36 protein-coding genes (1 of these 36 cut by a window edge) are annotated in these 40,562 nt (G+C 72.7%); 13 read left to right on the forward strand and 23 right to left on the reverse strand.

Features of this window, described 5'->3' with window-relative positions:
• The 6 genes from ACIBK9_RS22135 to ACIBK9_RS22160 all read right to left on the reverse strand — a co-directional run.
• Positions 1-2,899, reverse strand: partial view of a ComEC/Rec2 family competence protein gene (locus ACIBK9_RS22135; RefSeq protein ID WP_397160707.1) — the 5' portion only. The gene continues 86 nt to the left of window position 1, outside the view; only the first 2,899 of its 2,985 coding nucleotides appear in the window; its start codon is at positions 2,897-2,899; its stop codon lies off the left edge, out of view.
• Between the two features lies 1 nt (position 2,900).
• Positions 2,901-3,542 (reverse strand): helix-hairpin-helix domain-containing protein, encoded by a 642-nt coding sequence (locus ACIBK9_RS22140; protein WP_397160709.1) that lies wholly within the window; start codon positions 3,540-3,542, stop codon positions 2,901-2,903.
• 773 nt (positions 3,543-4,315) lie between these two features.
• Complete coding sequence (locus ACIBK9_RS22145; RefSeq protein ID WP_397160711.1) at positions 4,316-5,131, reverse strand: DegV family protein; 816 nt, start codon at positions 5,129-5,131, stop codon at positions 4,316-4,318.
• A gap of 35 nt (positions 5,132-5,166) precedes the next feature.
• Positions 5,167-6,375 (reverse strand): imidazolonepropionase, encoded by a 1,209-nt coding sequence (gene hutI, locus ACIBK9_RS22150; RefSeq protein ID WP_125633626.1) that lies wholly within the window; start codon positions 6,373-6,375, stop codon positions 5,167-5,169.
• Positions 6,376-6,802: 427 nt separating this feature from the next.
• The gene (hflX, locus tag ACIBK9_RS22155) at positions 6,803-8,215 is read right to left on the reverse strand and encodes a GTPase HflX (RefSeq protein WP_352322792.1); all 1,413 of its coding nucleotides are present in this window, start codon (positions 8,213-8,215) and stop codon (positions 6,803-6,805) included.
• Positions 8,216-8,299: 84 nt separating this feature from the next.
• A complete protein-coding gene (locus ACIBK9_RS22160; RefSeq protein WP_397160713.1) occupies positions 8,300-8,992 on the reverse strand; it encodes a DUF4097 family beta strand repeat-containing protein in 693 nt (230 codons plus the stop codon).
• Positions 8,993-9,148: 156 nt separating this feature from the next.
• Here ACIBK9_RS22160 and aceB point away from each other — a divergent pair, with 156 nt between their 5' ends.
• The 7 genes from aceB to ACIBK9_RS22195 are packed head-to-tail and all read left to right on the forward strand — an operon-like array spanning position 9,149 to position 16,325.
• Positions 9,149-10,726, forward strand: coding sequence for a malate synthase A (gene aceB, locus ACIBK9_RS22165; protein WP_397160715.1), 1,578 nt, complete (start codon positions 9,149-9,151; stop codon positions 10,724-10,726).
• Positions 10,727-10,745: 19 nt separating this feature from the next.
• A complete protein-coding gene (locus tag ACIBK9_RS22170; protein WP_397160717.1) occupies positions 10,746-12,185 on the forward strand; it encodes an FAD-linked oxidase C-terminal domain-containing protein in 1,440 nt (479 codons plus the stop codon).
• Entirely contained in the window at positions 12,185-13,378 is a 1,194-nt protein-coding gene (locus tag ACIBK9_RS22175; protein ID WP_397160719.1) for an FAD-binding oxidoreductase, read from the forward strand. The genes ACIBK9_RS22170 and ACIBK9_RS22175 overlap by 1 nt, the downstream gene beginning before the upstream one ends.
• A 2-nt stretch (positions 13,379-13,380) precedes the next feature.
• Positions 13,381-14,583: a (Fe-S)-binding protein gene (locus ACIBK9_RS22180; RefSeq protein ID WP_397161069.1), complete on the forward strand. Its 1,203-nt coding sequence runs from the start codon at positions 13,381-13,383 to the stop codon at positions 14,581-14,583.
• Positions 14,584-14,585: 2 nt separating this feature from the next.
• Positions 14,586-15,329, forward strand: coding sequence for an IclR family transcriptional regulator (locus tag ACIBK9_RS22185; protein ID WP_397161071.1), 744 nt, complete (start codon positions 14,586-14,588; stop codon positions 15,327-15,329).
• Between the two features lie 38 nt (positions 15,330-15,367).
• The gene (locus ACIBK9_RS22190; RefSeq protein WP_397160721.1) at positions 15,368-16,108 is read left to right on the forward strand and encodes an IclR family transcriptional regulator; all 741 of its coding nucleotides are present in this window, start codon (positions 15,368-15,370) and stop codon (positions 16,106-16,108) included.
• 4 nt (positions 16,109-16,112) lie between these two features.
• A complete protein-coding gene (locus ACIBK9_RS22195) occupies positions 16,113-16,325 on the forward strand; it encodes a DUF2277 domain-containing protein (protein ID WP_352322770.1) in 213 nt (70 codons plus the stop codon).
• 24 nt (positions 16,326-16,349) lie between these two features.
• On the opposite strand, the gene ACIBK9_RS22200 is transcribed toward ACIBK9_RS22195, so the two are convergent.
• A complete protein-coding gene (locus tag ACIBK9_RS22200) occupies positions 16,350-16,760 on the reverse strand; it encodes a hypothetical protein (protein ID WP_358291959.1) in 411 nt (136 codons plus the stop codon).
• Between the two features lie 93 nt (positions 16,761-16,853).
• On the opposite strand from ACIBK9_RS22200, the gene ACIBK9_RS22205 reads away from it, so the two are divergent.
• Positions 16,854-17,531 (forward strand): response regulator transcription factor, encoded by a 678-nt coding sequence (locus ACIBK9_RS22205; RefSeq protein ID WP_397160723.1) that lies wholly within the window; start codon positions 16,854-16,856, stop codon positions 17,529-17,531.
• Entirely contained in the window at positions 17,528-18,787 is a 1,260-nt protein-coding gene (locus ACIBK9_RS22210; protein ID WP_387672373.1) for a sensor histidine kinase, read from the forward strand. Before ACIBK9_RS22205 ends, ACIBK9_RS22210 begins: the two co-directional genes overlap by 4 nt.
• On the opposite strand, the gene ACIBK9_RS22215 is transcribed toward ACIBK9_RS22210, so the two are convergent.
• From ACIBK9_RS22215 to ACIBK9_RS22270, 12 genes are all read right to left on the reverse strand, one after another.
• On the reverse strand, positions 18,774-19,442 hold the full coding sequence (locus tag ACIBK9_RS22215; RefSeq protein ID WP_397160725.1) for an HNH endonuclease family protein: 669 nt from the start codon (positions 19,440-19,442) through the stop codon (positions 18,774-18,776). The two genes, ACIBK9_RS22210 and ACIBK9_RS22215, sit on opposite strands and share 14 nt — an antisense overlap.
• A gap of 60 nt (positions 19,443-19,502) precedes the next feature.
• Positions 19,503-22,604: a 2Fe-2S iron-sulfur cluster-binding protein gene (locus ACIBK9_RS22220; RefSeq protein ID WP_397160727.1), complete on the reverse strand. Its 3,102-nt coding sequence runs from the start codon at positions 22,602-22,604 to the stop codon at positions 19,503-19,505.
• Complete coding sequence (locus ACIBK9_RS22225) at positions 22,601-22,849, reverse strand: sarcosine oxidase subunit delta (protein ID WP_358291951.1); 249 nt, start codon at positions 22,847-22,849, stop codon at positions 22,601-22,603. Before ACIBK9_RS22225 ends, ACIBK9_RS22220 begins: the two co-directional genes overlap by 4 nt.
• Positions 22,849-24,051: a sarcosine oxidase subunit beta family protein gene (locus tag ACIBK9_RS22230; protein WP_364343325.1), complete on the reverse strand. Its 1,203-nt coding sequence runs from the start codon at positions 24,049-24,051 to the stop codon at positions 22,849-22,851. Before ACIBK9_RS22230 ends, ACIBK9_RS22225 begins: the two co-directional genes overlap by 1 nt.
• Positions 24,048-26,441: an FAD-dependent oxidoreductase gene (locus tag ACIBK9_RS22235; RefSeq protein WP_397160730.1), complete on the reverse strand. Its 2,394-nt coding sequence runs from the start codon at positions 26,439-26,441 to the stop codon at positions 24,048-24,050. Before ACIBK9_RS22235 ends, ACIBK9_RS22230 begins: the two co-directional genes overlap by 4 nt.
• Positions 26,442-26,523: 82 nt before the next feature.
• Entirely contained in the window at positions 26,524-27,147 is a 624-nt protein-coding gene (locus ACIBK9_RS22240) for a GNAT family N-acetyltransferase (protein WP_397160732.1), read from the reverse strand.
• A gap of 26 nt (positions 27,148-27,173) precedes the next feature.
• Positions 27,174-27,932, reverse strand: a complete 759-nt coding sequence (locus tag ACIBK9_RS22245; RefSeq protein ID WP_358291943.1) for a glucose 1-dehydrogenase — start codon at positions 27,930-27,932, stop codon at positions 27,174-27,176.
• A gap of 1 nt (position 27,933) precedes the next feature.
• Positions 27,934-30,213, reverse strand: coding sequence for a tetratricopeptide repeat protein (locus tag ACIBK9_RS22250; RefSeq protein ID WP_387672355.1), 2,280 nt, complete (start codon positions 30,211-30,213; stop codon positions 27,934-27,936).
• 19 nt (positions 30,214-30,232) lie between these two features.
• On the reverse strand, positions 30,233-30,988 hold the full coding sequence (locus ACIBK9_RS22255; RefSeq protein ID WP_387672352.1) for a hypothetical protein: 756 nt from the start codon (positions 30,986-30,988) through the stop codon (positions 30,233-30,235).
• A gap of 52 nt (positions 30,989-31,040) precedes the next feature.
• Positions 31,041-31,853, reverse strand: coding sequence for a diaminopimelate epimerase (dapF, locus tag ACIBK9_RS22260; protein WP_397160735.1), 813 nt, complete (start codon positions 31,851-31,853; stop codon positions 31,041-31,043).
• 9 nt (positions 31,854-31,862) lie between these two features.
• Positions 31,863-32,768 (reverse strand): tRNA (adenosine(37)-N6)-dimethylallyltransferase MiaA, encoded by a 906-nt coding sequence (gene miaA / locus ACIBK9_RS22265; RefSeq protein ID WP_397160737.1) that lies wholly within the window; start codon positions 32,766-32,768, stop codon positions 31,863-31,865.
• Between the two features lie 40 nt (positions 32,769-32,808).
• Positions 32,809-33,339 carry a methylated-DNA--[protein]-cysteine S-methyltransferase gene (locus ACIBK9_RS22270; protein ID WP_358291934.1) on the reverse strand — a complete coding sequence of 177 codons (531 nt, stop codon included), beginning with the start codon at positions 33,337-33,339 and terminating at the stop codon, positions 32,809-32,811.
• On the opposite strand from ACIBK9_RS22270, the gene ACIBK9_RS22275 reads away from it, so the two are divergent.
• On the forward strand, positions 33,338-34,240 hold the full coding sequence (locus tag ACIBK9_RS22275; RefSeq protein WP_358291932.1) for a ribonuclease Z: 903 nt from the start codon (positions 33,338-33,340) through the stop codon (positions 34,238-34,240). The genes ACIBK9_RS22270 and ACIBK9_RS22275 overlap by 2 nt on opposite strands.
• 22 nt (positions 34,241-34,262) lie before the next feature.
• Here ACIBK9_RS22275 and ACIBK9_RS22280 read toward each other — a convergent pair whose 3' ends face one another.
• From ACIBK9_RS22280 to ACIBK9_RS22290, 3 genes are all read right to left on the reverse strand, one after another.
• Positions 34,263-34,934: a hypothetical protein gene (locus ACIBK9_RS22280; protein WP_397160740.1), complete on the reverse strand. Its 672-nt coding sequence runs from the start codon at positions 34,932-34,934 to the stop codon at positions 34,263-34,265.
• A gap of 38 nt (positions 34,935-34,972) precedes the next feature.
• On the reverse strand, positions 34,973-35,719 hold the full coding sequence (locus ACIBK9_RS22285) for an isocitrate lyase/phosphoenolpyruvate mutase family protein (protein ID WP_397160742.1): 747 nt from the start codon (positions 35,717-35,719) through the stop codon (positions 34,973-34,975).
• Positions 35,720-35,800: 81 nt separating this feature from the next.
• Complete coding sequence (locus ACIBK9_RS22290) at positions 35,801-36,331, reverse strand: hypothetical protein (protein ID WP_397160744.1); 531 nt, start codon at positions 36,329-36,331, stop codon at positions 35,801-35,803.
• Positions 36,332-36,731: 400 nt separating this feature from the next.
• Here ACIBK9_RS22290 and ACIBK9_RS22295 point away from each other — a divergent pair, with 400 nt between their 5' ends.
• Positions 36,732-37,103, forward strand: a complete 372-nt coding sequence (locus tag ACIBK9_RS22295; protein WP_397160746.1) for a hypothetical protein — start codon at positions 36,732-36,734, stop codon at positions 37,101-37,103.
• A gap of 57 nt (positions 37,104-37,160) precedes the next feature.
• Here the strand turns inward: ACIBK9_RS22295 and miaB are convergent, their stop codons facing one another.
• A complete protein-coding gene (gene miaB / locus ACIBK9_RS22300) occupies positions 37,161-38,654 on the reverse strand; it encodes a tRNA (N6-isopentenyl adenosine(37)-C2)-methylthiotransferase MiaB (protein ID WP_358291923.1) in 1,494 nt (497 codons plus the stop codon).
• A 137-nt stretch (positions 38,655-38,791) separates the two neighbouring features.
• On the opposite strand from miaB, the gene ACIBK9_RS22305 reads away from it, so the two are divergent.
• A complete protein-coding gene (locus ACIBK9_RS22305) occupies positions 38,792-39,547 on the forward strand; it encodes an amino acid ABC transporter ATP-binding protein (RefSeq protein ID WP_358291921.1) in 756 nt (251 codons plus the stop codon).
• 25 nt (positions 39,548-39,572) lie between these two features.
• Entirely contained in the window at positions 39,573-40,424 is an 852-nt protein-coding gene (locus tag ACIBK9_RS22310) for a glutamate ABC transporter substrate-binding protein (RefSeq protein ID WP_358291919.1), read from the forward strand.
• Positions 40,425-40,562: the final 138 nt, after the last annotated feature.

The following is a 40,562-nucleotide window of genomic DNA, read 5'->3' on the forward strand; positions in this document are numbered from 1 at the left end:
CGCCGAGGCGGTGGAGGAGGGCGAGGGTCGATGTGGCCGGGTGGCCGTAGTCGTTGCCGGCGCCCACGCTGATGAGGGCGGCCCGTGCACCCAGCGAGCCCAGGAAGGCCGGGGACTGGCGATTCGAGCCGTGGTGCGGGGTCTTGAGGATGTCGGCACGCAGGGCGAGGTGGCGTGCGAGATCGTCCTGGGCCTCGGTCTCCAGGTCTCCGGCGAGCAGGGCGGAACCGGCGCGCCAACGTACGTGGATCACGACGCTGGAGTTGTTGATCACACTGCCTTCGCCTTGGCCGTTGCTCCCGCCTGACGTCGGGTCAGGGGCGACGACGGTGAGCTCGGACGGGCCGAACCGCCATCGCGTGCCAGGTTCCGCGTTCCCTTCGGGGATCCGGTGTCGAGCCAGTACGGCCGAGATCCGCGCGCTGGACTGCACCGCCGTCGGCCGAGGACTGACGATCACGGCTCCCACGCGTCGGTTCCTGAGCACGCCTGGCAGGCCGTCCACGTGGTCGGCGTGCGGATGGGTCAGGACGAGCAGGGGAACGTCCTCGACTCCGAGTCTGCGCAGGCATCGATCCATGACGACCGGGTCCGGGCCGGTGTCCACGACCACGCCTCGTCCAGGTCCGGCCGCCACCACCAGCCCGTCGCCCTGCCCGACGTCGCACATCACCATCAACCAGCCCTTGGGCGGCCAAGCTCCCGCCAGCGGACGGATCACCAGCACGGCGACCAGAGCGGCGCCTGCCGTCAGCAGCGCCATCGTCCGCCAGCGGCGGTGCCTGAGCACCGGGATCGCGACGGCCACGGCGAGGGCGAGGAGCGCCAGACCGGGGAGGCCGCCCGGCCAGGGCAGGGTGGCGAGAGGGACGTTCACGGCCCAGCGAGCCACGGTGACGATCCAGCCCACCGCGTATCCGGCCGGGATGACCAGCATGGCGGCGGCGTCCGGCCAGATCGGGGCCACCAGGGCGGCGGCGAAACCGAGCAGGGTCCCGGGAGCCACGGCGGGAGCCACGAGCAGGTTGGCGGGCACCGCCACCAACGTCAACTGACCCGACATGAGCACCAGGAGGGGGGTCACGGCCGCTTGCGCGGCAGCCGACACGGCCAGCGCCTCCGCCAGCCATCTCGGCAAGCGGCGCATCCTTGCGACGGCACGTCCTCGACCGGTGGACGCGTCTTCGAGGGGAGAGGTCGCGCGGCAGTCGCCGGCCTCTTTAGATGCACTTGCCGCACGCCCCTGTACGTTGCCGCGTTCCCTTCCCTTCTCCGGTTTCCGGTCTGTCGTCGTGGGCGCTTCGGTGGCGTCGCGGTCGCCGGTCTTCGTCGGTGGTGGAGTGGAGAGTTTGTCGCGCCAGCGTGGTGCGAGGAGGAGGATGCCGGCGGTGGCCGCGACCGAGAGGGCGAAGCCGTACGAACGTGCCAGTTCCGGCGCGAACAGCACCAGCAAGAGGACGGTTGCCGAGAGGGCGGCGAGGCCGTCCTTCGCCCGCCCGGTGCCCAGGGCGAGGGCGGCGGCCAGGCCCATCAGCAGAGCACGCAGAACGCTCGGGGACGGCCTGGCCACCACGGTGAACGCGAGCATCGCGACAGCCGCGAAGACGGCTCTCAGCGGCAGGGAGAGGCCGACCAGGCGGGAGAGCGCCAGGGCGGCGCCTGCGACGATGGCGAGGTTCGCGCCGCTTACGGCGTTCAGGTGGCTCAGGCCCGCTTCTTTGAGGTCGGCGGCCACTTGAGGGTCGATGCGGGAGACGTCTCCGACGACCAGGCCTGGCAGGAGGCCGCGCTGGTCGGGCGGGAGAGGGTCGGCGGCTGTCCGGAGGCCGGTTCTGAGGGTGCCCGCCATGGTCTGCATGGACGAAGGCGGCGTCAGGATGCGGGGCTCGCCTCGTACCAGGAGGATGGCTGCCACCAGGTCGCCGGGCGTTGGTTGCGCCAGGCGGCCGGTGACCTGCAGGCGTTGGCTCGGCAGCAGAGTGCTCCAGGCGTTGCCGCCGGCGAACACCGTGATGGGGACGTCGACGGCCTGGCGCTCCGGTGGCGTGGACGCCTCCGCCACACCTCCGTCACTGCCTCCAGGGACGTCGGGACGGTTCTCCTCAGGTCGACCGGCAGCGGATCTGCCTCTCCGCCCCGCAGCCGACTCGATGATCTTGAGAGTGGCCGGGATCACGTAGCTGTCCCGATTGAAGTGGCCGCTTCTGCGTGGCCTGCGCTTCGGGTCGTCGGACAGGACGATCTGAGCGGTCACGTTCGCGTTCCTGGCGGCGAGTTCAGCCACTGGACCGGTGGTCAGCGCCTGGACGCGGAAGGCGACAGACGCGGAGGCCGCCGCCGCGCAGATGAGTGTCGCGAGCACCACGTTCCGCCAAGCCCCCGAGAAGGGCGAAGGCCGACCGGGAGGGATCCGTCCTGAGGGAGGGGGCGACGAACGTAGCGAACGGCGGCGCCTGAACGGCAGGAACAGTGGAAGGGCGGACAGAACGGATCCGAACGACGCAGGCAGGAACCTGCTGATCAGCGAACCGATGAGGGGCCAGCGGGTGAACGGCGAGCGGGTGCGCCAGGTCAGGACGCCTGCGGCCAGGGCGGTGATGGCAGCTGTCGTCATACCCACCATGGGCGATTGGCCGAGCATGATCAGGGCACCGGCCCAAGCGGACAGCGCCGGGAGGACCAGCGTCCAGGAGCGCTTCTGCTCGCCGCCGTCTGCGGTGGCGAGGCGCAGAGGGTCGGTGGCGGCAGGGCGCGGAGGATCGGTGGTGGCGAGACTCAGAGGGACGGTGGCGGCAGGGCGCAGAGGATCGGTGGTGGCGAGACTCAGAGGGACGGTGGTGGCGGGGCGCATGGGGATTTCAGAAGGGCCGGGGGCCGAGGGGGCGTCGAAGGGCGGCATGTCAGACGCGGACCTTCGGCTTGATTTCTTCATACTTTCTCGGGCCGATGCCACTCACCTCGCGGAGCTGATCCACGCTGGTGAAGCCGCCGTGGGCGGTACGGAACTCCGCGATCCTGGCGGCCAGCACCTCTCCCACTCCCGGGAGTTCTTCCAGTTGGGCGGGGGTGGCGGCGTTGAGGTCGAGGATGGCTGTGGCGGGGTCCGCGCCGGGATATCCGGGAGGTACGGCGGCAACGACCGCAGAGGGGGCACCCACGATGATCTGCTCTCCGTCGATCAGGCGCCGGGCCAGGTTGAGGGGGCCCGTGGAGGCGCCGTGTTTGAGCCCGCCCGCCGCCGTCACCGCGTCCGTCACGCGAGAACCCTGCGGGAGCAGGTAGACGCCGGGGTTGCGGACCTTGCCCGCCACCTGGACGGTCACCTTTGCGGCAGTGGGTGACGGGGATGGAGGGGTTGTCGCGGGTGGCGGCGGGAGGGGTTCCGGAGTGGGCTGGGAGCGCCAGACGAAGAAGACTGCGACCGCGACGGCCAGGGCGCCGACCGCGACGAGCACGCGCAGCCCGGGCTTGCTGAGGTCGATGGTGCTGGACGGCTGGGCCGAGGTGATGGCGTCGCGGAACGCTTGGAAGGTCGGGGGCATGGGTGCGGGACTGCCTGTGACCCGCCGAGGGATGTGCGGCAGCGCCCCTGCGGCGGCCTGGGGCTCGATCCCCGGCCCGCTCCGACGCCCAACCCGACGCTCGGCTCTGGGGACGCTCCCCTCCGGCTCATCCTGCCGCTCTGGCTGCTGCTCAGGCTGCGACATCGCCTGAGGCCCCGCCGAACGCCCGCCCCACGATTCAGGCCCAGGCTCACCCCACAGCTCGGACGAAGGCTCACCCCCGCCCCCACTCCCCGGCTCGCAGGAAGGCGCAACCCCACGGTCGCCCCACAGCTCGGAAGCTGACTCAACCCCACGCCCATCCCACCGCTCGGAGGAGGGCTCAACCCCGCGCCCATCCCACCGCCCGGGAGACGCGAACGCAGGAGCACCGAGCGCAGGAGAAGCGAGCGCAGGAGAAGCGAGCGCAGGAGAAACGCTCACGGAAGAGGCGGACGCAGAAGAAGTAGGCGCAGAGGGTGGTGGGGATGCGCTGAGCCGGGAGGTCGGAAGGTTCTGGGCCTCGTCGCCGTATGGATGTCGGTTGCGTCGTCCCGGACGCGGCCGCCGGGCAGGACTCGTGATCGACCGGAGCCTGGATTCGGCTATGGTCCGCTCTGCCGTCGGGTCCTGAGATCGCACGCCGACGAACCTAGGGATGTCACCCCACCTCCGAGCTACCGAACCGAATTCTGGGGACGACGGAGCCAGGACACGAGACGACTGTGGAAAACACAGCACCGACCAGCCGAAGGCCCTCAAAAGAAGCCGGTTTACCCCTCGTACGCCGTCACAGTCACCCCCAGCATCCCCGGCCCCACATGAGCCCCGATCACCGCCCCCACCTCCACCACCCGCACCTCACGAACCCCCGCCACCCGCTTCGACAACCGCTCCCCCAACGTCTCGGCCCGCCCCCGAGCCCCCATGTGCTGCACCGCCACCCCGGCCCCGCCCAGCTCCACGGCCGCCTCCACCGCCAGGTCCTCCAGCCGTGCGATTGCCCGTCCCGACGTCCGCACCTTCTCCAGCAGGGAGATGCGCCCGTCCACGATGTGCAGCAGCGGTTTGATCATGAGCGCCGACCCGAACAACGACGTGGCGGCGCCGATGCGGCCGCTCCGTCTCAGGTACTCCAGGGTGTCCACGTAGAAGAAGGTCCGGGTGACGGCGGCGGTGCGGCGGGCGGCGTCGGCCACGTCGCCCAAGGAGGCTCCTGCGGCGGCCGAGCGCGCCGCCGCCAGCACGGGATAGCCCAGGCCCATCGCGATGGACCGGCTGTCGATCACTTCCACCGGCACCGGCGCGTCCTTGGCCGCCGCGAGGGCGGACTCGACGGTGCCGGACAGTTCGCCGGACAGGTGGATCGAGACCACGCCCGTGGCGCCGGCGGCGGCCAGCTCGTCGTAGCAGGCCGCGAAGCGCGCGGGCGACGGCCGTGAGGTGGTGACGGTGGCCAGGTCGCCCGTGAAGGTGTCTTCGTCGCGCGGGATGCCGCGGGCGACCACTTGTACCGGCACCACCGTCACACCGGGCACAGCGGGCAGGTAAGCGGTGGAATCGGTGACAACGGCGACAGAGGGCGGCATATCCCGAGATTAGCCACCCGTTCCCGACTCCGGGATTACTGGACCGGCGTGCCGCCCCGCCAGACCCGGCGCGGCTTGAGCCCGAAGGACCAGGCGAAGGCGCCTTCGTGGTCGGCGTCCCACTGGACGATGTCGGCCAGCCGCCCGGGAGCCAGCACCCCGCGGTCGGGCGCCCCGAGGACGGTCGCGCCGCCCAGCGTGGCCGCGCGCAGCGCGTCGTTGACGCTCATGCCGAACGCCGACACCGCCATGGCGATGACCAGCGACATCGAGGTGATGCCGCAGTAGCCGGGGTTGTGGTCGCTGCCGAGGGCGATCTGCACGCCGTGCTTGATCATCTGACGGACCGGCGGCACGTGGCCGCGCTGCAGCGCCGTGGCCGGGCAGACCACCGCGGGCACGCCGTAGCGGGACATGATCGCGATGTCCTCGTCGGACATGTGGTGCAGGCCGTCGGCGGAGGCGCAGCCGAGCTCGGCGGCCAGCTGCACGGCGCCGCGACGGCTGAACAGGCCGGCGTGGATGCGCGGGAGCAGCCCCACGTTGCGGCCCGAGGCGAGGACCCAGCGGGACTCCTCGGTGGTGAAGTGGCCCTCGTCGCAGTAGACGTCGACGCTGTCGGCGCCGGCCGCCGCCGCGTCGGCGCACCAGGCGCCCACGGCCTCGACGTACTCGCGCTGGCGGCCGAAGTACTCGGGAGGCACGACGTGCGCCGCGAGGAAGGTGACGTGCACCCGCGGCATCATCGGCTCCTTCTCCAGCTCGCGCAGGAGCCGCACGTCGGCCAGCTCGCCGTCGCGGGTGAGGTGGTAGCCGGTCTTGGCCTCGACGGTGGTGGTGCCGCTGAGCAGCCAGCTCCGCAGCCGCTCGCGCACGCCGTTGCACAACGTCCAGGGGTCGGTGCCGCGCGTCACGGTGACGGTGGAGCCGACGCCGCCGCCGGCCGCGGTGATCGAGGCCGCGCTGGAGCCGCCGGTGCGGATGGCCAGCTCGGCGTAGCGGTTGCCGGCGTAGACCGGATGCGTGTGGGCGTCGATGAGGCCGGGCGTGACGAGCGCGCCGCCGAGGTTCTCCACGTGGTCGACGTCGACGATGTCGTCGACGACGCCGGGCACGCTCTGCGGGAGGTCGGGCGCCCGCCCGACCCAGGCGATGCGGTCGTTGTGCACGAGGATGGCCGCGTTGCTGAGGACCTCGTTACCCGTCCACAGGCGGCCGATGTTGGTCAAGAGCCGAACGGTCATCGCACCACCGCCCCCTGCAGGCGCAGCACCCAGCGCACGGCCTGTGCCGCGCCCACTGAGTCCGCTCCGGGTCCGGACGACATGGGGGGTCTCCTGCTCTCATCCGCGTGATGTTGTGCGGTGACCGTATCGCCGGAGACGTGACCCGGCGATTTCAGTTCAGTTACGTTATTTCACAGCCGGGCTTGGTGTACAGGGTTATTCGGAAGAAAGACCACTCATCCCATCCGTCACCCAGCCACGCCTTGCCCCCCTGGCCCCCGCTGACGACTGCCGCACTCAACGTCATCATCCGAAACCCAGAACCGAAACCAAAAAACCAGACCAACGTTAGGTCTGGCCATCCTAGCAACCCCAGGGTTCCGGGACCACTGCACTATTTGGGCAGCTCTGCGCTACTTTGAGCGAGAGCTGCCCAGCCGTCCCGCTAAGAGACGCGTTCGACCGGCTTGCCTACCCGCTCCAGCTCCTGGAACAGGCTCGGCAGCACGCGGGCGTGCAGGACGGTGCCGTCCTGGACGTGTTCCACCGAGAGCACCTCGCCCTCCTTGTGGGCCCGCGAGACCAGGTCGCCCCGGTCGTAGGGCACCAGCAGGTGGACCTCGTGATCGAGGCGCGGCAGCCGCTCCTCGATGAGCCGCATGAGCTCGGGGACGCCCTTGCCGGTGCGGGCGGAGACCACGATGCTGTCGCGCTCGCGCCTGGCGATGCGGTCGAGCACCTCCTGGTCGGCCGCGTCGGCCTTGTTGATCACCACGACCTCGGGCACCTCGGAGGCGCCCTCGATGTCGGCGAACACCTCGCGGACGGCCGCGAGCTGACCCTCGGGGTCGGGGTGCGAGCCGTCGACGACGTGCAGGATCAGGTCGGCGTCGGCTACCTCCTCCAGCGTGGACCGGAACGCCTCGACGAGTTGGTGGGGCAGGTGGCGCACGAAGCCGACGGTGTCGGCGATCGTGAACAGCCGGCCCTCCGGCGTGCGGGCGCGGCGCACGGTCGGGTCGAGCGTGGCGAACAGCGCGTCCTCGACCAGCACGCCCGCACCGGTGATGCGGTTGAGCAGCGAGGACTTGCCCGCGTTGGTGTAGCCCGCGATGGCCACGGCCGGGACCTCGCGCCGCTGGCGCCGGTGGCGCATGGTCTCGCGCGAGGTGGACATGCCGCTGATCTGGCGGCGCAGCTTGGACATGCGGTCGCGGATGCGGCGCCGGTCGAGCTCGATCTTGGTCTCACCGGGGCCGCGGCCGCCGATGCCCACGCCGCCCGCGGCGCGACCGCCGACCTGACGGGACAGGTTGCCGCCCCAGCCTCGCAGACGCGGCAGCAGGTACTGCAGCTGCGCCAGCTCGACCTGGGCCTTGCCCTCACGGCTCTTGGCGTGCTGGGCGAAGATGTCGAGGATCAGGGCCGTACGGTCGATGACCTTGACCTTGACCGTCTCCTCCAGCTGGCGGAGCTGGCCGGGGGTCAGCTCGCCGTCGCAGATCACGGTGTCGGCGCCGGTCGACTCGACCACGTCGCGCAGCTCCAGGGCCTTGCCCGAGCCGATGTAGGTGGCCGGGTCGGGCTTCTGGCGCCGCTGGATGAGCCCTTCGAGCACCTCGGACCCGGCGGTCTCGGCCAGGAGCTTGAGCTCCAGCAGGGAGTTCTCGGCGTCTTCGGCGGTTCCGGAGGTCCAGACACCGACGAGGACGACCCGCTCGAGCCGCAGCTGCCGGTACTCGACCTCGGAGACATCCTGGAGTTCGGTGGAGAGGCCCGCCACGCGGCGCAGCGCCTGGCGCTCCTCGAGGTCCATGTCGCCGGTCTCGAACTCGTCGAGCGCGGTGTATTCGTGCATTCGTGTCATCTCTATGAGGGAACGTCTGGACACCTCGGTGTCTTCCCACGATGGTGGCACGACATCCCCGGCGTCATCACCTGGTTATCCCGCCGAGAGTGTCACGTTGCCGGAACTGGCGGTCAGCGAGATCTTGTGGGGGGAGCTCGGGTCGGACTTGACCGAGACGGTGGCGTCGCCGGAGTCCACGTCGGTCTTCACGTCGTAGGACCCCGTGGGCACCCTCAGGACGACGTCGCCCGAGTCGGCCCGCAGCTCCGCGCTGTCCGGCGCGGTGGCGTACTTGAGCTCGACGTTGCCCGAGTCGGCCTGGACGTACACCTTCTTGCCGGTCATGCCGGAGCCTTCGAGGTCGCCGGAGTCGAGCTTCGCGTCGAGCTGACCGCTCAGCGCCCGCAAGGTGATGTCACCCGAGTCGCTGTCGAGGTCGACGGCCAGTCCCCTGGGGATCTCGATCTTGTAGTCGACGCTGCAGTTCCCCCAGTTGGACGGGCAGTCGTACGTCACGAAAAGCGCCTGGCCCTCGACCTTGTGCTGCGGCTTGGGCTTGTCGTCGCCCCGCCAGCGCAACGTCTCGACGACCCGGACGGCGGTGCCGTCGGTCTCGGTGATCACCGTGTCGCCGGCGTCGCTCTTCAACTGCAGCTTGGAAACCTTGTCCGTCACCTGGTAGGACACGGTGTCCTGGTTCGTGGAACCGCCGAAGCTCTCGATCCGGCAACCCGTCAGCACCAGCGCGGCGGCCAGCAGCCCGCCCGCCACAGCAATCGTCTTCATGCCCCCGATCCTTTCGCGGGCATGACCCCCTCCGCATCGGGGATGCCCCCGAAGACGCCCCAGGGGTACCCCAGCCTTTGACCCGGGAACCCTGAGCGGAGTAGCTTCACTTCCACAATTCAGAATCAGTTTTCCACTCTACGGAAAAGAGGGGACATGGAGATCACCGGCCCGATGCTCGAACGGTTCGACGAGATCCTCACGCCGGAGGCGCTCGGCTTCGTGGCGGCTCTCCAGCGGGAGTTCGGCGCCAGGCGGCTGGAGCTGCTCGAAGCCCGCCAGACCCGTCAGGCGGAGCTGTCGGCCGGCGGGACGCTCGACTTCCTGCCGGAGACCAAGGAGGTCAGGGAGGGCGACTGGCAGGTCGCGCCGCCGGCCCCGGGCCTGGAGGACCGCCGTGTCGAGATCACCGGGCCGGTCGACAGGAAGATGACGATCAACGCGCTCAACTCCGGCGCCAAGGTGTGGCTGGCCGACTTCGAGGACGCCAACTCGCCCCTGTGGGAGAACTGCGTGTCCGGGCAGCTCAACCTGCGCGAGGCGCTCGACCGGGCGATCGACTTCGAGACGGGCGGCAAGACGTACGCGTTGCGGCCCGACGACGAGCTGGCCACGATCGTGGTGCGCCCGCGCGGCTGGCACCTGGACGAGAAGCACGCCCAGGTGGACGGGCGGCCGGTGTCGGCGTCGCTGTTCGACTTCGGGCTCTACTTCTTCCACTGCGCGCAGCGTCAGCTCGACAAGGGCAAGGGGCCGTACTTCTACCTGCCGAAGATGGAGTCGCACCTGGAGGCGCGGCTCTGGAACGACGTGTTCATCCGGGCCCAGGAGCTCCTGGGCATCCCGTACGGCACCATCAGGGCGACCGTGCTCATCGAGACCTATCCGGCGGCGTTCGAGATGGAGGAGATCCTCTACGAGCTGCGCGACCACTCGGCCGGGCTCAACGCGGGCCGCTGGGACTACCTGTTCAGCGTGATCAAGAAGTTCCGCACGCGGGGGCGGGAGTTCCTGCTGCCCGAGCGGAACGCGGTGACGATGACCGCGCCGTTCATGCGGGCCTACACCGAGCTGCTGGTGCGCACGTGTCACAAGCGCGGCGCGCACGCCATCGGCGGGATGGCGGCGTTCATCCCCTCCCGGCGCGACCCCGAGGTCAACGCGGTGGCGCTGGAGAAGGTGCGGGCGGACAAGACGCGCGAGTCGGGCGACGGGTTCGACGGCTCCTGGGTGGCGCACCCCGACCTCGTGCCGGTGTGCCGCGAGGTGTTCGACGGCGTCCTGGGGGCGCGGCCCAACCAGCTCGACCGGCTGCGCGAGGACGTCCGCGTCTCGGCCGCCGACCTGCTGTCGGTCTCCGAGACGCCCGGCGAGATCACCGAGACGGGCCTGCGCAACAACGTCGACGTGGCCCTGCGCTACCTGGCCGCCTGGATGGGCGGGCTGGGCGCGGTCGCGATCCACAACCTCATGGAGGACGCCGCGACGGCCGAGATCTCCCGTTCGCAGATCTGGCAGTGGATCCACAACGACATCACGCTGGCCGACACCGGCGAGCAGGTGACCAAGGAGCTGGTCGAGCGGATCATCGCCGAGGAGCTGGCCCGGATCTCGGCCGAGCCGGGCTACGACGAGCGGCTGTTCGGGCAGGCGACGGCGCTGTTCAAGGAGGTCGCGCTGGACGACGACTTCGCCGAGTTCCTGACGCTGCCGGCGTACGCCCAGATGCCGTAGATGTGCTGGAGAGTGACTGGTGCTCGACACGCTGACGGCGGCGCTGCGCTCGCTGCTGCCTCCCGACTCGGTGATCACCGATCCGGTACGCCTGCGCACCTACGAGTGCGACGGGCTGACCAGCCACCGGGCGACGCCGGGCGTGGTCGTGCTGCCCGCGACCGCCGAGCAGGTCGCCGGGGTCGTCCGGATGTGCAACGACTTCGGGGTGCCGTTCGTGGCCAGAGGGTCGGGCACGGGCCTGTCCGGCGGCGCGCTCCCCCGCGAGGACGGCGTGCTCATCGTCACCTCGAAGATGCGCCGGATCCTGGAGATCGACCTGCCCAACCGCAGGGCCGTGGTCGAGCCGGGCGTGACGAACCTGGCGATCACCGAGGCCGTGCGCGACGCGGGCTACTACTACGCCCCCGACCCCTCCAGCCAGCAGGTCTGCTCGATCGGCGGCAACGTGGCGGAGAACTCCGGCGGCGCCCACTGCCTCAAGTACGGCTTCACCGTCAACCACGTCGAGGCGTGCGAGATCGTCACCCCCGACGGCGACCTGGTCGTCCTCGACCGCATGGACCCGGGCTACGACCTGCTCGGCGCGTTCGTCGGCTCGGAGGGCACGCTGGGCATCGCCACCAGGATCACCGTGCGGCTGAGCCGGGCGCCGGAGGCGGTGACCACGGTGCTGGCCGCGTTCGAGGACATCGAGCGGGGCGGCCGGGCGGTGTCGGCGATCATCGGGGCGGGCATCGTGCCGGCCGCGATCGAGATGATGGACGCGCTGGCCATCGAGGCCGCCGAGGCGGCGGTCGCCTGCTCCTACCCGCGGGGGGCGGGCGCGGTGCTGATCGTCGAGCTGGACGGGCCGCGGGAGTCGGTCGAGCGGGAGTTCGCGCGGCTGACGGAGATCTGCTCGGACGCCTTCGAGCTGCGTGTGGCGGCCGGTCCCGAGGAGCGCGCGGCCATCTGGAAGGGGCGCAAGTCGGCCTTCGCCGCGGTCGGCCGGATCAGCCCGGCCTACATCGTCCAGGACGGCGTCGTGCCGCGCACGTCGCTGCCGGGCGTGCTGGCGGCCATCGACCGGCTCTCGCGCGAGCACGGCATCAGGGTGGCCAACGTCTTCCACGCCGGCGACGGCAACCTGCACCCGCTGGTGCTGTTCGACGACGCCGAGCCGGGGGCGGGCGAGCGGGCCGAGGCGGTCTCGGGCGCGATCCTCGACCTGTGCGTCGAGCACGGCGGCTCGATCACCGGCGAGCACGGCGTCGGGGTGGACAAGGCCCGCTACATGCCGAAGATGTTCACCGGCGCCGATCTGGACACCATGCAGCTCGTCCGGTGCGCGTTCGACCCGGGCGGGCTGTCCAACCCGGGCAAGGTGTTCCCCACGCCGCGGTTGTGCGGCGAGGTGCCGGGCGTGCGCAAGGGCGCGCACCCGCTGGTCGAGTCGGGCAGGGCGGAGCAGTTCTGATGGCGGATCCGTTCTCGGGCGCCGGCGTGCCGGTCAGGGCGGCCGGGCCCGAAGACCCGGCGCAGGAGTGGGGGGCCCGGTGGGTGGCGCTGCCGGGGACCGTCGAGGAGGTCGCCGCCGTGCTGCGCGCGTGCGCCGCGGCCGGCCTGGCGGCGGTGCCCGCGGGAGGCGGCACGAAGCTGCACTGGGGTCCGCCGCCGGAGCGGTGCGACGTGCTGCTCGGCCTGTCCCGCCTGGACGCGGTCCTGGAGCACGCGGCGGGCGACCTGGTGGTGCGCGCGCAGGCCGGCGTGCGGACGGCGGCACTGGCCGCGGCGCTCGCGGCGCGCGGGCAGGAGCTGGCGCTCGACGTGCCGTTCGCCGAGCAGGCCACCGTCGGTGGCACCCTCGCCGCCGCCCTGCCGGGCCCTCGCGCCTTCCGCTACGGCACCGCCCGCGACCTGCTCATCGGCGTCACGGTGGTGCTGGCCGACGGCACGGTCGCCCGGTCGGGCGGCAAGGTGGTCAAGAACGTCGCCGGCTACGACCTCGGCAAGCTGTTCACCGGCTCGTACGGCACCCTCGGGGTGATCGCGGAGGCCACGTTCCGGCTGCATCCGCTGCCCGGCGAGCGGTGCTGGGTGGTCGCCGGAATGCCCGCGGACGACGTGCCGGGCGTCGCGGCGGCGCTGGCGGCCGCGCAGGCCGAGCCGAGCGCGGTCGAGGTGGACCGTCCGGAGCCGGGCGGGCCGGTGACGCTGGCGGTGCTGGTGGAGGGCACGGCCGCGCGGGCACGCGCCGAGACGCTGCGCGACCTGACCGGCGGCGGGGCGGTGACCGGCGAGCCGCCGTCCTGGTGGGGGGTCGTCCCACGGGGTGAGGTGCTGGTCGAGGTGCGTTTTCCGCCCGCGGCGGCCGGCGCCGTGCTGCGGGCGGCGGAAGGGTGCGGCCTGTCGTTGCGCGGGTCGGCGGTCGCCGGCCGGGTGCTGCTGGAGCCGGGCGCGCCCGTCGCCGGGGACGCGCTGCCTGGCCTGGTGAGCGGGCTGCGGGAGCGGGTCGAGGCCGCGGGCGGCCGGGTGAACGTGCTGGCCGCGCCGTACGCCGGGGTCGACAGGTGGGGGCGGGTGAGCGCGCTGCCGTTGATGCGGCGGGTCAAGGAACGGTTCGACCCCGGGCGCATGATGTCGCCCGGACGGCTGGCGGGAGGCCTGTGACCATGGACCCGGAGCTGATCGGCGACTGCGTGCACTGCGGGTTCTGCCTGCCGACGTGCCCGACGTACGCGTTGTGGGGCGAGGAGATGGACTCGCCGCGCGGGCGCATCCACCTGATGAAGCAGCACGTCGAGGGCGTTCCGGTCACCCCGGAGATGGCCGGGCACTTCGACGCCTGCCTGGGCTGCATGGCGTGCGTCACGGCGTGCCCGTCGGGCGTGCGCTACGACCGGCTGATCGAGCAGACGCGCGCCGAGGTCGAGCGCACGCACGTCCGCGAGCCGCGGGATCGGGCGGTGCGGGAGATCGTGTTCAGCCTGTTCCCCCACCCGCGCAGGCTGCGGCTGCTGCGGCCGACGATGTGGCTGGCCGGGCGGATGGCGCCGTTCCTGACGCGGGTCCATCCGAGTCTGGGGGCCATGGCCGCGCTCGCGCCGCGCGTGGAGCACCGGCAGCGCCTGCCGCGCCTGGTCAGGGCCAGGGGCAGGCGCAGGGCCGTGGTCGGGATGCTCACCGGGTGCGTGCAGGGCGAGTTCTTCCCGCAGGTGAACGCGGCCACCGCGCGGGTGCTCGCGCTGGAGGGCTGCGACGTGCTCGTTCCGGCCGGGCAGGGCTGCTGCGGGGCGCTCAGCGTGCACGCCGGGCGCGCCGAGCAGGCCCGGCGGCTGGCCCGCCGGGCGGTCAGGGCGTTCCGGCGGGCGGGGGTCGAGACGGTCGTGGTGAACGCGGCCGGCTGCGGCTCCGTCATGAAGGAGTACGGCGAGCTGTTCGGCGCCGATCCCGGGTTCCGGGTGCGGGACCTGTCGGAGTTCCTGGCCGAGCTGGGCCCGGCGGCCAGGCGGCATCCGCTGCCGCTCACCGTCGCCTACCACGACGCCTGTCACCTGGCCCACGCCCAGGGCGTCCGGGCGCAGCCGCGCGAGCTGCTGCGCGGCATCCCCGGGCTGGAGCTGCGGGAGGTCCCCGAGTCGGCGATCTGCTGCGGGTCGGCGGGGACGTACAACATCCTGCAACCGGAGGCGGCCCGCGACCTCGGCGACCGCAAGGCCGGGGCGGTCGCCTCGACCGGGGCCGAGCTGCTGGTCTCGGCCAATCCGGGATGCACGATGCAGATCGCCACGGCGATGCGCCGGGCCGGGAAGGAGATCAGGGTGGCCCACACCGCCGAAGTGCTGGACGCCTCCTTGCGCGGGGTGTCGCTGTGAGCGTGCAGTCGGTCGAGCGGGCGCTCGACGTGCTGGAGGCGCTGGCCGAGCACGGCGGCGAGGCGGGGCTGTCGGAGATAGCGGCGCGGACGGGCCTGCCGTACGGGACCATCCACCGGCTGCTGCAGACGCTGCTCGCCCGCGGTTACGTGCGCCAGGAGTCCGACCGCCGGTACGCGCTGGGCGGCGGGCTGGTCCGCCTGGGCGGCATCGCGGAGAGCATGGTGGGCGGGTGGGCGCAGCCGTACCTGACGCGGATGGTGGAGCTGTCCGGCGAGACGGCGAACCTGGCGGTGCTCGAAGGCGACTTCGTCGTCTACGTGGCGCAGGTGCCCTCGCCGCGCAGGCTGCGCATGTTCGCCGAGGTCGGCAGGCGGGTGCTGCCGCACAGCACGGCCGTGGGCAAGGCGCTGCTGGCCGGGCGGGCGGCCGCGGAGGCGATGGCGGTGTTCGAGCGTACGGGCATGCCGCGGCGCACCCCGAACACGATCACCGACGCGGCCGGCATGCTGGCCGAGCTCGGCCGGGTCAAGGAGCGCGGCTACGCGACGGACCTGGGCGAGGAGGAGCTGGGCGTCCACTGCCTGGCGGTGCCCGTCCGGGACGGCGAGCGGGTGGTGGCCGCGATGTCGGTGTCGGGGCCGGCCGAGCGCATCGACGCCCTCGACCGCGACGAGCTGGCCGAGGGCATGCGGAGGATCGCCGCCGACTTCGGCCGCGAGCTCGCCCCGGCCTCGTCGAAGTAGCGCCTGCCGAACGACTCCGGCGGCTATTCTGTTGCGCTGTGAGCAACAGCACGACGGTTCAGTCCGTCGACCGGGCCATCGCGATCCTGGAGATCCTGGCCCGCGAGGGCGCCACCCGGGTGACGGACCTCGCGGTCGAGCTCGACGTGCACAAGTCCACCGCGTTCCGGCTGCTGGCCGCCCTGGAGCAGGGCGGGCTGGTGGAGCAGAGCGGCGACCGGGGGCGCTACCGGCTGGGGTTCGGCGTCGTACGGCTGGCCGGCGCGGCCACGGCCCAGCTCGACCTGTCCAGGGAGAGCCGCGAGGTGTGCCTGCGGCTGGCCGAGGCGGTCGGCGAGACCGTCAACATCGCGGTCCCCCAGGACGGCGACACGGTCAACATCAGCCAGGTGCGCGGCCCGGCGGCGATCAGCGGCCACAACTGGGTCGGCCAGCGCACCCCGTCGCACGCCACCTCCAGCGGCAAGGTGCTGCTCGCCTTCGGCGCCCTGCGCCTGGCCGGCGAGCTGGAGCGCTACACCCCGCGCACCGTCACCTCCCCGGACGGCCTGGGCCTGGAGGAGATCAGGCGGCGCGGCTGGGCGGCCACGGTGGAGGAGCTGGAGGTCGGGCTGAACGCGGTGGCGGCGCCGATCAGGGGGGCCGACGGCTCGGTGGTGGCCGCGGTCAGCGCGTCCGGGCCGTCCTACCGGCTCACGCCCGAGCGGCTGCCCGAGGTCGGTGAGCTGCTGGCCGCGGGCGCGAGGGAGATAAGCCAGCGCATCGGCTATTACCGTTGAGACCATGTGCAGAAGCATCAAGACCCTGCGGCCGCCGTACGCCGAGAGCGTGACCGAGGACGACGTGCGGGCCGCCGCGCTCCAGTACGTCAGGAAGATCTCCGGATTCCGCGCCCCTGCCGCCCACAACGCCGAGGCGTTCGACCGGGCCGTGGAGGCGATCACCAGGGCGTCCGAGGAGCTGCTGGGGGCGCTGGAAGTCCGCGGAGGTCGGTGACCCGTCCGCGCCCCGGCGGGCCGGTCAGCGGGTGGCGGGGCCGTCGGGGGCGCAGAAGATCTTGAGTTCGACCTCCTCGCCGTCCTCCGGCTCGAACTCGACCTTCGCCTCGCGGGCCGGGCCGGGCTGGACGCCGTCCACCGAGTAGCCCTGGGCCGGGCTCCAGGAGCGCAGGGTGACCAGGCCGCCGGAGCAGGAGGCGATCACCGTGCCGGCCTCGGTGCGCATGAGCCGGTCCTGGGCGCGGGCGGACGTCCGCGGCACGGGCGTGGCGGCGCGCGCGGTGGCGGTGGAGAGCGCGGCGCGCACCTCCGGCCCGCTGAGCACGCGGCTGGACGTGCCGGTCACCCCGGTTCCGAGCAGGCCGAGCACGGCCACGGCCGCCCCGGTCGCGGCGGCCGCGGTGACGGCCCAGGCCAGCACGAGACGCTTCACGCTCCCACCCTCCCCCACGTACGGCTAAGCGCAGGTTAAGGCGACGCTAACGATGCTCGGTGCATCACCACGGACCGTCTACGGTTTGGGTATATGGCTGACATCCTGCTCATCGAGGACGACGTGACCATCCGGACGTCGTTGAGCCGGGGCCTGCGCGATCTCGGCCACGCGGTCTCCTCCTCCCCGACCGCGCTGGAGGGGTTGCGGCTGGCCGTGCAGGACCGTCCCGACCTGATCGTGCTCGACCTGGGCCTTCCCGACCTCGACGGCGTCGAGCTGCTGCGCATGTTGCGGGCGGTGAGCAGGGTGCCGGTGATCGTGGCGACCGCCCGCGACGGCGACGCCGAGATGGTGCCCGTCCTGGACGCGGGGGCCGACGACTACGTGGTCAAGCCGTACAGCGCCCGGCAGCTCGACGCCCGGGTGCGGGCGGTGCTGCGACGCGCGGGCGAGGCCGCGCCGGAGCCGCTGGCCGTGGGCGGGCTGCGGGTCGATCCCCGGGCGCGCACGGCCACGCTCGACGGGGTGTCCCTCGACCTCACGCCGCGCGAGTTCGACGTGCTGCACTTCCTCGCGGCCCGGCCCGGCGAGGTGATCACCAAGCGCGAGCTGCTGACGGAGGTGTGGCGGCTGCCGTACGGCGGCGCCGACAAGACCGTGGACGTGCACCTGTCGTGGCTGCGCAGGAAGCTCGGCGAGACCGCGGCCGAGCCCCGCTACCTGCACACCGTCAGAGGCGTCGGGGTCAAGCTGGTCGGGCCGTCGTGAGGCGCTGGCTGGCGCTGCTGGTGGCGGCGACGACGTCGCTCGTGCTGATCGCCCTGCTGGTGCCGATGGCGCTGCTGATCGGCACCGTGGCCGAGAACGGCGCGATGAGCCGGGCCACCGCCGCCGCCGAGTCCGTCGCGGTCGCGGTCGGCACGCCTGATTTGCCGCTGGCCGTGGAGCAGGTGCCGCGGCGGGTGACGGTGTTCCTGCCCGGCGGGGGCACGATGGGCGCGCCCGCCGCCCGCTCCGACGCCGTGCGGCTGGCCGCGACGGGCCGCAGCGTGACCGCCGTCGCCCCCGGCGGCCGGGAGGTGCTGGTCTCGGCGCAGTCCCCCGACGGCACGGCCGTGATCAGGGTGTTCGTGCCGGACGACGAGCTGACGCACGGCGTGCGGGCGGCCTGGCTGGCGCTGCTCGTGCTCGGGCTGGGGCTCATGGTGCTCGGCATCGTGCTGGCCGACCGGCTGGCGCTGGCCGTGACCCGGCCCGTGGTCGGGCTGGCCCGCGTGTCGCATCGGCTGGCCGGCGGCGACCTGAGCGCGCGGGCCGAGCCGGGCGGGCCGCCGGAGGTGCGGTCGGTGGCGCTGGCGCTCAACCATCTGGCCGGGCGCATCGGCGACCTGCTGGCCGCCGAGCGCGAGTCGGTCGCCGACCTGTCCCACCGGCTGCGCACGCCGCTGACCGGGCTGCGGCTGGAGGCCGAGTCGCTGCGCGACCCGGAGGAGGCCGCCCGGGTCCAGAACAGGGTGGACGCGCTGGAGCGGGCGGTCAGCGCGGTCATCACCGAGGCGCGGCGGCGCTCGGCCGGGCGCGGCTCGTGCGACGCGGCCGAGGTGGTGCGCGAGCGGGTGCGGTTCTGGTCGGTGCTGGCCGAGGACCAGGGGCGGCCGGTGTCGGTGTCGCTGCCCGACGCGCCCGCGCCGGTCGCCGTCGGCGGCGAGGAGCTGGCCGCGTGCGTGGACGCGCTGCTCGGCAACGTGTTCGCGCACACCCCGGAGGGGACCGCCATGGCCGTGCGGCTGTCGTCCCGGCCGGGCGGGACGCTGCTGGTCGTCGAGGACTCGGGGCCGGGGTTCGACCCGGGGGCGCTGGAGCGGGGGATCAGCGGGGGCGGCTCGACCGGCCTGGGGCTGGACATCGCGCGGCGCACCGCCGAGTCGTGCGGCGGCACGCTCGCCGTCTCGGCGCCCGAGGGCGGCGGGGCCCGCGTGGAGCTGACGCTGACCGCCCCCGGCGGAGCCCTCAGCAGTCCTTGAGTATGCCTTCCATCGCGCTCTTCTCGCCGTCGGTGATCCAGACGTCGTACTTGCTCTTCACGTCGATCTGGCGGGCGATGTAGGCGCACCGGTACGCCTTGCGCGGCGGCAGCCAGGTGGCCGCGTCGGAGTCGCTCTTCTGGTTGTTCAGCGGGCCGTCCACCGCCAGCAGGTTCAGCGGGTCGTTGGCGAACTCCTTGCGCTTGGTGGGCGACCACTGCTGCGCGCCCTTCTGCCAGGCGTCCGACAGCGGCACCAGGTGGTCGATCTGGACGGCCGTGCTGGTGTCCTGGCCGCGCTTGAACTTGATGGTCTTGCCGCTGTAGGGGTCGTCCAGGGTGCCGGTGAGGACGATGCAGTCGTGGGTGCCCGACTTGAACGTCTCGTCCTTCAGGTCGCGCTTGAGGATGTCGTTGCGGGTGTCGCAGCCGTTGTGGTCGACGTCGGCCCAGGCGGGGCCGAACTCGTCGCGGTCGAAGCCGGTGCGCGGGGCTCGTCCCTTGACCTTGAGCTTGTCCAGCTTCTTGCGGGCGTCCGAGACCGACGCGGAGTCCGGTTTGGCCGGGTCCGGGCCGCCCGACTGCGCCTCCAGGCCGCCGCAGCCGGCCAGCATCGTCACCATGGCCAGACCGGCCGTGAACGCCCGTGTGCGCACGTGATCCCCCAGACTTCGGTTTTCGTAAAGTCTAGGTATAGCAAGTACCCCTAAATGGTCTTATAACGCTAAAAGGGCGTCCAAGAGCCACTCTGCCAGGTACGCGGTGAACGACGACCTGACGTGGATCCGGTACTCACCGGCCGCCCGCCGTTCCAGGATCACCGAGGCCCGGCCCAGCAGCGTCTGCGCGTGCCCGGGGAACACGTCGGGATGCAGGTCCACGGGACAGCCGGTGATCAGGACGTCGTCCGCCATCGGCCCGGACAGCTCCAGGATCGTCCGCTGCCCCGAGACGTCCACCCAGCCGGGCCCCGGCGCGGCGTCCCCGGTCACCAGCCACCACGACGGGCCGAGCCGCAGGCCCACGCCGGGATCGGCGCCCCTGACCTCCCACATCGGCTCGAACGGCAGCTCGCGCAGCCGCACCGACGGCCCGCTCGCCGCCGCGAACCGGTCGGCGAACGCCGCCGCCGGGCTCTCCCGCGCCGGAACGCCCCCGAGTGCCGCGGGCGCGTCCTCCTCCAGGGGGTCGCCGTCGCGGCGGGTGTTGCCCGGGTCGTACAGGACCGGCTCGACGACCGTCACGCCGGTGGCCGCCGCCCCCGACACCGCCGTGAGCCGGTCCCCGGGCACGACGTCCCTGACCATGGCCAGCCCGAACGTCCGGCCGAGCGCGGCACTGGCGTAGCCGGAGGTGACGTGCCCCAGCATGGGCGCGCCCGGCCCGCCCCTGACGAGCTGGGCGCCCTCCTCGATCGGCGTCGCGGGGTCGTCGGCGAGCAGGCCGACCAGGCGTTTGCGGCCCTCGCGGGCGGTGTCGGGGCGCGCGTGCGAGCGTTTGCCCACGAAGTCGGGCTTGCGCGCGGAGACGATCCACGACATGCCGAGGTCGTGCGGCGTGACCGTGCCGTCGGTCTCCTGGCCGACGATGGCGAACCCCTTCTCGGCCCGCAGCACGTGCATCGCCTCGGTCCCGTACGGCACCGCGCCCAGCTCCAGCACCGCCTCCCACAACGCCCTGCCGTACGGCCAGGGCACGTTCACCTCGTAGGCCAGCTCGCCGGAGAAGCTGATCCGGAACACCCGGCCGGGCACGCCGAGCACGTCCGTCCCGGCGTACCGCATGAAGGGCAGGCCGAGCGCGCCGGGTGCGACGGCGGCGATCACCCGCCGCGCCTTGGGGCCGGCCACGGCGACCGTCGCCCAGTGGTCGGTGACCGAGGTGAAGGAGACGTCGAGCTGCGGCCACTCGGTCTGCCGCCACTCCTCCAGCCAGTCGAGCACCGCGGCGGCGTTGCCGGTGGTCGTGGTCATCAGGTAGTGGTCGGCGGCGAGCCTGGTCGTGGTGCCGTCGTCGAACACCATGCCGTCGGCCCGGCACATGAGCCCGTAGCGGCAGGCGCCGACGGCGAGCGTGGAGTACAGGTTGGTGTAGATCCGGTCCAGGAACGCGCCCGCGTCCGCGCCCCGGATGTCGATCTTGCCCAGGGTGGAGGCGTCCATGGCGGCGACGGAGGTGCGGGCGGCCACGCACTCGCGCGCCACGGCGGCCTCCATGGTCTCGCCGTCCAGCGGGAAGTAGCGGGGGCGTTTCCACTGGCCGACGTCCTCGAACACCGCGCCCACCGCGACGTGCGCGGCGTGCATGGCGGTGGTCCTGACCGGGTCGGAGAGCGCGCCGCGGTCGCGCCCGGCCAGCGTCGCGAACGACACCGGCGTGTACGGCGGCCGGAACGTGGTCGTGCCCACCTGCCCCGGCGCGGTCCCGAGCAGCGCCGACATCACGCCCACGACGACCGTCCCCGACGTCTTGCCCTGGTCGGCGCCGGTGCCCGCGGTGGTGTAGCGCTTGACGTGCTCGACCGAGCGCATCCCGGTGCCGGTCGCCCTGGCCAGGTCGGCCACGGTCACGTCGCGGTGCAGGTCGGCGAAGGCGGGCTCGTCGCCGTCCCCCTCGACCAGCCACAGCGCGGCAGGTGGCCGCGGGGGGCGCTCGTCGCAGTCGGGCACGCGGAGTTCGCGGGCGGCGGATCCGGCGGCCTCCCGGCCGGCGGCGTGGCCGTCGGCGATGGCCTCGCGGGTGCCGTACCGGCCGCGGCAGGCGCCCGCGGAGCGTTCGGCCTGCGCCGAGACGTCCGGGACGAACGCCTGCACTCCCTCGTCGAAGCGCACCCGTCCCTGCGACTGGCTGAACAGGTGCACGGCGGGGTTCCAGCCGCCCGCCACGGCCAGCAGGTCGGCCTCGATGTGCCGCTCCCCCACCCGCACGCCGGTCAGCACGCCGTCCGCGCCGGCCGTGGTGCCGGTGATCACCTGCCCGGCCAGGGCGTCGGGGGTGAGTCCTGCGGGGCGCGGGTCGACGATCGCGGCGATCTCCACGCCGGCCGCGCGCAGGTCCGCGGCGGCCTCGTAGCCGGAGTCGGCGCAGGCCAGGACGACCGCGCGGCGGCCGGGCAGCACGCCGTACCGGTTGGCGTAGGCGCGGGCGGCCGAGGCCAGCATGACGCCGGGCCGGTCGTTGCCGGGGAAGGCGAGCGAACGCTCGTGGGCGCCGGTCGCCAGGATGACCCGGCGGGCCCTGATGTGCCACAGCCGCTCGCCGCGCGCCCGCCGCTCGACGGCCACCACGTAGTTGTGGTCGTGGTAGCCGACGGCCGTGGTCCTGGTGAGCACCCGCACGCCGGACAGGTCGAGCGAGTCCACCCAGTCGAGCGCGGGCGCCCCGTCGAGCAGCACCCGGCTGTTCAGCAGATCGCCGCCGAGGCGGGGCTGGTCGTCGAGCAGGATCACCCGGGCCGCGCGCGCCGCGGCGGCCGCCGCCAGCCCGGCCGGGCCGCCGCCGACCACCAGCACGTCGCAGTGCAGGTAACCCTTGTCGCAGCGCCGGTCGTCGGCCGCGTCGAGGTCCACCCGGCCCTTGCCGCGCAGGCTCCACGCCTCCAGCCCGTCGTACAGCTCCACCGTGGTGGCCGCCAGCATCGGGTCGGCGCCCACGCGGACCAGGGCGTTCGGCTCCTCGGGACCGGCCGAGAAGACGCCGCGCGGGCGGCCGGACTCCACACCCCGGCCCACCACCCGCACCCCGTTGCGCAGCAGTGCCGCGGCCAGCGTGTCGCCCGGCTCCCCCTGGAGGGGACGGCCGTCGAAGGTGAACCTCATGGCGCCTTCCTGATCTCGTGCGTGACCGTGTGCCGTTCGACGGTGAACCAGGTCCGGCAGCCGTGCGTGTGGAACCAGCGTTCGCGGAACCAGCCCTTGGGGTTGTCGCGCAGGAAGACGTAGGCGGCCCACTCCTGGTCGGACAGCTCGCCGGGGGCCTGCGGGTAGGGGATCCCGGCCTGGCCGCCGTAGTGGAACTCGGTCTCGTCGCGGGGGCCGCAGTGGGGGCAGTCGAGCAGCAGCATCAGTGGGCCACCGCCGCCGCGCCGTGCTCGTCCACGAGCGCGCCCGTGGTGAACCGCTCCAGCGCGAACGGCTCGGCCAGCGGGTGCGGCCGGCCGTTGGCGATCGTGTCGGCGTACACCCAGCCGGAGCCGGGGGTCGCCTTGAAGCCGCCGGTGCCCCACCCGGCGTTGACGTAGAGGCCGTCCACGGGGGTGGCGCCGATGATCGGGGAGGCGTCCGGCGAGACGTCCACGATCCCGGCCCACGTCCGCAGCACGCGGACCCGGCTGAACAGCGGGAACAGCTCCAGGGCCGCCGCCATCTGCGCCTCGATCACGTGGCACCCGCCGCGCTGCCCGTAGGAGTTGTACGCGTCGATGCCCGCCCCCATGACCAGCTCGCCCTTGTGCGCCTGGCTGACGTACACGTGGACGGCGTTGGACATGACGACGCAGTCGAGCACCGGCTCCAGCAGCTCCGACACCAGCGCCTGGAGCGGGTGCGACTGCAGCGGCAGCCGGATCCCGGCCCGTTCGGCCAGGACCGAGGTGTGCCCGGCCGAGGCGAGCGCCACCGTGCCCGCCGCGATGGGCCCGCGCGAGGTGCGCACGCCGGTCACCCGGTTGCCGGTGATCTCGAACCCGGTCACCTCGCAGCCCTGGATCAGGTCCACGCCGTACGCGTCGGCCTGGCGAGCCAGCGCCCAGGCGACGTGGTCGTGCTTGGCGATGCCGCCGCGCCGCTGCAAGGTGGCCCCCAGGACGGGGTAGCGGGCCCGGCCGGAGACGTTGACGATCGGGCAGAACTTCCTGACCTCGTCGGCGTCCAGCCATTCGGCGTCCACGCCGTTGAGCCGGTTGGCGTTGACCCGCCGCCTGCCCTCGCGCACGTCGTGCAGGTTGTGCGCCAGGTTGAGCACGCCGCGCTGGCTGAACTGCAGGTCGTAGTCCAGTTCCGCGCTCAGGCCCTCCCACAGCTTCAGCGAGTGCTCGTAGAGGGCGGCGCTCTCGTCCCACAGGTAGTTGGAGCGGATGATGGTGGTGTTGCGGGCCATGTTGCCGCCGGCCAGCCAGCCCTTCTCCAGGACGGCGACGTTCGTCAGGCCGTGGTTCCTGGCCAGGTAGTAGGCGGTGGCCAGGCCGTGCCCGCCGCCGCCCACGACGACCACGTCGTAGGAGGGCCGCGGATCGGGGTTGCGCCAGAGGAAGCCGGGGTGGGTCAACGTCTGATCTTCTCCATCCGGGGGTCGAACAGCGGCTCGGCGGCGACCTCCGCGGGCACGCGGCGGCCGAAGTACGAGATGTCCACCCGCGTCCCCGCTCCGGCCAGCTCGGCCGGCAGCCAGGCGTAGGCGATCGGACGGCCGATGGTGTGCCCGTACGCGGCGCTGGTGACGTACCCGGCGACGCGCCCGGCGTGCCAGACCGGTTCCTTGCCCATGACCACCTCGGCGCTGAGCAGCGGCACGAGCCTGCGCGACGGTTCGGCGCGCAGCGCGTCGCGGCCGTGGAAGTCCTTGTCCTCCTTGACCGCGAAGCCCAGCCCGGCCTCGTACGGGTCGTGCTCGGTGGTCATGTCCACGCCCCAGAGCCGGTACCCCTTCTCCAGCCGGAGGCTGTTGAACGCGGCCCGCCCGCCCGCGACCGGCGTCCCGGCGGACCGCAGCGTGTCCCACAGTTTGAGCCCCATGTCGGCGCCGGTGTAGAGCTCCCAGCCCAGCTCGCCCACGTACGAGACGCGCATCGCGAGCACCGGCACCTGCCCGACGTACCCGGACCGGCAGGTGAAGTAGCGGAAGCCCTCGTTGGACAGGTCCATGTCCGTGAGCCCCTGCACCAGCTCCCTGGCCTGCGGCCCCCACACGCCGACGCAGCAGGTGCCGGGCGTGATGTCCCTGATGTGCACCCCGCGGGGGGCGTGCCGGGTCAGCCAGTCGAGGTCGAGGTTGCCGTTCGCGCCGAGCTGGAACCTGTCCTCGGCCAGCCGCGCCGCCGTGAGGTCGGAGCGGATGCCGCCACCGGCGTCCAGCAGCAGGGTGTAGGTGACCGTGCCGGGCTTCTTGTCCACGTTGTTGGTGGTCATGTGCTGGAGGAAGGCCGCCGCGCCCGGACCGCTGACCTCGATGCGCTTGAGCGAGGTCATGTCGTAGAGCGCGACCCGCTCGCGGGTGGCCCACGCCTCGGCGGCCGCGATGGGCGACCAGTGACGGGCGGCCCAAGCGTCCCGCCGGTCGGCGCCGATCCGCGGCTCTTCGAGGCCGGCGAGCAGCGGCTCGTTCGCCTCGAACCAGTGCGGCCGCTCCCATCCGGCCGACTCCAGGAAGTACGCGCCCAGCTCCACCTGACGCGGATGGAACGGGCTGGTCCGCATCGGCCGCGGCGACTCCATGGGCTGCAACGGGTGGATGACGTCGTAGACCTCGACGAAGTTCTGCCTGCCGCGCTCCTCGACGTAGGCGGGCGACAGCTGCGCCTGCTCGAACCTGGCCAGTTCGCACTCGTGCAGGTCCACCTGCGACCGGCCGGTCACCAGCAGCTCGGCGACCGCCCTGGCCACCCCGGCCGAGTGCGTCACCCAGACGGCCTCGGCCAGCCAGAACCCGTCCAGGTGCGGCGCCTCGCCGATCAGCGGGAAGCCGTCGGCGGTGAAGGAGAAGACGCCGTTGATGCCGTCCTCGTACTTGGAGCCGGCCAGGGCGGGCAGCAGCTCGGCGGCGTCGCGCCAGGCGGGTTCGAAGTCCTCCTCGGTGAACGACTGGACCGAGGGCATGGTGGTGCCCTTGGGGCCGATCTCGTGCTGGGTGACCGGCATGGGGCGGTGGGCGTAGGAGCCGATGCCGATGCGGTCGCCGTGCTGCCGGGCGTACAGGTCGCGGTCCTGGTGGCGCAGGATGGGGCCCTCGGGCTGCGGGGGCAGGGGGCCGGACTTCGCGTACTGGTGGGCCAGCGGCAGCAGCGGCACGCTCAGCCCGGCCATCTCCCCGATCGACGGGCCCCAGAATCCGGCCGCGCACACGACCACGTCGGCCGGGATCGTCCGGTACTCCCCCGCGGCCAGGCAGGAGACGCCGGTGACCCGGCCGCCCTGCTGCTCGACGCCGGTCACGGTGTGCCCGCCGAGGAAGCGCGCCCCGCGTTCGGTGGCCCGCGCCGCCTGCGTCTCGCCGCAGGCCACGGCGGCGGCCAGGCCGTCGCTCGGCACGTGGAAGCCGCCCAGCACCCGGTCGCGGTCCAGCATCGGCCACAGCTCGGCGCACTGCGCGGCGTCCAGCAGGCGCCCTTCGACGCCCCATGACTGCGCCCAGCCGAGCTTGCGGTGCAGGTCGGTCCAACGCTCGGGGGTGGTGGCCACCTCCAGGCCGCCGACCTGGCGGAAGCAGTGCGCGCCGAGCGCGGTGTACTTGCGCACGGTGTAGGCGGCGAACTCGGTCATGGTCTTGGACGGGTTCGTCTGGAAGACCAGGCCGGGGGCGTGCGAGCTGGAGCCGCCCGCGGCGAAGAGCGGGCCCTGCTCCACCACGGTGACGTCGCTCCAGCCGCGTTCGGTGAGCTCGTCGGCCACCGCGCACCCCACGATCCCGGCTCCGATGATCACCACGCGCGGCCGACCCATCACGCCTCCGGTTGTTCCTTAATACGCAACACGCACCGGACTACGCAACGAACATAAGGCCCTGGCTCCCCGCGGACAAGAGCTAGCCGAGCGGCGAGGTGTCCCGTCCCAGGTACGTCACCGGCCCGGCGTCGGCCACCGCCAGCTCCGCGAAGCCGAGCCGGTCGTAGAAGGCCCGCGCGGGCGCGTTCGTGCTGACCATCCCCAGATGCAGCCGCGGCACCCCGGCGGCGCGCAGGCCGTCGACGAAGGCGCTCATGAGCCGGCGTCCCCAGCCCTTGCCCTGCCAGTCGGGCAGCAGGTCGATGTGCAGGTGGGCGGGGTGGCCGGCCAGCTCGGGCACCAGCATGCGCTCGGGCCGGTGGTGCAGGGCGAGCATCACGTCGTCCGCCGTGACCGGCGGGTCGGCAGGAAGGGGGCAGCGGGCCGCGGCCGCCGAGATCCACTCCTCGCGGTAGCGGCGGACGAACGCCGCCGTGTCCGCGGTGCCCACGACGTAGCCGACGGCCTGGCCCGTGCCGTCGTCGACGACGTGGGCGTGCTCGGGCTCCAGGGTGACGTAGGGGGCGGCGAAGATGTCGCCCATGAGCAGGTCGGAGGCGTACTGGCCGCGGGCGTCGCCACCGGCGTCGGCCGTGCGCACGCAGATGTCGTAGACGGCGGCCAGATCGGCCGGACGGTAGGAACGTACGAAGGGGGCGGTCATTCCCGACAACGTACTAGAAGGACCGTCTAGGTGATCAGGATGCCGCCGTCCACCGGCAGCGTGACACCGGTGACGTACGACGAGGCGTCGGAGGCCAGGAAGACCGCCGCCGCCACCAGCTCGGCCGGGTCGCCGGGCCGTTTCATCGGCACCCGCAGCTCCAGCATGCGTTCCAGGTAGCCGGGCGGGTACTGCTCGGTCATCTCCGAGGCGAAGAACCCCGGCTCCAGGCAGTTGACCCGGATGCCGCGCCGGGCCGTCCACTGCTGGGCCAGGTCGCGGGTGAGCCCTGCCACGGCCGCCTTCGACGCGCTGTAGGCGGCCTGCGGCAGCCCGGCGGTGGTCGCGCCGAGGATGCTGCCGATGTTCACGATCGACGAGCCCGGCCGCATCACCCGCGCGCACGCCTGCGCCATCCAGTACGTGCCGTGCAGGTTGATCTCCACCACCCGGCGGAACTCCTCGGGCCGCTCGCGCAGCGCGGGCACGGCGGTGCCGACCCCCGCGTTGTTGATCAGCACGTCGACCGCCCCGAACTCGGCCACGGCCGCGGCGACCAGCGCGTCGCACTCCTCCGGCGCCGCCACGTCGGTCGGGACCGGGAGGCAGCGGCGCCCGGTCTCCTCGACCAGGCGCCCGGTCTCCGCCAGCCGGTCCGCGCGCCGGGCGCCGATCACGACGTCGGCGCCGGCCTCGGCCAGCCCACGGGCGAAGGCCACGCCCAGCCCCGACGACGCGCCCGTGACGATGGCGACCTTGCCGTCGAGGCTGAAGCGCTCCAGCACGTCAGAGCCCGTATTCCTTGACGATGCGCTCGTGCCGCTCGACCTCGACGTCGATCTCGCGGGCCAGGTCGAGCCAGGCCAGCGGGTGCACCCAGCGCTCGGTGGCGTCGTCGAGCAGGGCGTCGACCTCGGCGGCCGACACGTCCGGCGGCACCGCGACCCAGCCGAACACGCCCGGCAGCGACTCGCCGCTGGTCGGGTGGGTGACGGTGTAGTTCTCGTCGCTGTAGACCCACATCGGCCAGCCGCGCTCGGCCATGACCTCGGTGAACTCCGCCCAGTCCTCCTCGCTCGGCGCGGCGCCGTCGAAGAAGTAGCTGGTGTAACCGCCGGGACGCAGGATGCGCACGGCCGCGAACGGCGGCACGAAGTTCTGCTGCTCCTGCGGGTCTTCCGGGACGGGCTCCAGCAGCTGCGGGTCGAACACGACCAGGTCGCCGGCGTTGTAGTCCATGCCGCGCGGCTGCGGCAGCGCCAGCCGGGCGGTGGCCGGGCCGGTGCGGATGGACAACACCTGGCGCTGGCCGCCGTCGGGCGCCGGGAGGATGAGCCGGATCAGGCCCATCTCCTCCTCGATCGGGCCCTGCTTGGACTTGATCGGCATGCCGATCTTGGCCGCGCCCTTGCGCACGGTGTCCCAGTCCTCCGCCGAGGTGGCCATGACGACCATGCGCCAGACGTCCTCGTCGGTCAGCTCGTCGAGCACCTCGGCCAGGACGCCGGCGGCCCTGTCGTTGTGGTCGAGCTGCTGGGCGGCGCCGGACAGCAGGCGCCTGGCCTCGATGCCGGCCCCGGCCGCGACCGCGTGCTCGGCGGCGTCGAGCGTCTCCGGCCAGCGCTCGCGGGCGCTGTGGAGCCTGGCCAGCGCGAGGTACTGGGCGGCGTGCGGCAGCAGCGCGGCCATCTGCTCCAGGCGCTCGTCCTGGCGGGCCTCGATGAGCAGGGTGGTCAGGTAGGCGATGTCGTCGGGGTCGGCCGAGGCGATGTCGCCGGAGTCGACCAGCAGCTTCCAGTAGATGTCGGCGCCCGCCGCGGGGAAGCCGAGGAAGCCGAGCGTGGTGGTGTGGCGGCGGGTGGCCTCCAGGTCCTGCCCGGACAGCGGCGCGAGCCAGCCCACCCACTTCTCGGGGTCGGCGTTGAAGCCGTCGGCGGCGTCGAACAGGCCGACCCGCTCGGTCAGGGGCCCGGGGGCCGCGGGCTCGGAGGTGGCGTCGGCGGCGGCCCGCAGCGCGGCGACGCGCTCGGTCAGGTCGCCGGTCTCGCCGCGCAGCTCCGCCGCGCCGGACTCGGCCAGGTCGGCCAGCAGGCGGGCCTGCCACACGCCGTTCCTGGCCAGGGCCAGCTCGCCCGCGACCAGCGCGAGCTCGACGCGGGCGCGGTAGCCGCCCATCATGCCGAAGTAGTCGATCCACTGGCGCAGCACCCGGCCGAGCTGCCAGGTGTTGGTGATCTGGGAGGATCCGGCCAGCTTGGCGACCGCGCGCGACCACTCGACGAAGACCCGCGGGTGCTCGCCGACCACGTCGAGGTCGGGCAGCGCGTCGACGGCCTCGGCCGTGCGGCCGAGCTCGGCCAGGATGAGCGCGCGGCGCACGCCCTCGCGGTGGGCCTTGGCGGGCGGGTCGTCGGGGGCGAAATCGGCGGCGGCCTGCAGGGCGGCCAGCGCGTCGTCGGCCCGGCCGGCGGCCAGCAGGGCGCGGGCGCCCTCGGCGCCGAGCTCCCAGCTCGCCTCGCGGCCGGCCGTGCGCAGCCGCTCGACCGCGGACTCGGCGTAGGCGACGGCCTCGCCGGCCTTGCCCGCGTCGACGAGCGCCGCGACGTACTGGGTGACCAGGCCGCTGAAGGCGGGCCGCTCCGGGCTCATGCCCTCCAGGAAGGCGCCCACCGTCTCCAGGCGGTCACCGGCGTAGCCGGGGCCGTCGGTGTTGGCCCACACGACGGCCATCGCCTCGACGGCGGCCGGGGTGGCCGGGCAGTCGCGCACGTCTTCGCGCTGGGCGAACGTGAGCAGCTGCCGCGCGTCGTCGATGGCCACCGCGCCCTGGGCCCGGTCGCCGATGCGGCCCATGAGGTGCCAGTAGCGGGCGTAGAACTCCAGCCAGGGCAGCTCCAGCGTCTCGGCCTGCTGGGCGATGGCCGGGGCCATCACGTCGAGCTGCGGATACCGGCCCTCGTAGGCCTGTGCGGGAAGGTCTCCCAGCGCCATGGCGAGGCCAACGTTGCCCGCCTCGGAAAGCTGCTGCTGGGTTTCGCCGACCCAGGCCCAGATGTCCACGTCCATGGGCAGTCAGTCTGCCAGGTCAACGAGCGTGCCCAAAACGCAGAAGCTCGATCAGCTCGTCCGATTCGCTGTCGCGCAGGACCGAGAAGACCGGGGCCATCAGGTCGTCGGTGGTCTCCTCGACCTGGGCCCGCCGCGCCACGACGTCGGGGCCGGGGGTGGCGTAGGGCTCGGGCCAGGTGAAGAACCTGGCGATCGTCACGCCGTCGGCGTAGCCGAAGGGGGTGGTGTCGTGGACGGCGGCGAGCGTGGCCTCCAGGGGGTGCAGGCCGGCCGCGAGCACGGCGTTGGCGTGCAGGCCCCCGCGCAGCTCGCGCAGGACGTGCATGAGCTGGACGGCGCGCGCGGGCGGGTCGTCCGGCAGCGGCACCGCCCGCCAGCCGGCGAACAGCGGCGCGCCCACCGGCGAGGCCTGCGCGACGACCGGTTCGAGCAGCTCGGCGATCCGGGCGCAGCCGTCGTGACCGCCGAGCTTGCGCCGGCCCCACTGCCTGCACGCCTCGGTGTAGAGCTCGACGGCCTGCTCGACGGGCATCTTCCTGCCGCCGTTCCAGCTCTCCTCGACGTGGGCGGCGGGGAAGAAGACCGCCACCGAGGTGACCACGTCGGCGTGGCACTCGCCGAGCACCCCGCAGCGCCCGCGGAAGTACAGCTCGCGCGGGCCGAGCCCGTGCTGCTCGCAGACGGCCTTGGCCTCGCGGGAGACCATGAAGCCGCCGCCGTACTGGCCGATCGGCGCCTTGACCTGGACCGCCGTGGTACGCGGGTCCGCCATCCTCAACCCCTCTTCGGTTCGGAAAGTGGACCCAGCATCCCTCAGGAGAACATCATTCTGCAAGCATCAGCTCGCCGCTCGCCAGGATCACCGCCGGGCCGGACAGGTAGCTCGTGTCCTCGTCGAGGATGACGGTCAGCGAGCCGCCGGTGACCTCGACGGTCCAGGTGCCGGTGGTGTCGCCGGACATGTGCGCGGCGGCCACGGCGGTCGCCACGGCGCCGGTGCCGCAGGAGCGCGTCTCGCCCGAGCCGCGCTCGTAGACCCGCATCACCACGCGGCTGACGCCGACCGGGTTGAACAGCTCGATGTTGACGCCCGCCGGGAACACCCCGGTGTCGAAGCCGGGCTGGTGGCTGAGGTCGAGCTGGACGACCGGGTCGCCGATCGCGCAGGCCAGGTGGGGGTTGCCCATGTCGACGTGGAGACCGGGGTACTCGTGTCCGCCGACGCCCGCCACGCTCTCGCCCAGCACGGCCGGCTTGCCCATGTCGACCGTGATGTCGCCGTTGGGCTCGACCCGGACCCGCCGCGGGCCGCCCCTGGTGGCCAGGCAGAACTCCGTCCCCTCCACCAGCCCCGCGTCCACCAGGTAGCGGGCGAAGACGCGTACGCCGTTGCCGCACATCTCCGCGACGCTGCCGTCGGCGTTGCGATAGTCCATGAACCAGTCGGCCACCGCGGCCTGCTCGGCCACCTCGGTGTGCTCCTTGGTCCTGGCGACCCGGAGCACGCCGTCGGCGCCGATCCCGGCCCGCCGGTCACAGATCTTGGCCACGAGCGCGGCCGTCACTTCCACGCCGTCGTCGGGATCGGGCAGGATGACGAAATCGTTCTCGGTGCCGTGCCCCTTGAGAAACCGCATTGCCTGAGTTTATGCCGCACCCGGGTCGGCGATGTGCGCCAGGGATCGTTCAAGCAGGTCGGGGGCGTCGTACGGGAGCCAGCGCACCCGCGGGTCGCGACGGAACCACGACTCCTGGCGGCGGGCGAAGCGCCTGGTGGCCCTGACCGTCTCGGCGAACGCCAGCTCCTCGGTCCACTCCCCCTCCAGGAACCGGATGACCTGGGCGTAACCGAGCGCGCGGCCCGCCGTGCGCCCCTCGGCCAGGCCCTGCCCGAGCAGCGCGCGGACCTCCTCGACCAGGCCGGCCGCCCACATGCGCTCGACCCGCAGCTCGATGCGCTCGTCCAGCACGGGCCGCGGCACCTCCAGGCCGAGCTGCACGCTGGGATAGACGGCGTCGTAGGACGGCATGGTGGCCGAGAACGGCCGGCCGGAGTGCTCGATCACCTCCAGCGCGCGCACGATGCGGCGGCCGTTGCTCGGCAGGATCGCCTCGGCGGCGGGCGGGTCGAGCTCGCGCAGCCGCTCGTACAGGGGGGCCGGGCCGCGCTCGGCCAGCTCCGCCTCCAGCCGGGCCCTGATCACCGGGTCGGTGCCGGGGAACTCCAGGTCATCGAGGGCCGCGCGGACGTAGAGGCCGCTGCCGCCCACCAGCACCGGTACGTCGATCTTCGCGAACAGCTCCCTGGCCAGCCGCTGGTACTCGGCGACGCTGGCCGTGACCGTGACGTCCCAGATGTCCAGCAGATGGTGGGGGACGCCGCGCTGCTCGGCGGGGGTGAGCTTGGCCGTGCCGATGTCCATGCCGCGGTAGAGCTGCATGGAGTCGGCGTTGACGCACTCGCCCCCGAGCCGGAGCGCGAGGTCGACGGCGAGATCGGACTTCCCGGCCGCCGTGGGGCCCACGACGGCGATGACTGGCTGCTGGCGCACACCGACCAGTGTGTCAACTGTCCGGGTGTGGACGGACCACCTACAGGTCGAGGAGCGTCGGCTGGAGGTATCCCTCGTGGGTCAGCAGCCAGCGCTTGGTCTCCACCCCCACGCCGCCGCTGAACCCGCCCAGCCCGTTGCCCGCGACCACCCGGTGGCAGGGCACGATGATGGGGATCGGGTTGGAGCCCATGATCGAGCCGATGCCGCGGGCGGGCACGCTCGACCCGGCGCGCCGGGCCAGCTCGCCGTAGGTGACGGCGGTGCCGTACGGGACGCGGTGCAGGGCCTGGAGCACCTGCAGCCGGGAGCCGGTCATCAGCCGCCAGTCCACGGGGGTGCTGAACGTGCGCAGCTCGCCGGCGAAATAAGCGTTCAGCTCGGCGACCGCGCAGGCCGTACGATCCGCATCATGAACCTCAGCCAGGCCGAGCCGACCGGCCAGTCCGGCGGGCGACCCCCATCCCGAGGCGACCAGCCCCCGCTCGGTGACGGCCAGGACGAACGGGCCGACCGGCGTCGGCACCTCGGCGAACGCGACCGTGGACAGCGTGGACTGCGTGGTCATCATGTCCTCACGTGAACTCGTGGTGCTGGGCACCTCCAGCGCGGTGCCCACCCGACACCGTAACCACAACGGGTACCTTTTGCGCTGGGACGGGCAAGGCTACCTTTTCGACCCGGGCGAGGGCACGCAGCGGCAGATGCTGCACGCCGGGCTGAGCGCGAACGACGTCCACTGGCTGTGCGTGACCCACTTCCACGGCGACCACTGCCTGGGCGTGCCCGGGGTCGTGCAGCGCATCGCCCGCGACCGGGTGCGCCATCCGGTGCGCGCGGTCTTCCCCGCCGCCGGCGAGACGTACTGGCGCAGGCTGCGGCACGCGGCCGCGTTCGCCGACACGAAGGTGATCGAGGAGCATCCGGTCTCCGGCGCGCTGGCCGGGGTGGGGCCGCTGATCGCCCGCCGCCTGTCCCACCCCGTCGAGTCGTACGGCTACCGCGTCCAGGAGCCGCCCGGCCGCCGCATGCTTCCCGACCGGCTGGCCCGCCACGGCATCCGCGGCCCGGAGGTCGGCGAGCTCCAGCGCACCGGCTCGGTCCGGGGCGTCACGCTCGCCGAGTGCAGCGAGCCCAGGCCGGGGCAGAGCGCCGCGTTCGTCATGGACACCCGCCTGTGCGACGCCGTGTTCGAGCTGGCCTTCGGGGCCGACCTGCTGGTGATCGAGTCGACGTTCCTGTCCGCCGAGAGCGCGCTGGCCAAGGAGTACGGGCACCTGACGGCGTTCGAGGCGGGCGTGGTGGCGGCCGACGCGGGGGTGCGCAGGCTGGTGCTCACGCACTTCTCCGAGCGGTACGGGTTCGCCGAGGAGCCGGCGTTCGTGGCGGAGGTGCGGCGCAGCTACGACGGCGAAGTGATCACCGCCCGCGACCTGATGCGCATCCCCGTCCCCCGCCGCCCCCAGGCCTGACGCGCCTTCCGGCGCCGCCTCGTCAGCGCCACACGCCCGTGAAGTAGCCGACGCCGTAGGGCGAGGATCGCATGAGCAGCGTGCCGGTCAGCGGCGTCCCCTCGGCGGCGCCGGCCAGCACCTGGAGGGCCGCGCGGCCGGTCACCCACAGCCGGTCGGCCTCGACGGGGTCGAGCGCGGCCAGCGCCGCCGCGTCGGCCCTGCCGACCGCCTCGGCGATCAGGTCGTCGTACGGCCCGGCCGCCTCGTCGTACCGGCCGGGGGCCCGCGGGGTCAGGCAGGCCGAGCCGTCGGCCATGACCAGCAGCGCGACCCGTCCGAGGGCGGCCAGCCCGGCGCCGATCGCCCGGCACTCGCCCGGAGCGGCGTCGAAGGCGACCGCCTGCCCGGGAACCCCGTCGGCGTCGGTGGCGGGGGGCTGTTCGGGGTCGTTCAGGAGGCGGCGGCCGACGGTCAGGGACAGCGGCAGCACGGGCGCGCCCTCGCCCACCGTGATGTCGAAGCCCCAGGGCCGCAGGGAGCCCGCCGCGGCGCCGTCGTAGGAGCGGGTCGTCTCCGCGCCGCCCACCACGACCAGCACGTCGGGACGGGCGGCCCGGAGCGCGGCGACCGCGGTACGGCAGGCCGCGCGCAGCTCGGGCAGCCCGGTCACGATCAGCGGGGTTTGCGGGCAGACGGCCGCGGCGACAAGCACGAGCGCAAGCGTACGCGCCACCCGCCCCAACCCGGCGGTCAGGTCGTGTAGGGGTCGTGGCCTTGTGCGATGGCGGTGAGCAGGCCCTGGGTGTAGGCGTGGGCCGCCTGGTGGAGGCCGCCGCCGAAGCTGATCCTGGCCACCCCCAGCTCCGCCAGCCGCGCGTACGACGGCGCCTTCGGCCGGAACAGGATGTTCACCGGCCCGCCCACCTCGGCGACGAGGGCCGCGATCTCGCCCTCGTCCGCCAGCGTGATCGGGTACACGCAGTCGGCCCCGGCCTCCAGGTAGCGCCGCCCGCGCGACACCGCCGCCGCCCGGTCGCGCAGGCCCCGCACGTAGGTGTCGACCCGGGCGTTGATCACCAGGGCGTCGCCCGCGGCCGCCCGCATGCCGGCCAGGAAGTCCGCCTGCGCCCCGGCGTCGACCAGCTCGCCGGTACGCGGGTCGGAGTCCTCCACGTTGCAGCCCACCGCCCCGGCCTCGGCCAGCCGCTCGGCCAGCTCGGCCGGCGCGAGCCCGTAACCGCGTTCGACGTCGGCGGTCACGGGCACGTCCACGGCCCTGGCGATGCGGGCGATGGCAGCCATCATCTCGCCGACCGGCGTGCTCTCGCCGTCGGCGTACCCCAGCACGCGGGAGACGGCCGCGCTGCCGGTGGCCACCACCGGGAACCCGGCCTCCTGGACCGCGCGCGCCGAGGCGGCGTCCCAGACGTTGGGCAGGATCAGCGGGCTGCCGGGCACGTGCAGCCGTCGCAACGTGGCCGCTCTGTCAGTCGTCATGCCCGGCACCCTACGAGGACGGCCGGCTCTCCAGCAGATCCATTACCGGCCGGAAAGGGCGAGCCACTTGGGGGCGGTGTCTCAGCAGCCGCTCTTGGCGCACTGGCCGCTGAGCACGCCCGCGGGGCCGTCGGCGGGATTGTCGCCGTCCGGCTGCGGGGCCTTGGCGGACGGCGTGCCGGGCTTCTTGCCGGTGCCCGTCCGCGTCGTGCCGCCGGTGCCGTCGGAACCGGTCGATCCCTTGTCGGCGGGGTCGGAGCCGCCGCCCGTGTCCGTGACGGCGTCGCCCATGGCGGAGTCGTCGGAGCCGTCGGTGGGCAGGCCGTCGTCGGGGGCGTCGGTGGTGGCGTCGCCCATGGTGGCGTCCTCGTCGGCCTCGAACACCTCGTCGCCGGCGCTCGTGGCCGGGGACGGGCGGCCGGAGCCCTGCTCCTGCTGGGTGCTCTGGCCGGGCTTGGCCGCCAGCAGGTAGCCGGCGCCGCCCGCGGCGAGCACGCCCACGAGGGCGAACGCGGCGATGACGGCGGTCTTCCTGCTCTTGCCCGGGGGTCTCGGGGACGGGCCCGGCCCGGAGAGGATCTCCTGACGATCCGTCTCGGTCGGATCATGCATGGTGGTGCAGCTCCCTGCGGTCGTATCGGGGAAAGCTCGCCGGCTTCCGCGGGTGATGGACCACACTAGCCGCAGCAGCGGAATGCTCGCACACCAATCACAAAGGAATCACGACTTGTCCCCCCAAAGATCTGTTTGCCCAGGTGGCCGTCCCCGGCTGGGCGCCGCGGCCGGGGCGGCCGGGGTACTCGTCACGGCCGGACTCGGGATTTTCCTCGCATTCACCAGTTCTCCGGAATCGCGCCCGCAAATCGGCCGTGAATTCGATCAGGAAACACCGCTTATCCCAAGATCGTATTTTCCTTCGCGGATCGCGGGCTCGCCGGTGGCCGAGCCGTCCCCGGCGCCGCCCACCCCGTCGGCGGGTCCCTGGTCGCCCGGCCCCTGGTCGCCGGGGTGGATGGAGGCCGTGCCGGCGCCCGACCGGCCCACGACGGCGGAGCCGGAGCCGGGCGAGCCCTCGCATTCTCCGGGCAAGGGCAGGCCGGTGAAGGGCGAGCCGTCATCGCCGTTCTCGCCCAGGGCGCTTCCCACGCGTCCGCCGCTGGTCGCGCCGCCGCGTCCGTCCCGGCGGGCCGCCGTACGCCGTCCGGCTCCGCACGCGTCCCCGCAGGCGCCGCCCAGGGAACGGGTCGTCCCCGAGCCGGACCGTCAGGCGCCTCCCCCGCCGCCGCCTCCCTCCGTACGGCCGGGCGGGCCCGACCCGTGCGCCACGTTCGACGACTTCCGCCGGCAGCCGTGCTACAGCTTCCTCGACCGTCTCAGGCGCTGACCCACGCGCGACACCCCGCCGTCCCGAAGGAGCGGCGGGGTGTCGGAACGCGGTGGCTCAGTGGGCCGAGCAGGCTCCGGCGGCCGGGGCGGGAGCCGCCGGGCGGCCGACGGACGGCATGCCGAGCAGCACGCCGGGCCCCTTCGCCGGGGCGCCCTGGCGCGCCTCCCAGGCGTCGCCGGCCCGCGTGCGCCGCACCGCCCGGACCGCGCCGTCGGCGACCAGGTGGTGGGGGGCGGCGTAGGTGACCTCGACGGTGACCATGTCACCGGGCCTCGGGGTCTCCTCGCCCACCGCGAAGTGCACGAGCCGGTTGTCGGCGGCGCGGCCGGACAGGCGGCGCGTGGCGTCGTCCTTGCGGCCCTCGCCCTCGGCGACCAGCACCTCCAGCGTGCGGCCGACCTGCTTCTTGTTCTCCTCCCAGGAGATCTCCTCCTGCAGGGCCACCAGGCGCTCGTAACGCTCCTGGACGACCTCCTTCGGGATCTGGTCCTCCATGGTGGCCGCCGGGGTGCCCGGGCGGATGGAGTACTGGAAGGTGAAGGCGTTGGCGAAGCGGCTCTGCCGGACGACGTCGAGGGTGGCCTGGAAGTCGTCCTCGGTCTCGCCGGGGAAGCCGACGATGATGTCGGTCGAGATGGCCGCGTCGGGCATGGCGGCCCGCACCCGCTCGATGATGCCGAGGTAGCGCTCGGCCCGGTAGGAGCGGCGCATGGCCTTCAGCACGCGGTCGGAGCCCGACTGCAACGGCATGTGCAGCTGGTGCATGACGTTGGGCGTCTCGGCCATGGCGGCGATGACGTCGTCGGTGAAGGCGGCCGGGTGGGGCGAGGTGAAGCGCACCCGCTCCAGGCCCTCGACGTCGCCGCAGGCGCGCAGCAGCTTGCCGAAGGCCAGCCGGTCGCCGAACTCGACGCCGTAGGTGTTGACGTTCTGGCCGAGCAGCGTCACCTCCAGGACGCCCTGGCCGACGAGCGTGCGCACCTCGGACAGGACGTCGCCGGGACGGCGGTCCTTCTCCTTGCCGCGCAGCGACGGCACGATGCAGAACGTGCAGGTGTTGTTGCAGCCGACCGAGATCGCGACCCACGCCGCGTAGGCCGACTCGCGCTTGGTGGGCAGCGTGGAGGGGAAGACCTCCAGCGACTCCTTCAGCTCGACCTGCGCCTCGCCGGCCACCCGGGCCCGCTCCAGCAGCACCGGCAGGGATCCGATGTTGTGGGTGCCGAAGACGACGTCGACCCAGGGCGCCTTGCGGACGATCTCGCCCTGGTCCTTCTGGGCCAGGCAGCCGCCCACCGCGATCTGCATGCGCGGGTTGTCCATCTTGGCCGGCCGCAGGTGGCCGAGGTTTCCGTAAAGGCGGTTGTCGGCGTTCTCCCGCACGGCGCACGTGTTGAACACGACGACGTCGGCCGTCCGGCCGTCGGGGGCCGGCACGTAGCCGGCGTCTTCCAGCAGGCCGGAAAGGCGCTCGGAGTCGTGCACGTTCATCTGGCACCCGTATGTGCGCACTTCGTACGTGCGGGCGCTCTCCTGGGTCACAGTCATGGCAGGTTCAAGGGTAGTCGTTGTCCGGCTCGCGGCAGCCGCCCCCGTCTAAAACACCAGCTTGACGGCTCGATGTGACCGGATCGGTACCACCTGGTTAGTGACCAGCGCCTTAATGACCTCTACCGTTTTGGTCCATGACGGAGAACGGCGACGCCACTCCACTCGTTCAGTTGGAGGGCGTCAACAAGCGCTTCGGGGCGTTGCACGTCCTGAAGGACATCAACTTGACCGTCTCTCGTGGCGAGGTTCTGGTGGTCATCGGGCCTTCGGGCGGTGGAAAGTCCACGCTGTGCCGGACGATCAACCGCCTGGAGACGATCGACGACGGCAGGATCGTGTTCGACGGCCAGGTGCTGCCCGAGGAGGGCAGGGGGCTGGCCAGGCTGCGGTCCGAGGTCGGCATGGTGTTCCAGTCCTTCAACCTGTTCGCGCACAAGACCATCCGCGAGAACGTCACGCTCGGCCCGATCAAGGTGCGCCGCAAGGACCGCCAGGCGGCCGACGCGCGGGCCATGGAGCTGCTGGAACGGGTGGGCATCGCCGCGCAGGCGGACAAGTACCCGGCCCAGCTCTCCGGCGGCCAGCAGCAGCGGGTCGCGATCGCGCGTGCGCTGGCCATGGACCCGAAGATGATCCTCTTCGACGAGCCCACCTCGGCCCTGGACCCGGAGATGGTCCAGGAGGTGCTCGACGTGATGATCGGGCTGGCACGCGACGGCATGACGATGATGGTCGTCACGCACGAGATGGGATTCGCCCGCCGGGCCGCCAACCGGGTGGTCTTCATGGCGGACGGGCAGATCGTGGAGGAGAACACCCCCGACGAGTTCTTCACCAACGCGCAGACCGACCGCGCGCGTGATTTCCTTTCGAAGATCCTCACGCACTGAGATTTTGAGGCAGGTATACATGCACATGCGTCGTTTGGGAGCGGTGGTCACGGGAGTGGGCATGCTCGCCGCTCTGGCCGCCTGCGGCGGTGACAAGACCTACGCCAGCGTCCTGGAGAAGGTTCAGGACGGCGGCAAGGTCGTGGTCGGCACCAAGTGGGACCAGCCGAGCCTGGGCTTGAAGAAGGGGTCGGAGCCGGAGGGCTTCGACGTCGACGTCGCCAAGGCCGTGCTGAAGGAGATGAACGGCGGCAAGGACGCGCAGATCGAGTGGAAGGAGTCGGCCTCCTCCAACCGCGAGCCCTTCCTCCAGAACGGCACCGTCGACATCGTCTTCGCCACCTACTCCATCACCGAGGAGCGCAAGGCCAAGGTGTCCTTCGGCGGCCCGTACGTGATCGCGCACCAGGACATCATGGTCCGCAAGGACGACGCCGCGATCAACGCCCCGCAGGACCTCAAGGGCAAGAAGATCTGCAAGGCGGCCGGCTCCAACTCCTACAAGCGCGTCACCGACCCGCCCCCGGACGGCAAGCTCGACATCGACGCCACGACCGTCGACGCGGCCAACTACTCCGAGTGCGTGCAGAAGCTGTCGGGCAGCAACCTCGACGCCGTCACCACCGACGACCTGATCCTGGCGGGCTTCGCCAAGCAGGCCGGCGGCAACTTCAAGGTGCTCGGCCAGGGCTTCACCGACGAGAAGTACGGCATCGGCCTGAAGAAGGGCGACACCAAGACGTGTGAGGCCGTCAACACCGCGGTGAAGAAGATCTGGGACAACGGCACCATGAAGCAGCTGCTGGAGAAGTGGTTCGGCGGCATCGAGGGCCTGAAGCTGTCGGAGACCGCGCCCCCGGCCGAGGGCTGCAGCTAGTCACGCCAGAGGCGGGGGGGGGGGGCCCCCCCCCCCCCCCCCAAAGGGGGGGGGCCCCCAGGGTTTACAAAAAAACAAACAGCCCCCCCACCCCCGGGGGGGGGGGGGGGACCACCCGGTAGGCCGCGTGGGCGCGGG

This window comes from Nonomuraea sp. NPDC050227 (genome assembly GCF_044459705.1).
Classification (GTDB): Bacteria; Actinomycetota; Actinomycetes; order Streptosporangiales; family Streptosporangiaceae; genus Nonomuraea.

Coding starts and splice junctions, on each gene's coding strand:
- ACIBK9_RS22140 (WP_397160709.1), bottom strand. CDS start 3,542: ATGCCCCCGACCTTCCAAGCGTTCCGCGACGCCATCACCTCGGCCCAG.
- ACIBK9_RS22145 (WP_397160711.1), bottom strand. CDS start 5,131: ATGCCGCCCTCTGTCGCCGTTGTCACCGATTCCACCGCTTACCTGCCC.
- hutI (WP_125633626.1), bottom strand. CDS start 6,375: ATGACCGTTCGGCTCTTGACCAACATCGGCCGCCTGTGGACGGGTAAC.
- hflX (WP_352322792.1), bottom strand. CDS start 8,215: ATGCACGAATACACCGCGCTCGACGAGTTCGAGACCGGCGACATGGAC.
- ACIBK9_RS22160 (WP_397160713.1), bottom strand. CDS start 8,992: ATGAAGACGATTGCTGTGGCGGGCGGGCTGCTGGCCGCCGCGCTGGTG.
- aceB (WP_397160715.1), top strand. CDS start 9,149: ATGGAGATCACCGGCCCGATGCTCGAACGGTTCGACGAGATCCTCACG.
- ACIBK9_RS22175 (WP_397160719.1), top strand. CDS start 12,185: ATGGCGGATCCGTTCTCGGGCGCCGGCGTGCCGGTCAGGGCGGCCGGG.
- ACIBK9_RS22180 (WP_397161069.1), top strand. CDS start 13,381: ATGGACCCGGAGCTGATCGGCGACTGCGTGCACTGCGGGTTCTGCCTG.
- ACIBK9_RS22195 (WP_352322770.1), top strand. CDS start 16,113: ATGTGCAGAAGCATCAAGACCCTGCGGCCGCCGTACGCCGAGAGCGTG.
- ACIBK9_RS22205 (WP_397160723.1), top strand. CDS start 16,854: ATGGCTGACATCCTGCTCATCGAGGACGACGTGACCATCCGGACGTCG.
- ACIBK9_RS22220 (WP_397160727.1), bottom strand. CDS start 22,604: ATGAGGTTCACCTTCGACGGCCGTCCCCTCCAGGGGGAGCCGGGCGAC.
- ACIBK9_RS22225 (WP_358291951.1), bottom strand. CDS start 22,849: ATGCTGCTGCTCGACTGCCCCCACTGCGGCCCCCGCGACGAGACCGAG.
- ACIBK9_RS22235 (WP_397160730.1), bottom strand. CDS start 26,441: ATGGGTCGGCCGCGCGTGGTGATCATCGGAGCCGGGATCGTGGGGTGC.
- ACIBK9_RS22240 (WP_397160732.1), bottom strand. CDS start 27,147: ATGACCGCCCCCTTCGTACGTTCCTACCGTCCGGCCGATCTGGCCGCC.
- ACIBK9_RS22250 (WP_387672355.1), bottom strand. CDS start 30,213: ATGGACGTGGACATCTGGGCCTGGGTCGGCGAAACCCAGCAGCAGCTT.
- ACIBK9_RS22255 (WP_387672352.1), bottom strand. CDS start 30,988: ATGGCGGACCCGCGTACCACGGCGGTCCAGGTCAAGGCGCCGATCGGC.
- dapF (WP_397160735.1), bottom strand. CDS start 31,853: ATGCGGTTTCTCAAGGGGCACGGCACCGAGAACGATTTCGTCATCCTG.
- ACIBK9_RS22275 (WP_358291932.1), top strand. CDS start 33,338: ATGTCCTCACGTGAACTCGTGGTGCTGGGCACCTCCAGCGCGGTGCCC.
- ACIBK9_RS22270 (WP_358291934.1), bottom strand. CDS start 33,339: ATGATGACCACGCAGTCCACGCTGTCCACGGTCGCGTTCGCCGAGGTG.
- ACIBK9_RS22285 (WP_397160742.1), bottom strand. CDS start 35,719: ATGACGACTGACAGAGCGGCCACGTTGCGACGGCTGCACGTGCCCGGC.
- ACIBK9_RS22290 (WP_397160744.1), bottom strand. CDS start 36,331: ATGCATGATCCGACCGAGACGGATCGTCAGGAGATCCTCTCCGGGCCG.
- ACIBK9_RS22295 (WP_397160746.1), top strand. CDS start 36,732: ATGGAGGCCGTGCCGGCGCCCGACCGGCCCACGACGGCGGAGCCGGAG.
- miaB (WP_358291923.1), bottom strand. CDS start 38,654: ATGACTGTGACCCAGGAGAGCGCCCGCACGTACGAAGTGCGCACATAC.
- ACIBK9_RS22305 (WP_358291921.1), top strand. CDS start 38,792: ATGACGGAGAACGGCGACGCCACTCCACTCGTTCAGTTGGAGGGCGTC.
- ACIBK9_RS22310 (WP_358291919.1), top strand. CDS start 39,573: ATGCGTCGTTTGGGAGCGGTGGTCACGGGAGTGGGCATGCTCGCCGCT.